Origin of the sequence: Naasia sp. SYSU D00057 (assembly GCF_017916505.1) — a bacterium.
Classification (GTDB): Bacteria; Actinomycetota; Actinomycetes; order Actinomycetales; family Microbacteriaceae; genus Naasia.
In genome coordinates this window covers 111,337-166,924 of the sequence record NZ_JAFMSZ010000003.1, presented here as the reverse complement: position 1 = coordinate 166,924, position 55,588 = coordinate 111,337, and the positions used below count along the sequence as shown (strand labels likewise).

Genomic DNA, 55,588 nt, shown 5'->3' with positions numbered 1-55,588 from the left:
TCGGGCCGAGCCGCGCGGACCTGGGCGATGCGGCGAGGGGAGCCGGTGCCGATGCGCGCGCCCGCGGGGAGGTCGGCGAGGCCGGCACCGCCCCGCGTGCAGACGACGTCGCGCGCGTCCTCGCGGGCGGGGACGGCGACGAGCGTCAGTCCCTCCGCCGGTGCGGTGGGCAGGTCCTTCAGGGAGTGCACGACGAGGTCGCAGCGGCCCTCGGCGAGGGCGGTGCGGAGGGTGCCGGCGAAGACGCCGCGGCCGCCGAGCAGCGACAGCGACTCCGTGCGCACGTCGCCCTCGCTGACGAGCGGCACGAGCTCCACGTCGGTGCCCGCCTGTGCCGCGAGGGCGTCGGCGACCGCTCCTGCCTGGGCGAGGGCGAGCGCACTCCCCCGGGTTCCGACCCGGATCGTCACGGAGCCAGCCCGGAGATGGCCGGCTTGAAGCCGAGCCGCACGTTCTCGCAGCAGCCGGGACGGCAGACGTCGTACCAGGGACCGAGTGCCGTCAGCGCGGGACGCTCGGCTGCCGGGACGCCGTCCCGTCGCTCGAGCACCAGGTCGACGAGGCCGGACACGTAGCGTGCGTGCACACCGGGCGTCGGCACGCGCACCGCGAGCACCCCGTGCTCGCCCGCCGTCTCGAGCGCCTCGGTGTCGAGGTCCCACTTGACCTCCATGTGGTCGCTCACGAAGCCGAGCGGGACGATCACCACGGCGCGGACGCCGGCCTCGGCCAGCTCCTCGATGCGGTCGTTGATGTCCGGCTCCAGCCAGGGCTGGCTCGGCGGGCCGCTGCGCGACTGGTAGACGAGGTCCCAGGGCAGCCCCCGACCCGACTCGGCCATGACGACCTCGGCCACGGCGAGGTGCTGCGCCGCGTAGGCGCCGCCCTCTCCGAAGCCGCGCTCGGTGGGTCCGGAGCGCCGGGCGTCCTCGGTCGGGATGGAGTGGGTGGCGAACAGGACGTGCGCCTCGGTCGCCACGTCGATGCCCGGCAGCGCCTCCTCGAGCTGGGCGATGCCATCGCGGACGCCCTCGATGAAGGGCTCGACGAAGCCGGGGTGGTCGAAGAACTGGCGGACCTTGTCGACCTCCAGCGTGCCGGCGAGGCCGGTCTCGTCGAGCGCGAGCGCGATGTCCTCGCGGTACTGGCGGCAGCTCGAGTAGGAGCTGTAGGCGCTCGTCGCGATGGCGAGCAGCTTGCGGTGGCCCGCGTCCGCCGCCTCGCGAAGGGTGTCGCGGAGGTAGGGATCCCAGTTGCGGTTGCCCCAGAGCACGGGCAGGTCGATGCCGCGGCGCTCCAGCTCGGCCTCGATCGCGGCCTTCAGCTCGCGGTTCTGGTCGTTGATGGGGCTCACCCCGCCGAACGCGCGGTAGTGGTGCGCCACCTCCTCGAGCCGCTCGTCCGGGATGCCCCGGCCGCGGGTCACGTTGCGGAGGAACGGGATGACGTCGTCCTGGCCTTCGGGGCCGCCGAAGCTGGCGAGCAGGATCGCGTCGTAGTCGACGGGGACCTCGACGTGCTCGGGTCCGCCGGCGGCGGCCTCGGTGGCGGCGAGCACCCGGCCGGTGGCCTGGTCGCTCACGAGAGCACCTCGGCCAGCTCCTCCACCGAGATGAGGCGGCCCGTGAAGAACGGGACCTCCTCGCGCACGTGCATGCGTGCGTCGGTGGCGCGCAGCTCGCGCATCATGTCGACGAGGTCGACGAGCACGTCGGACTCCATGGGCAGGATCCATTCGTAGTCGCCGAGTGCGAACGCGGCGACCGTGTTGGCGACGACCGACTTGTAGGCCGCGCCCTTCCGGCCGTGCTCCGCGAGCATCCGCTTCCGCTCGTCCTCCGGCAGCACGTACCAGTCGTACGAGCGCACGAAGGGGTACACGGTGAGCCATTGCCGGGCCCGCTCGCCGCGGAGGAAGCCCGGGGTGTGGGCGGTGTTGAACTCGGCCTCGCGGTGAACGCCGAGGGCGTTCCAGGTGGGCAGCAGGGTTGCGAAGAGCGCCGTGCGGCGGAGCTGGCGGAGGGCCATCTGCAGGTCCTCGGCGGCGTTCCCGACGAGCCACACCATCACGTCGGCGTCGGCACGGAGGGAGGACACATCGTAGAAGCCGCGCACCGTGACACCCTCAGCGGAGAGCTCGGCGACGAGGTTCTCGACCTCCCTCACCGAGCCGCTGGGGCCCGGCTGTGAGGGATTGCGTCGGAGCACGGCCCACAGCGCAAAAGCGGTGGACGTCATGGGTTCCATTGTCCACCCGTCGTCTGAGGGGACCAAAGTGAGCGGCGCTCAGCGGCGCACGATCCTCCAGACCACGAGGCCCGCGGTGACGAGGGCGACCCCGCCCGCCGCGGCGTACACCGCGACCGGGTTGTCCTTCAGGGTCCGGTCGAGCACATCGCGACCGCGGCCGAGCACGGCCTGCGCCTGCTTCGGCACGTTGAGCTTGTCCTCGATCGCGTCGAGAGTCTGGGCGAGCTTCTCCCGCGTCGACTCGATGTCCGACCGGATCTCCCCCAGCTGCCGCTCCTTGTGGCTCAGGTTCGAGTCGTCAGCGGTCATACTTCCCCATTCCCTTGAAGGCGCGCACGTCTTCCTTCACGCTCTGGATGGATCCCTCGGGCACGGGCGGAACGCCCTTCTTCACCTGACGCAGTCCGAGGAACGCGAGCGCACCCGTCACGAGCAGGAGCAGCACGGCCACGATGAGGGCTGCCAGCCACGCCGGCAGCACGAGGGCGAGCGCGAGGATCGCCGTGGTCACGAGCACGGCGAACCCGAAGAAGCCGAAGAACGCGGCCCCCGCGAAGAGGCCGGCGCCCACGCCGAGCTTGGTGAGCTTCTCGGTGAGCTCTTTCTTGATCTGCTCGATCTCGTCCCGGATCAGCTGCCCGACGAGGCCCGGGAGGTCGCCGATGAGCTGGATCAGCGACTTCTTGCGCCCCTCGTCGCGGGGCGGAACGGGGACTGCTCCGGCGGTCACACGCCGTCCGGCGACGGGCCGGATGCCGGGGACTCGGAGGTGCCGGACGAGACGGTGGTGGACGGTGCGCTCGAGACCGAGGTGGACGGGGTGCCCGAGACCGACCCGCTCGAGTCGGAGGTCGCGCCGTCGCCCTTCTGCGGGCCGCGCCCGCCGGCGCGCTTGGAGACCTGGTCGACGACCTTCTTCGCCCCGCCCGAGAACTTCGACTGGATCTCGGGAGCCCGGTCGTCGACGAAGCTCTGCACCTGGTCGACGCGCTTCTGCACGGCCTGGCTGTTCCAGAACTTCTCGGCGCCGGAGCGGATCTGCTCGTAGCGCTTGCGGCCGGCGCGAGCGCCCAGCACGTAGCCGAGCGTGGTCCCCGCGAGGAATACCAACTTGCCCTTCATGATCGCTCCGATCCGAACGGTGACAGACGAGTTCCCTCAGATTAGCGGCACATGTCCGAAGGCCGCCGGGCGGGTTGACAGGTCCCCCCGGGTGCCCGATAGAGGGGTTCCCGGGCGCCGGAGGGCGTCGAAGCGGGCGAGCGCGGGCACGCCGGGAACGGGTCGGCTCAGACGGCTCGGCCCGCGCGATCCGCATCGGCGATGACGGAGGCGAGCCCGGTCCCCGCGACCCAGGCACCGGTCACCTCGAGGCCGGCCAGCTCGGCCACCGCCGAGCGCACATCCTCGATCCGGCGACGCATGCCGAGAAGGGCACGCTGGCTCTCCTGCCGCCAGTCGCTGACCGCCGAGCCGACGACTCGCAGCTCGTCCCGAGGCACGCCGAGGAGGCGAGCGGCGTCGGCGAGCGCCGTGCTCTCGCTCGCGAGGTCAGCGGCAGGGCCGCGGTAGCTGAGGCGGAGGGCGTGCCGGGAGGCGGGCAGCTGCGCCGCCAGCCAGGGCCACTTCGCGGAGCTGTGCGTGAGCGCGCCCGCGGTGACGCCCCCGACGCCGGGCGCGACGAGCACTCCCGAGCCGCGCGGGGCGGTGTCGAGCGCGGGGGCGTCGACGACGAGCGTGACGACGACCGTGCGGTGCGGCGCGGGCCACTCCTCGAGGAGGCCCGGCAGCAGGGGCGCGAGCAGGCCGCGCGCGGCGTCGCCGTCGATCGCGACCACGATGCGGTCCGCGTGCAGCACGTCCTCGTCGGTGGTCGCCCGCCACCCGTCGTCGCTGCGGCGGATCGAGGTGACCGGCGTCCGGGTCCGGACGTCCACACCGAACCGCGCCAGGTCGCGCTCGAGCGCGGCGACCAGGGCGTGCATCCCGCCGTCGATCCCCTTGACCGCCGAGCCGGCCGGGGCGGACTCGCGCAGCTGCAGCACTGCTGCCGAGAGGGACCCTGTCCGGGTGAGCGCGCCGTTGAGGCCCGGGGCGAGGGAGTCGACCTCGGCCTCGTCGGGATCGACGGCGTAGACGTTCGCCACGACCGGTGCGACGAGGCTGTCGAGCACCGCCGGGCCCATCCGCCGGCGCACGAGCGCGCCCAGGTTCTGCTCGCGTCCGACCGTGAGGAGGGGCAGGACGCGATCCAGCCATGCACGGATCGACGCGCGACCGCCGATGACCGCCCGGACGTCGTCGGCGAGCGGCGAGCCGGGGATGCCGAGGACCCCTGCGGCGGGGAGGGGGTGCGCCCCGTTCGCCGTCTCGAGCCACGCTCCGTGCTCGGCGGGAGCGACCACGGGAAGCTCGAGCGCGGCGAGCAGGTCGAGCGCGGCGCCTCCCCGGGCGGCCACGCTCTCGGCGCCGGTGTCGAGCCGGAGTCCGGCCACCTCCTCCCCGGCGACGGCGCCGCCGAGCCGCGTGGACGCCTCGACGAGTGCGACATCCGAGCCGGCCAGCACCGCCGCGCGCGCGGCGACCAGACCGGCGACGCCGCCGCCGACGACGAGGACGTCCGTCACGAGGAGGAGAGTCCGTGCACGAAGGCGACGAGGCGCGTGAGCACCTCCGGGTCGGCGTCGGGCGGGACGCCGTGGCCGAGGTTGAGCACGTGGGCGGGCGCGGCCCGGCCCCGCTCGATCACGTCGAGGACGTGCCGCTCGAGCACCGGCGGCGGCGCGGCCAGCATGGCGGGGTCGATGTTGCCCTGCAGCGGCACCGGGCCGGTCCGCCGGGCGGCCTCGTCGAGGGGGATCCGCCAGTCGACGCCGATCACGTCGGCTCCCGCCGAGCGGAGGTCGCCGAGGATCTCGCCGGTGCCCACGCCGAAGTGCACGAGCGGGGCGCCGAGGTCGCGCACCGCGTCGAGCACCCGGCGGGAGGCCCAGGCGACCGAGTCCACGTAGTCCTGGCGCGACAGCGACCCGGCCCACGAGTCGAAGAGCTGGCCGGCGCTCGCTCCCGCCTCGAGCTGGGCGCGGAGGAAGACGCCCGACGCGTCCGCCGCCCACTCGAGCAGGCCGTGCCAGGTGTCCGGGTCGGCGTGCATGAGAGTGCGCGCACGGAGGTGGTCCTTCGACGGTCCGCCCTCGACCAGGTACGCGGCGAGCGTGAAGGGAGCACCGGCGAAGCCGATGAGCGGCGTGCCGCCCAGTGCGTCCACCGTGAGGGCGACGGCGTCGATCACCGGCGCGAGGGCTGCGGGCTCGAGCACCAGCTCGCGGAGCCGGGCGACGTCGTCGGCGGTGCGCACTGGCTGCTCGAGCACAGGACCGCGACCGGGGACGATGTCGACGCCCACTCCGGCGAGCTTCAGCGGGATCACGATGTCGCTGAAGAACACCGCCGCGTCGACGCCGTGCCGGCGCACCGGCTGCAGCGTGATCTCGCTCGCCAGCTCGGGGCGCAGGCAGGACTCCAGCATCGGGATGCCCTCCCGGACCGCGCGGTACTCGGGGAGGGAGCGCCCCGCCTGGCGCATGAACCAGATCGGCGGGGTCGCCTGGCGCTCTCCCCGGTAGGCGCGGACGATCGGCGACCCGGAGGTGCGCCCGTCGACGAGGGGATGACTGGACGGGAGTGGCACGCGTCCAGTGTTCCACGCGAGCCAGGGGCCGAAGCTCGGGCGGACTTCATGCGGCTGCATGCTCCCTGGGCGGACTCCCCAGCGAGAAGGCCTACAATTCCGGGGTGCTCCTGTGTCTGTCCGCGAGTCATCGCACCGCGGCCTTCGACCTCCTGGAGCGGCTCTCGGTCGGCGCAGCCGACCTCGGCGAGGGACTCGTCCGGGCGGGCGACAGCGTCGACGGCGCCGTCGTCCTGGCGACGTGCAACCGCTTCGAGGCCTACCTCGACGTGGACGGCACGGCGCGCGCGGACGAGAGCCGGAACGCCCTGACCCGCGTGTCCGAGCTCACCGGCGTCGACGTCGAGGAGCTGCGCCGAGCGGTCGTCGTCCATTCCGAGTCGGCCGTCGCCGAACACCTCTTCGCCGTCTCCAGCGGACTCGAGTCCGTCGTGGTCGGAGAGGGCGAGATCTCCGGACAGGTGCGCCGCGCCCTCGAGGCGGCGCGCGCCCGCGGCACCACGTCCCCTCAGCTGGAGCGCCTGTTCCAGCGGGCCTCCACCGCCTCCCGCGAGGTGCAGAACCGCACCGGCCTCGGCGGTGCCGGGCGCTCGATCGTGCGCCTCGCCCTCGACCTCGCCTCCTCGCGCATCGCCGACTGGCGCGACCAGGATGTGCTCCTCGTCGGCACCGGCGCCTACGCGGGCGCGAGCCTCGCCGCCCTGCGCGACCGCGGCGTCACCGAGGTCGGCGTCTACTCCCCCTCGGGACGCGCGTCGAAGTTCGCCACCCGAGAGGGAGTCCGCCCCATCACCGACCTGGCGGCGGCCCTCGAGCGCGCCACCGTCGTCGTCACGTGCAGCGGTGCCGGGAGCTACGTCCTGACCCCGGAGCTCGTCGCCGCACGCACGGCGACCTCGCCCGTCTTCGTCATCGACCTCGGCCTGCCGCGCAACGTCGACCCCCGGGTCGGCGAGCTGACCGGCATCGAGCTGCTCGACCTCGAGACGGTGCGCCTGCACGCCCCGCTCAGCGAGCTGAACGCGCCGGAGGACGCGCGCGACCTCGTCGGCCGTGCCGCGGCCCAGTTCACCGCCGAGAGCGGCGAGCATCAGGTCACCTCTGCGGTCGTGGCCTTCCGCACGCACGTGTTCGGCATCCTCGAGCAGGAGCTCGCGCGTCTGAACGCCCGCGGCGCCGCCGACGGCACCACGGAGCGCGCCCTGCGCCACCTGGTCAGCGTGCTCGTGCACCAGCCGAGCCAGCGCGCCAAGGAGCTGGCGCGGATGGGGCAGGGCGAGCGCGCGGTCGACGCCTTCAACACCCTGTTCGCGCTGGGCGCCACCCTCGACGAGGAGGACGCGGCGCAGGACGAGGCCGCCGGCTGACCCCTTCCGTGGACCCCTCCGGTGGTCGAGGTGCGAGCGCAGCGAGCCTCGAAGACCACACACGGACTCCCCTCCGACTGGTGGTTTCGAGACGCGCGCCTGCGGCGCGCTCCTCAACCACCGGAGGACCTCCCCCTCAGTGCACGTACTCGAGGATGTCGAGGCCCACGGTGCGCATCGCGCCCAGCACCTCGAGGCGGTCGGCGAGGCGGCGGTCCTCGAAGCCGATGATCACCGAGTAGGCGACCCCCGCGCGCGGACCGCGCAGCACCCCCGCCTCGGCGCGGACGCCGGCGTCGGTGCCGGTCTTGTTGAACAGGGCGATGCTGTGGTCGGACCGCGTGTGCGCGAGCGGGTCGAGGCCGAATGCGCTGGCGACCATCGACAGGTCCGTGCCGAGCGCGAGCCAGTCGGCGACGCGGTAGCTCGTGCTCGCGTCCACCACCTCGCCGCGGGCCAGCCCGGCGAACAGCCACGCCAGCTCGTCGGCGGAGCCCACGGACAGCTGCGGTGCGTCGTCCGGGCCGCGGCGGTCGCGCACCCGGTCGAGGAGCGCGGTCTTCGCGATGCCGATCGAGTCGGCGCGCATCCGCACGGAATCGAGACCGATCCGCCGCAGCAGAGCGTTGGTCGCGAGGTTGTCGCTCGTCGAGGCGACGAGCACCGCGAGGTCGGCGAGTGGAAACGACGGCGCGGACAGGTGCTGCCACAGCCCCGAGTCGGCCACCTCGTCCTCGGGCAGCTTGTCGAGGATCTCGTACCGCGACTCGCTCCCCTCCGAGAGCCGGGCCGACACCTCGAGCAGCAGCAGGACCTTTCCCATGCTGGCCGTCGGCAGCACGACGGTGTCGTCGACGGAGAGCAGGACGCGTCCCGTCCGCAGGTCGACGGCGCGGGCCGACACCCGGGCGCCGCCGAGTGCGGCGTCGGCGAGCGCGGCGAAGCTCGCCACGAAGTTCTCGGCGGCGTCGAAGCCGCGGTGACGGCCGGTCGCCTGCCGTCGCCCGCCGCGCCGCGTGCTCCCGGGGATCACCAGATCGTGACGCGCTCCGCCGGGGGCAGCCACAGGGCATCCGTCTCGGTGACCCCGAACGTCTCGTAGAACGGGTCGAGGTTGCGCACGATCTGGTTGCAGCGGAACTCGCTCGGCGAGTGGGGATCGATGGTGAGCAGACGGCGCACCTCCTCGTCGCGCGCCTTCAGCTGCCAGGACTGCGCCCAGGACAGGAAGAAGCGCTCCGCGCCGGTGAGTCCGTCGATCACGGGCGGCTCCTCCCCGCCGAGGGAGAGGAGGTAGGCCTTCCAGGCGATGCCGAGTCCGCCGAGGTCGCCGATGTTCTCGCCGATGGTGAGGGCGCCGTTGACGTGCGCGTCCGGCGTCTGGGCCGGTGCGAGGGCGTCGTACTGGGCGATGAGGGACGCGGTGCGCTGCTCGAACGCGGCGCGGTCCTCCGCGGTCCACCAGTCGGTGAGCCGGCCGTCGCCGTCGAAGCGCGACCCCTGGTCGTCGAAGCCGTGGCCGATCTCGTGGCCGATGACGGCGCCGATCGCCCCGTAGTTCGCGGCCGGGTCGCGGTCCGCGGTGAAGAACGGGAACTGCAGGATGGCGGCCGGGAAGACGATCTCGTTGAACCCGGGGTTGTAGTACGCGTTGACCGTCTGCGGGGTCATGAACCACTCGTCGCGGTCGAGCGGCTTGCCGATCTTCCCGAGCTCGCGGTTGAACTCGAACTCCGCCGCCCGCCGGACGTTGCCGAGCAGGTCGCCCGCGTCGATCGCGAGCGCGGAGTAGTCGCGCCACTTGACCGGGTAGCCGATCTTGGGGGTGAACTTCTCGAGCTTCTGCAGCGCGCGCTGCCGGGTCTCCTCGCTCATCCAGTCGAGCGACGAGATCGACTGCCGGTAGGCCTCGACGAGGTTCGCGACGAGCTCGTCCATCGCCTCCTTCGCGGCGGGCGGGAAGTGCCGCTCGACGTACACCTTGCCGACCGCCTCGCCGAGGGCTCCCTCGACGAGCGAGACGCCGCGCTTCCACCGCGCCCGCAGCTCCGGCGTGCCGGTGAGGGTGCGGCCGTAGAAGTCGAAGTTCTCCTCCACGAACCCGGAGGACAGGTACGGGGCGGCCTGGTGGACGAGCTGCCAGGTCAGCCAGCTGCGCCACGCGTCGAGCCTGTCCTCGACGAGGAGCGCGCCGAGGCCCTCGAGGAAGCTCGGCTCGCGGACCACGAGCTCCGCGAACACGTCCTCGGGCGCGCCGAGCGCCTCACGCCACGGCGTGAGATCGGCCCCCGAGGCGGAGGCCGCCAGCGCCGCCGTGTCGGCCCACGTGCGCAGGTTGTACGTGGCCTGGCTGTCCCTCGTCCGGACGTTGTCCCAGTGCGACGCGGCGAGCGCCGTCTCCAGGTCGACTGCCGCCCGCGCCCGGTCGGCCGCGTCCTCGAAGCCGGCGAGGGCGAGCAGGCGCTCGACGTGTCCGAGGTAGGCGGTGCGGATCTCGGCGAACTTCTCCTCGCGGTAGTAGCTCTCGTCGGGGAGGCCGAGTCCGCCCTGCTCGGCGAACACGAGGTACCGCTCCGGGTTGCCGGGGTCGTTGTCGACGAACAGCTGCAGGAAGCCGGGCGCTCCCGTGCGCTCGAGTCGGCCGACGGTGGCGAGGAAGGACGGGATGGAGTCGATCGCGTCCGCCGAGGCGAGGACCTCCGCGAGGGGCGACGCCCCGAGCTGCTCGACGCGCTCCTCGTCGAGGAAGCTCGTGTAGAGGTCGCCGAGCTTGCGCTCCTCGGTGCCCTCCGGAGCCGACTGCGCCTCGGTGATGATGTCGCGGACCGCCTTCTCGGCCTCCTCCGCCAGCAGGTAGAAGGAGCCGTAGCGCGCGCGGTCGGAGGGGATCTCGGTCCGCTCGATCCAGCGCCCGTTGACGTGCCGGTACAGGTCGTCCTGCGGGCGGACGGCCGGGTCCAGCTCGTCGAGGGCGATCCCGGACGCCGACAGCGTCCCTTCGGAGGCGGTGGCGGTGGCGTTGTCGCTCATGGCTCCCCAGCCTAGGCGGCGGCTCCCCGGCGGCACCGGAGAGGCTAGGGTCGGCTTTCCGTGCCGGGTCTTCTCCGCGGGCTGCGCCCCTCTCCCCTCGATCGCGACATCGCGCGGCTCGCGGTGCCCGCGCTCGGGGCGCTGGTCGCGGAGCCGCTGTTCCTGCTCACCGACACCGCGCTGGTCGGGCACCTCGGCGCCGAGTCCCTCGCGGGTGTCGGGGTGGCGTCCACGGTGCTGCAGACCGTGGTGGGCCTCCTCGTGTTCCTCGCCTATGCGACCACCCCGCTCGTCGCTCGGCGCCTCGGGGAGGGCGACAGAGCCGGAGCCGTGGCGGCCGGCATCGACGGCATGTGGCTGGCCCTCGCCATCGGGGTGGTGCTCGCGCTCGCGGCGGTCCCGCTCGCCGGACCCGCTGTGGCGGCGTTCGGTGTCGGCGGCGCGGTCGCCGAGCTGGGCACCGCCTACCTGCTCGTCTCCCTCGCCGGGCTTCCCGCGATGCTCGTCGTCATCGCGGGCACCGGACTGCTGCGCGGCCTGCAGGACACCCGCACCACCCTCGTCGTCGCCGGGGCCGGGTTCGCGGTCAATGCCGTGCTGAACGCGATCCTCATCTACCCGGCCGGCCTCGGCGTGGCCGGGTCCGCGCTCGGCACCGTGATCGCCCAGTACGCGATGGCCGCCGTCTACGCCGTTCTCGCGGTGCGCTCGGCGCGGGCGACCGGCGCCCGCCTCAGCCCGTCACCGGTGGCGCTCGGCCAGGTCGCGCGGTCGGGCGGCTGGCTGCTGCTCCGGACCGTGACCCTTCGGGCCTCGCTCGTGCTGACGACCGTCGCGGCGGCGGGGCTCGGCCTCGCCGCCCTCGCGACGGCGCAGGTCGCGCTCACCGTCTTCTTCGCGCTGGCGCTCGCCCTCGACGCGCTGGCGATCGCGGCGCAGGCGATGCTCGGCCACGCCCGCGGGCGTGGCGACAGCGCGCGCATCCGGGCGATCGCCGGTCGCGTCGCGCTGCTCGGCGTGCTCTCCGGAGTCGTGCTCGCGCTGCCCACCGCCGCACTCGCGGGCGTCGCCGGGTACGCGTTCACGACCGACCCGGCGGTGCTCGAGGCGCTGCCGATCGCGCTGCTCATCCTGGCGGCCGCGCTGCCGCTGGCCGGCTACGTGTTCGTGCTCGACGGGGTCCTCATCGGGATGGGCGACAACCGCTACCTGGCCGTCGCGGGGCTCGCCAACCTGGCCGGCTACGGGCTGGTGCTGGCCCCGGTCCTGCTGCTGCGCCCCGAGGGCGCCGCCGCCACGGCGGCGCTGTGGGCGGCGTTCGCGGTCGGGATGCTGGGGCCGCGCGCGCTGACCCTCGGGCTCCGGGTGCGCGGCACCCGCTGGCTGGGCGACGTCCCGCACCGCTGACCACCACGCCGTGCAACAGAACGACCGTTCCGCAACCGCACGCCGTTGCAGAATCGTCGCCCGGTTGAAGGAGCTTTCGCCGCGGGGGACCTCCCGTAGCGTTGACGGGTGTCCTCCCCCGCTCTGACCCGGTCGCAGATCACCGCCTGGCGCAACGCCGTCCTCGTCACCTTCGCCCTGTCGGGTCTCGCGGTGGCGACCTGGATGTCGCGCGTGCCCGCGGTGCGCGACGAGCTGGCGGTGAGCACGACGACGCTCGGCTTCGTGCTGTTCGGCATCGCGGTCGGCTCGATGGTGGGCCTGACCATCTCGAGTCACGTCATCGCGCATGTCGGCACGGCGCGCACCGTGCTCCTCGCGCTGGGGATCGGTGTGCTGGGCCTGCCGCTCGCGGCGGTCGGCTCCGCCGTCGGCAGCCCTCTCGTCGCATTCCTCGGGCTCGTCGTGTTCGGCTTCGGCAACGGCCTCTGCGACGTCGGCATGAACGTCGCCGGCGCCTCGAACGAGCGCGCCCTGGGCCGGACGATCATGCCGCTCTTCCACGCGCTCTTCAGCGGTGGGACGGTCGTCGGTGTGGGCATCGGCGCCCTCGCCGAGGCGTGGGGCGTGCCGATCCTCGTGCACGTCTCGGTCGTCACCGTCGCGATCCTCGCGGCCGTGATCGTCGCCGTGCGCTTCTACCAGGACGAGGAGCACGACGTGCCGGCGTCGCCGGGCGAGGAGGCTCCGCGCGGATGGCGCTCCCGGCTGAGCGCCTGGGCGGAGCCGCGCACCCTCCTCATCGGTCTGGTCGTGCTCGGCATGGCGTTCGCGGAGGGATCGGCCAACGACTGGCTGCCGCTCGCCATGGTCGACGGGCACGGGCTCGACAACGCGACCGGGGCGCTCGTGCTCGCCGTGTTCCTCACCGCGATGACGACCGGCCGGGTCCTCGGCGGCGCGGTGCTCGACCGCTTCGGCCGGGTTCCGGTGCTCCGCGTCTCCGCCCTGCTGGCGGCGCTCGGCCTCGGCTTCATCATCTTCGGCTCGACGCCCGTCCTCGCCGTGGTGGGTGCCGTGCTGTGGGGTCTCGGCGCCGCGCTCGGCTTCCCGGTCGGCATGTCCGCCGCGGCGGACGACCCGGCCCGCGCCGCCGCGCGGGTGAGCGCCGTGGCCACCATCGGCTACGTCGCCTTCCTCGCCGGTCCGCCGCTGATCGGCTTCCTCGCGGACCAGATCGGCCTCCTGTGGGCGCTCACCGTGGTGCTCGCCCTCGTGGCCCTCGCGGGCGCAGCGTCGAGCGCCGCACGCGAGCCGCGGCCCGCGCTGCGCGGCGAGCCCGAGGTGCCGGCGAGCCGCGGTTAGGCTCGACGGATGCGTCTCGTCGTCGCCCGCTGCTCCGTCGACTACGCGGGCCGCCTCAGCGCCCACCTCCCGCTCGCCACCCGCGTGCTCATGGTGAAGGCCGACGGCTCGGTGCTCGTGCACTCCGACGGCGGCTCGTACAAGCCGCTCAACTGGATGAGCCCGCCCTGCTCGCTCGTCGTCACCGAGCCGGACGAGGACCTGCGCGCAGCGGGCGTCGTGGAGCAGTGGACCGTGACGCACGCGAAGACGAGCGACATGCTCGTCGTCTCGCTGCACGAGGTGCTCTCGGACACGAGCCACGAGCTGGGCGTCGACCCCGGCCTCGTGAAGGACGGCGTAGAGGCGGACCTGCAGAAGCTGCTCGCCGAGCAGATCGGGCTCCTCGGCGACGGGCACACCCTCGTCCGCCGCGAGTACATGACCGCGATCGGCCCGGTCGACATCCTCGCGCGCGACTCCGAGGGCAAGGCGGTGGCGGTCGAGATCAAGCGCCGGGGCGAGATCGACGGCGTCGAGCAGCTCACTCGCTACCTCGAGCTGATGAATCGGGATCCGCACCTCGCGCCCGTGACGGGGATCTTCGCCGCCCAGGAGATCAAGCCGCAGGCCCGCACGCTGGCCCAGGACCGCGGCATCCGCTGCCTCGTGCTCGACTACGACGCCATGCGCGGCATGGACGACGCCCACGCCCGCCTTTTCTGACGACCGTCGACCCGTAGCGGGGTCCGGCCGTTCGGCGTAGCGTGCGCCCATGAGCACTTCCGGCACGGGCCGCGACGACGCCGTCGGCGAGCCCTTCGATCAGACCAACGGCCTCGCGGGCGACCAGCTCGGCGAATCGGACGGCACCGCCGAGGGCGAGCTGTCGAACGCCGCCGAGCGGGACGCGGGCGACGACGACCAGCTGCCGCCGGCCAGCCCGGCTCGCGGCGGCGCTCAGGGCATCTGACGTCTCCCCCGCGAACGGGCGGCAGAGGCGGCAGAGGCGGCCGACGTAGTCTGGGACGCATGGACACGGGCTGGAGCTGCGTGCTGTTCGACCTGGACGGCACGATCGCGGACTCCGCCGCGGGCATCACCTCGACCCTGTCGCACACTCTGGAGGCGATGGGGAAGCCCGTGCCCACCCCCTCGCAGCTCGTCGAGTTCGTCGGTCCGCCGATCATGGACGGATTCGCGGCGCTCGGGCTCAACGAGGAGGAGAGCCACCGCGCGCTCGCCCTCTACCGGCGGCGATACCACGACCGGGGCGCCTTCGACAGCAGCGTCTTCCCGGGCATCCGGGAGGCTCTGCACACCCTGCACGACGCACGGCTGCCCCTCGCGCTCGCGACCTCGAAGCCGGAGCTGCAGGCGCGCCGCATGCTCGAGCACTACGGCCTGGCCGACCTGTTCACCTTCATCGGCGGCGCCTCCGAGGACGAGGTGCGCAGCGAGAAGGCCGACGTCATCGCCTACGTGCTCGACAACCTGCGCGCGCTCGGCGTGGACCTGTCGCGCCCGGTGATGGTGGGCGACCGGTTCCACGACGTCGAGGGCGCCACCGCCAATCATGTGCCCACGATCTTCGTCGACTGGGGCTACGGCTCCGAGATCGAGAGCACGGGGAGCATCGCGATCGCGGACGACCCCGAGGATCTGCCGGCTCTGCTGCTCGGCGAGGCGCTGCCCGCCACCGGCAGCGACTAGACCGGCGCCGCCTCCGCGAGCACGGCCAGGGGTTCCCCGTCGTCGGCGCAGAAGCCGATCACCGTGGCGAGGTAGCCGTCCGGCCCATCGGCCGCGGCGATCGCCTCCGCAGCCTCGAGCTGCCAGCCGCGTCCCGAGACCGGGTCGCCCTGCCCGAGTTCGCGCCCGTCCGGCAGGCGCACGAGCGCTCCGTCCTGCTGCGTGCCGACCGGCCAGACGACGAATCGTCGGCCCGCCTCCGTGTCCAGGTGGAAGCAGCCGTCGTCCGCCACGAGCACCGTCCCGGCGACGCTCTCCTGCACGTCGGAGGCGGGCAGCAGGTCGGCGGTCGGAATGCTGAGCCCGGCCTCGCTGCTCGTCGTCGTGCAGGCCGTGATGAGCAGGGCAGCGGCCGCTGCGGCACCGACGGCCGCAGACGCGCGGACACCGGCGCGACGGGACGGCCCGTTCAGCGCCGCCGCCGATCCGGGTCGGGATCGGGCACCGTGAGCAGGAGGCCGACGATCAGGAACACTGCGGCAGCTGCGACGTGAGCGAACAGCCAGGGCGGTCCCTCGAAGTCGAACGGGATCACCGGATTCCACACGACGGCGAGCGCGGCGAGCGGGAGCACCCACAGGAAGCGCCGGCCCTGCACGGCGTACACCGCCATGATGAGCGCGAGGATGCTGACCGCGAATCGGATCACGAGATAGGCATCCGACCCGAGAAGGCCCGTTCCGGCGAATGCGACCGCGGCGCCGAGGATGCCGGGAAGGAAGGCCGGCCGGATCCGCGCCGGCCGCTCGCTTCCGCCGCGGCTCACGTCGCCCGACTCTACCGTCCGAGCGGGAAGGCGGCCGGTCGCGATCGGTGGAGGACCGGGGTCAGTGCGAGGTGCGGCCGCGCCGCGACTCGAGCGCCGGCGCGATCAGGAGGTCGGCGACAGCGCCGGTGACGAAGGAGTAGACCGCCTTGTGCCCGAGGTCGACCGCCTGCTCGCCCTTCGGCCAGGTGGGCGGCGGAGCGCCGACTCCTGTCGCGTTCTCGAGCGTCTGGTCGAACGCGAGCCGAACGACCGTGTGGGTGGCCGACGCGATGGGGCCGCGGATGCCCGTCGCGGCCCAGATGCCGCGCAGCGCACCGAGCAGGGCTCCCGTTCCCCAGTGCATCGCATGGTTCCACACCGCCGGCTGCGGGCCGTCGCCCGGTCGTCGGCCGAGCAGGGCGAGCAGCGTGCGCGCGGGCGTCGACGAGTTCGGCCGCGAGGTGATCGCCTGCTCGAGCTTCTCGCCTGCCGTCATCGCGGCGACGCCGGCGATCCCGCACAGCACCCCGACGCCCGCCGCTCGGATCAGACCCGCGCTCCTCGTCGACGCCATGGGTGCTCCCTTCCGCCGCTCCCACCGTATGCCTCCGCCGGCATTCCTCGTCGGGGCCTCGGACAATGCACAGCCGAACGCCCCCGTGCCTCAATAGTTGCCCTATGTAAACCCCCGGACGCCGACGGAGCCGCCTCGGTAGCGTGACCGGTTCCGGGCGAGTCGAAGGGGATGACGTGGATCGCGGAGACGCCGAGACGAACGAGCCGAAGCGGCGGGCGGTGCCCCGGTGGCTGCAGCTGCTGGTCGCGGTGGCGCTCGGCTGCCTGATATCGATCCAGGCCCGGGTGAGCGCCGACCTGGCCGAGCGGTCCGACGTCTACAGCGCGGCATGGGTGACGGTCATCACCGGCACCCTGATCCTCCTCGTGATCGTGATCGTCTCCCGGCCTGCGCGACGCGGATTCCGCAGCGTCGCGACCGCGGTGCGGACCCGGACGCTGCCCTGGTGGGCCCTTCTCGGCGGACTGGCCGGCATGTTCTTCGTCGTCACCCAGGGGACCGCCGCCGGCGTGCTGGGTCTCGCCATGTTCGGCATGGCGGTGGTGGCCGGGCAGGTGGTCGGCGGACTCGTCTTCGACTGGATCGGCATCGCCGGCGGCGAGCGCCGCTCCCCCACCCTGTACCGCGTCCTCGGCTCCGTGCTCGCGATCGCCGCGGTCAGCTGGGGCGCCGTCGCGGGCGACGACTCGACGATCGACCTGGGGCTCATCGCCATGGCGTTCGTCGCGGGCCTCGGACTGGCGGCGGCGTCGGGTGCGACGGGCCGCGTCCAGTCCGCCTCGCGCAGCGTCGCCACCGCGGGAATGCTCAACCACCTCGTCGGCCTCCTGGTGATCGTGACGCTTCTCGTCGCCAGCGCGCCCGGCGACTTCACCCGCTTCTCCCTCCCGAGCGAGCCGTGGCTGTTCCTCGGCGGCGTCATCGGCCCCATCGGTGTGGCCATCGGAGCGGTCCTCGTCCACCGGCTGGGCGTGCTGCTCCTCGGTCTCGGCACGGTGGCCGGACAGCTGATCGGCGCCCTGATCCTCGAGCTCGTCGTGCCGACAGCGGGGGTGCAGACCTCCGCCCTGATCGGCATCGCCCTCACCCTGGTGGCGGTCGCGGTGACGTCACTCGACGGCCGCCGGCAGCGTTCGCCGAAGTCGGAGCCGGCGACGGAGTCACCTCGCGGCCGACCGATCGGAGCCGGCGAGGCGGAGGGCGCGTCCGCCTAGCGGCGCTTCCCGCTTCCGCTGCACCGGCGCGGGCGGATCGAGAATGCAGCCTTCGATCGAGTTTGGACGAGGACGCCCTAGCGCGGAGCCTCCGCTGCTGCGATCTCGGCGGCGGACGCCGTCGCCGCTGCACGCCGGCCGCCGCGCTGTGCGGCCGCACCGGCGAACACGACCAGCACGATGCCCCCGACCTGCGGAAGGGTCGGCGTCTGATGCAGCACGAGCAGCCCGAGCACCACGCCGAAGGCCGGCTCGAGAGCCATCAGCGTGCCGAACGCGGTCGGCGTCAAGTGGCGCAGGGCGAGCATCTCGAGCGCGAAGGGCAGCACGGGGAGCAGGACGGCGAGCCCCAGCGCCGCCGCCGCGATCCCCCAGGTGAGGGAGCCGGCGGCTTGCGGGACGCCGACCACCGCGGCCACCGCCGCGGCGATGGGGATCGTCAGCGACAGCGACCGGATGCCGGTGAAGCGGTCGCCGACGTGCTGGGTGAGCAGGATGTAGGCGCCCCAGCCCACGGCGCCGAACGCCGCGAACCCGACGCCGAGCGGGTCCACCTCGCCGTGCCAGGGCTCCGTGAGCAGCACGACCCCGATCAGCGCCAGTGCGGGCCAGGCGAGCGCCCGGGCGCGGTGACTGCGCACCGCGGCCACCGTGAGAGGCCCGAGGAACTCGATGGCGACGGCGGTGCCGAGCGGGATGCGCTCGAGCGCGGCCAGGAACGAGAGCGTCATGAGCCCGGTCGCCACGCCGAGGCCGAGGATGGCGGGCACGTCGGCACGGCGGATCGACCGCAGCGGCGGCCGGGCGATCGCCAGGAACAGCAGCGCGCCGGCGGTGAGCCGCAGCCAGGCGGTCCCCGCCGGGCCGACTTCCTCGATGAGCCCCACCGAGAGCGCCGAGCCGAGCTGGACCGAGAGCATCGCCCCGACGGCGAGCGCCCAGGGGGCGGGAACGGCCGACCGGCCGCGCGCGGTCATCGCTCCCCTCCCCGGCTCCGCCACTCGCCGATCGCCCCGAGGCGCCGCCGCTGCTGCGCCGCGGCGGCGGCGTCCAACCCGTGCCCGCGCTCTTCGAGCCGCCGGATCACCCGCTCCCGGTGCTCGACGGGCTTGGCGTCGTCGTACTTGAACTTCGCCTCGACACGCAGGACGGCCAGGCGCACCCCTCGGATTCCGGGCAGCATGCGCCCGTAGGGGCCGGCGCCAGGGGCGACCTCGGCGTGCCGCCCCTCCGGCTGGAGGTCGCTGAGCTGCGCGGCGAGCAGGGCCGCCTTGTCCTCCGGGTCGTCGACGATGCTCGGGCGGCAGACGAACTGCACCGCGGCGTAGTAGCTGGTGGGCACGCCCTCCTCCTCGGGCGAGCCGTCCTTCGCGCGCCAGTAGGCGGGGATGTAGACGTAGTCGCCGACGACCGCGACGCGCACCTCGGCCGCCGCCTCCAGGTGCGGCCACACCGGGTTGGGCCGGGCGAGGTGCAGCAGCAGCTCGTCGTCGCCCGCGACCGTGAAGTGGCTGGGGACCACGAGCGGAGCCGCAGCCTGGTCCGTGTTGTTCACGACGAGCAGCCCGAAGCGGTCGGTGGACTCGAGCCACTTCCGCCACTCGGCGGGCTCGAGCGCAGCGTCCCAGGGGTGGATCAGCATGTCAGCGCCCTCCGTTCAAGGCCGGGCCGCCGATCAGGCGGCGGGCGACCCGCACCTCGGGTCCGAGACGCGTCAGGGCTTCGGACAGCTCGTCGCCGGCGGCCGCAAGGGCGTCGTCCGGCATCGGATGGAGGGCGTCGAGGATGAACAGCGCCGACGTGGTCGAGTCGGCGAGCGCGGTCCGGCGCCCCTGCCGCCAGTTCCACCGCCGGCAGGTGACACCGTCGTCGTCACACCACACGACCTCGCCCGGCTCCGGATGCTCGACGATCGCGCTGCCATCCGCCACGGTGTCGAACTGCTCGTCGCCGACCGCGCGGATCAGACGGGGCGCACCCGCATACCGGTCGAGATCCTCGCCTCCGAGCGGAACCAGGTGCAACACGGAGACCGCGTTGTAGAGGTCGGTGAGCCGGTTCACCCGGGGTAGGCCGCCGGATGCGCGCCGCAGAAGCGCCTCGAGGCTGTTGCGCGTGCGCTGCGGCTTCGCGCCGAAGGCCCGGTAGGCATCGCGCCAGGCGGCGACGTGCGGCAGGTCCTCGACGGGCGTGTCCCGCAGAGCTTCGCGTGCCGCGGTCTCGGCGGCCGTCAGGGCGTCGTCGCCGGCCGCGTCGCTCGGGCCCGGACGAAGCCCATCGGCGGCGAGGAGCAGCGCTCTGTAGTCGGGGCGGAGGTCGAACACGGCAGGCTCGACGAAGGCCTGATCCAGGAATCGCTGCAGCTGATCGGTGTCACGCATCGGCCGGCTCCGATCGGGATCGCGACCCGAAGCCGGGCTCCGACACGGCGACCGTGAAGCGCGCTTTTCGCTCTCCGGCGTTGACGTAGGAGTGCGGGACGTCGCCCGGGAACGCGATGGCGTCGCCCGGCTCCAGGACGACCGACTGACCGGCCACCTCCATCCGGATCACGCCCTCCTGGACCTGCAGCACCTCCCGGGTGCCGGCGGCGTGCGCCTCGGTCGTGTGCTCGTCGCGGACGCCGAGCGTCCACTCCCACAGCTCGAGCACATCGGGCACGTCGGTGCCGGCCACCAGCACACCGCGGCCCCCCGCGTCGCCGCTCCAGAGCACGGCCCCTTCCCCGCGCCGGGTCACGCGCACCGGCTTGGGCTGAGGGGGCGAGACGAGTGCCGGCAGCCCGACGCCCAGCGCGTCACTGATCTTCAACAGCGTCCCGACACTGGGGTTGGTCGCGCCCTGCTCGATGTTCACCACCATGCGGCGGCTGACGTCCGCGGCATCCGCGAGCTGATCGAGAGTCCAATGTCGTGCTTGGCGCTCCTGGCGGACGCGCGCGCCGATCGACGCGGCGAGAACGGCGGTGCTGTCGTGCATCAGTGCACCATACTGCACTTCCGGTGCAAAGAGTCACACGGTGATGCGAGCCGAGCCGAAGCAGGGCCGATTCGGAACTCGTCGATCAGGCGGTGACGGGCAGGATCTCGGACAGGAGCTGCTCGATGCGGCGCTTGATGTCGTTCCGCACCTCGCGCACGACCGTGATGTCCTTGCCGGCCGGGTCGACGAGCTCCCAGTCCTCGTAGCGCTTGCCCGGGAAGTAGGGGCAGGTGTCACCACAGCCCATGGTGATCACGACATCGGATTCCTTCACCGCCTCGGAAGTGAGGATCTTCGGCACGTTGTTCGCGATGTCGATCCCCTCCTCCGCCATGGCCTGCACGGCGACGGGGTTGATCTGGTTCTTCGGCGCGGATCCGGCGGACAGCACTTGGACGCGTCCCTCGGACAGCGCCTCCATGTACCCGGCGGCCATCTGGGATCGGCCCGCGTTGTGGACACAGACGAACAGGACGGTGGGCTTGTCGCTCATGAGGGTCTCTCCTTCGATGCTCCCAAAAGCATAGACGTCTGTCTATGGATGAAGGAAGGGTCTCCGCCGGAGATTCACCGTGCGTTCACCCGGGACGGGAAGCCCATCTCGGCGAGAAGGGCGCGCACCCGTATGGAGATGTCATCGCGGATCAGGCGCACCTCGTCGATGCCCTTGCCGACCGGGTCGGGCAGGTCCCAGTCGAGGTAGGTCTTGCCGGGGTACACGGGGCAGGCGTCCCCGCACCCCATGGTGATGACGTAGTCCGACGCGCGGACCACCTCGTCCGTGAGGGGCTTCGGGAACTCGCCCGCCAGGGGCACGCCGATCTCGTCGAGGACCCGGACGATCGTGGGATTGACATCAGCTGCCGGGGCCGAGCCTGCGGTGCGCACCTCCACCCCGTCCCCGGCGAGGAACCGAAGGATCGCGGACGCGATCTGGGATCGTCCGGCGTTCTGCACGCACACGAACAGGACCTCCGGCACCCCGGCATCCTCGTCGCGCTCTGCACGAGCGAGGGCGCGCAGCCGCTCGGCGGCGAACCTGCCCGTCAGCGACGGCAGGTACTTCGTGATCCCCGCCTCGGACGCCAGCAGTTCGTAGCTCTCCCGCACGTACCGGCTCACCGTCTCCGGAGAGAACACCCCCTCGAAGCGGAGGGCGAGGTCGTCGGCGATGCGATCCAGCACGGACTCGTCATTGCCAGCCGGTGCGGCACCGTGCAGGAGATCGAGGACCTGCGGCAGGCGATCCGGGCGGACCGAGTACCACACCACCCGCCCCTCCTTATGGCGGTCGAGGACGCCCTCGTCCACCATGACGCGGACATGGTGGCTGACGGTGGGCTGACGGAGAAGGAGCCGGTCGGCGAGCTGTCCGACGAGCGCCCGCCCGTCAGGGCTGCTGACGATGAGGCTGAGGATCTGCATCCGAGTCGGGTCCGTCAGAGCGCGGGCGGTGCGAGCGGTTCGCTCCGCGGCGCTCCGGTCGACGACACCGACCTCCTGTCCGTCCGGCATGGCCGCGAGTCTACGAGGGTCGGGCCGACGCCGGACGGGCGTCAACAGCAGGACGAGCCGCCGCTCGGATTCGTGGAGCAGACTCCGGTGGCGGGCAGCGTGAGTCGAACATCGCGTGCGGCGGCGGCGTCGCCGGCGAGCCAGGCGACGATCGAGCGCACCTGCTCGTAGCCCGTGGCGAGCAGGAAGGTCGGGGCGCGTCCGTAGCTCTTCATCCCGGCGAGGAAGAAGTCCGGCTCCGGCTGCTGGAGCTCCGCGAAGCCGTGCGGCTCCACCGTCCCGCAGGTGTGCACGTTCGGATCGATGAGCGGTGCGAGCCGCTTCGGCGCCTCGACTATCTCGTCGAGCTCCAGCCGCACCTCGCGGAGCATGTCGAGGTCCGGGCGGAAACCGGTCGCGTTCACCACGACGTCCACCTCGATCCGCTCGAGTCCGTTCCCCCGGCGCCCCACGACCTCCACGCGACCGTCCGCGGTTTTCCCGAGGCGGACGATCTCGAAGCCGTCGACGCGCTTGATCGCTCCGCGCTCGACGAGTGCATCGAGCCGAGAGCCGAGGGAGGCACGGACCTGGAGCTCGTCATCCGCGGAGGTGCGAATCCGCACGGCGCTCGCGTTGCGGATGACCCAGACGACCTCGGTGCCCGGCTCCTCCTCGGCGAGCGCGGCCAGGTTCAGGAGGGTGCCTGCGGCGGAGTGGCCGGCGCCGACCACCGCCACGCGGCGACCCGCGAAGCGCTGCCGCTCGGCGCCGTGCACATCGGGCATCGCGCTCGTGATCCGGTCCCTCACGTCCTCGATACCGAGCGGGTCCAGGCCGCTCGATCCGAGGCTGTTCGGGGTCCGGTAGGTGCCGGATGCGTCGATCACGGCGCGCGCGGTCACCTCCTCGACGCCGTCGGCGGTGCTCAGCCGCAGCAGGAAAGGAGTCGCGGCTCGCCCCGTGGAGCGCGTGCGGTCCATCCCCTCCCGGCTGACACCGACCACCGCCGCGCCGGTCACGAGGCGCGACGCGATCTCGGGAAGCGCGGCGAGGGGCGCCAGGTACTCCGATACGAGATCCGCTCCGGTCGGGAGCGCCTCGGGGGCCGGCTCCCTCCATCCGGCGGCGACCAGCAGGCGGCGGGCCGCCGGGTCGACGAGTTGCCGCCACGGCGAGAACAGGCGGATGTGCCCCCAGGACGCGACGGCGTCTCCGGCCTTCTCCCCCGCCTCGTAGATCGCGAAGTCGAGGCCCCGCTCCAGCAGTTCGGCGGCGGCGGCGAGTCCGATGGGACCGGCACCGATGATGGCGATGGGCAGGCCGTCCAGTCGCGACGAGCGGGGCCGAGGGACGGTGAGGTCGAGGAGGGTCACGTTGCGGTCCTGATCTGCGGCGTCCGCCGGCCGCCGCATCGAAGTATGTCGATGCGGCGAGTATGGCCGCCTGCATCGATGAATGTCAATATAGACCGTCCGTGGGGAGGCCGAGGCATGACCCCGTCCGGTCAGCAGCAGGTGCAGCCGTCGGCGCATGCTCCGGTGCAGCAGCTTCCGTCGCAGCAGGTGTCCATCACTTCACCTCCTCGTCGCGATCATCCTCATCATCCTCGAGCAGATCGCCCTCCCGAGCCTCCCCTGAGACGATCCCCTTAGCGACGTTGTGGGCGAGGGTGAAACTGGGCGAGGCGCAGCCCGCGGTGAGTCAGCCGTGCCGTCTCCGCTGTTTCCAGCGCGGTCACTCGCGCGCCTCGCAACAGCCGGGGATCGGACAGACGGGATCGAGGCACGGGGTGGAGTCGTCTACGGAGAGCAGCGAGTTCAGTGCCGCCGTGAGGTGCGAATCGGCGATCTCGTAGCGGGTCTGCCGCCCCTCGTGCTGCACCACCACGATCCCGCAGTCGCGCAGGCACGCCAGGTGATTGGAGACGTTCTGCCGCGTCGCACCGAGCTCCTCGGCAAGGACGGCCGGGTAGGCGGGCCCCTCGAGGAGGCGAAGCAGGATGCGTGAACGGGTGCGGTCGGCCATGGCTCGGCCCAAGTGGTTATGAACGCGAAACGTTGATCGAGTCGTTCGCGCACAATTCGTCCATGAGCCAATGGAAGCCCTGGTTACTCGGGGGAAGGCACACATTCAAACCTCTGCGCCGCTCGTTGAATCGAACCGCACGGATCACGTGCCTCGCCGCCTCCGGTTCGTCTCGAATCAAGCAGTATCAGATCACCCCGTTGTTCTGAGCCACCGAGCCGAGCCACGCCAAGCTCGGTTTCGGGTGCCGCGCGAACGTGTCGCGATCTACGGCAATCAGCCCGAAGGTCGGCGCCCAGTCTCCCCACTCGAAGTTGTCGAGGGCGGACCAGTGGAGGTAGCCCCGCACGTCAATGCCGTCCTCAACGGCTGCGGTTAGGTGCTCCAGTGCCGCGCTTGTGTAGGCAATTCGACGTTCGTCGTCGGCGGTCGCTATCCCGTTCTCGGTCACGAGGAGGGGGACCCCTTCTGTGACCTCATGAGCATGACGCAACGCAATGCCTAGCGCGTCAGGGCGGTAGGCCCATCCGTTCAGGGTGTTGTCAGGACTGTCGGGATGAGGTACCACGCCGTTGGAGTCGATTGTCTGGCTTGTGTAGGACTGAGTACCCACGAAGTCGTCGCCTCGCGACGCTTGAAGGTATAGGTCCTCCCAGAGCCACGAGATGCGAGGAAAGGTCTCCTCGCTGCCGGGCCCTGGAACGAATGCTTGCTGCGCGACCGTCCAGCCGACCCTCGCCGACGTGTTCGCTCGGAGGATTTCTACAGCACGTCGATGCGCTTCGACCAGCACTAGTCCCGTCTCCTCATCCGGGATTGGCATTTGAGCAGCGGTTAATCTAGACGCTACCGCTCCGGAGGAGCTCGCCTGCCGCATAGCTTCCATGAGGGAGAGGATGTTGGGCTCGTTGATCGTCGCAACCCAACCCGCTCCGTCGAGAATCGACGACACGGTCTCGACATACATGGCGAAATGGTCCACCCCGCCTGGGGTGGTCCATCCGCTCTCGGCGGCGAACCACGCCGGATTCGAGAAGTGGTGCAGAGTTACGACGGGCTCGAGACCCGCCTCGCGAGCGGTGTCAATCATCCTTCGGTAGTGCTGGAGTTGGGCGCGCGAGTACTCGCCCTTCTCCGGCTCAATCCGAGCCCACTCGATGCTGAACCGGTACGCGTTGAGGCCCGCATCTGCCAGCAGCTGCATGTCCTCGGGGTAGCGGTGATAGTGATCCACCGCGTCGCCGCTCGGTTCCAGCGGGGCACCGGAGGTGCGTTCGATCCGCCACCAGTCACTCGTCCAATTCCCGCCCTCTACCTGATGGGCTGAAGTGGCCGCCCCCCAGAGGAAGTCCTTCGGGAGGGGCATTATGCGGGAACCGGCCCGGCTTGCTGTACCTCTGACAGGAGGGATTCGATGATCTCATCGAGGTCAACAGTTTCCGGAGCCGCCTGTGCTGCGAAGGTCAGCATCGTCCGCAGAGGCATCGAACCGACCATCTGCAACGTTTCCTCCCCCACCATGGCCTCCGCCGCGGGGCCGAAGTGGCTGAGCACCTCGCGGAGTGCCTTCATGCCGGAAGGGTGATCAGCCCACTCTGCAACCGTCGAATCCCTGTCCGGAACGATCACAGGTGTGGGCACCTCCAGTTCGATCACTTCGCGCAGCGGGAGACTCCTCGAGTGGGACCCGACCTCTATCGTGAAGGCTCCGGGTTCGACCACCCAGGATCCCTGACGCCAGAACGCGAAGGCGCGGTCATCGAGGTCGATGGTCACCGTGCGTCGTTCTCCAGGCTCCAGGTGCACCTTGACGAAGCCCTTAAGCTCGCGAGCGGGGCGATCGACAGTGGATTCAACGTCTCCGACATACACCTGAACAACGTCGGAGCCGGCGCGTGCCCCAGTGTTCTCGATTGTCACCTGCACCGTCGCCTGTGCGACCGTACGGTCGGCCACCCTGACGGCGAGGTCGGAGTACTCGAAGCGGGTGTAGCTGAGTCCGTACCCGAACGGGAACGCCACCTCACGGTCGGTCGCGTCGTACCAGCGGTAGCCGATGTATACCCCCTCGCCGTACCGAACGATCCCGTCCGACCCCGGCCAATTGACATGCGCGGGGTTGTGTGACAGAGCAAGCGGGATGGTTTCCGCGAGACGCCCGCCTGGCTCTGCAGCACCAAACAGGATCTCAGCCGCTGCTGAACCGGAAGCTTGGCCTCCGAGCCACATCTCGAGGACTGCCGGAACGACGCCGGCGATCCCGTCAAGGGTGACCACGCCGCCATTGCTCAGCACGACGATGACGTTCGGGTTCGCCGCGACCACGTCCGCGACGAGCAGGCGTTGCGTCTCCGGCAGCAACAGATTCTTGCGGTCGAAACCCTCGGATTCTTCGGCGTCGGACAGACCGAGGAACAAGACCACGACCTCAGAGCGTGAGGCTAGCTCCACGGCTTCCGCGCGAAGCGTCGAGTCGTCAGCTCCGTCGAAGCTGAACCCCGCTGCGAAGCCGATCTCGCGGTCGCTCATTGCCCTGATAGCGCTCAATGCGTCGTCCAGGCGAGTGGGCTTGATGTGTGAACTTCCCGCGCCCTGATATCGCGGAGTCCGTGCGAACTCTCCGATAACCGCGATGTTTCCGCCTTGACCTGCTTCCAGGGGGAGGATGCTGCCTTCGTTGGTCAGCAGCACCGAACTCTCGGTTGCGATTCGCCGAGCCAAGGCGTGGTTCGCCGCGTGATCGGGGGTGACCGCAGGGCGATCGGCGAGGAGACGATCATGCACGGTGAGTATGTTCGACACCGCCGTGTCGACGCTGGCCTCATCGAGGTTTCCGGAACGCACCGCTTCCACGATGGATTCTGGGACACTCTCTCCCGCGCCGGGCATCGCCAGATCGAGACCGGCCGCCACTGCCGCGACCGGATCCACAACGGCCCCCCAGTCCGAGACGACGTAGCCCTCGAAGCCCCAGTCCCCGCGCAGCGTGTCGCTCAAAAGCCAACGGTTCTGTGACGCGTAGACGCCGTTCACCTTGTTGTAAGAACACATGATCGTCGCCGGCTGTGTCTCACAAACAATTCGTTCGAAAGCGGGAAGGTAGATCTCCCGCAAGGTCCGCTCATCGACCTCAGCGCTTACCCGCATGCGGTCGGTCTCCTGGTTGTTTGCCGCGTAGTGCTTGACCGAGGCGCCGACTCCCTGGGACTGGATGCCCCTTACCCACGCGGAGCCGAGCACGCCGGCCAGTAGCGGATCCTCGCCGAAGTACTCGAAGTTCCGTCCGCACAGGGGTGAGCGCTTCATGTTGACGCCCGGCCCGAGAAGGATGTTGACACCGATGGCCCTGCTTTCAGCGCCAAGAGCTCGGCCCATCTCCTCGACGAGTTCGGGATCCCATGAAGATCCCGTTGCCGAAGCCGTCGGGAAGCTGGTGGCGGGTTCGCTGTCGAACAGGCCGAGATGGTCGCTGTCCTCCCGCTGATAGCGCACGCCGTGCGGTCCATCGGTCAGCACCATGGAGGGGATGCCCAGTCGGTCTACGGCGCGGGTCTTCCAGAAGGAGCCGCCGGACAGTAGTCCTGCCTTCTCTTCGAGTGTGAGTTGTGAGACGTGGGGATGCATGGAAGAGGCCTTCCTAATCGTGGTCGGAGGTCAGCGAACCTTTTTGATCGGAACGACGGTCAGCGCACCCAATACGGCGACGATCGCTGCACCGATGAAGAGGGCGGTGTAGTTTCCGCCGCCTCCGATAGAGAGCAAGAGCGGCGCGAGGGCCGGCGCCAACGACTGGGGAAGGGCGTTCGCGATGTTGAAGATCCCCATGTCCTTCGCAGCCGCCGTCTCCTTGTTCGGCAGGACGTCGGTCACGAGAGCAAGGTCGACGGCGAAGTACGTTCCCGTCGCGATTGCGGTGACGGCAGCCGCGATCAGGTATACCGGCAACTCGAAGGAGAAGGCCGTGATTAGGCTCCCCGCAGCAACAAGTCCTGACGCGATGAAGACAAACACCTTCCGACGCTTCAGACGGTCAGAAATCGCTCCGGAGACGCTCGCACTGATTGTGAGCAGTACTGCCGACAGAACGGCGAGACCCAACTGGTAGAGCGCCGCCTGCTCGAGCGGAATGCCCAGGCGTTCGTTTAGGAAGTACACCTGGTAGGTGCTGTTCGCCGCGAACGCGAGAACGATGAGGAAACGCCCGAGCCACGCCCACGCGAAGTCGGGATTGCGGCGAGGGTTGAACGCGAAGGCTTTGAAAACAGTCGAGATCCTGAAGGACTGCCGGAGGTTGGGGGACAGAACGCGGTCCCTAGTCGTCAGAACGTAGAGGACGATGAGCGCGAGACCGAGGGCCGAGGGCACGATGAACATGCCGGTCAGTCCGCCGCCGAAACCGAATGCGACGTTGGCGACAAGCAGGCCGATGAAAGGCGCTAGCTGCTGCGCGACCCCAGTGAACGCCGACACTTTGCCGCGCTGCTGCTCCGGGACTCGGTCCGGCAGGAAAGCTGCCAGACCCGACAGGACAGCGTTCATCGCCAGCTGAACAATCGTCCAAGCGAGTCCGACAACCAGCACGTTGGGTGCGGAGGCAAGGACGAGCACCGCCGCGAAACCAACGATCGCGCCGCCGAGAACCCACGGGCGCCGCATGCCGAACCTCGATGTAGTCCGATCACTGAGTGCCCCAAATATCGGATTCGCCACGAGCGCAGCGAAGGCGCCTATCGCTGAGATGACTCCGAGCGACGCTTCGCGCGAGTCCGGTGCGACCTCAGCGACCTTCAACGCGAGAGTCGAAGCGATGGGGACGATGAGAACTAGGAACGCGCCGACGTAGGCGCCCAGGAACGCGCCGACGGTTCTCTTGCTGACGGGCGACTCGGACCTGCTCGGCTCGACGAGAGTTTCGGCGGAGTTCGCCGGTTCGATTGGTGTTGTCATTGCCACTCCTTCGGGGCTACTTAAGCGCATAAGTAGTACGGGGAGTCAAGCTAGCACACGACGAAGCGCGGCGGGAGTCTGTGTCACCATGTGCACGTGAAGGAACCGGCGAAACGGGCAACTGCCGCAGATGTGGCGCGTCGGAGCGGGGTGTCCAGCGCTACCGTCAGCTACGTCCTCAACGCCACACCGGGGCAGAGCATCCCAGAGGCAACCCGTGACAAGGTCACGCGGGTCGCCCGCGAGCTGGGCTATGTGCCGAACGCCCACGCTCGCGCCCTCGCTGTGGGGAAATCCACGATCGCTGTCATCGACTTGAGCGAGATCCCCTATGGCGACCTGGTTGCGAGATCAGCGCGGGAAACCGCCGAGGCACTCACCGGCCTCGGCTACCTACCGGTCGTCGACTTCCCTGGTCTCAGCAGCGATCCAGCGCGCTCTCGGCTTCGCTCGCTTGCGACCGTGCTCGCCCCACAAGTGGTGGTTACGGTGACCCCGTTGAGCCGTGAACTGAAGGAGGAGCTGCGATCGGTCGGTGTGGAGAGAGTCCTCTCGATGTTCCCTGACTCAGCAGCGTTGGCGCGCGAGGTCGGTGCTGCCGCTCGGGCTCAGGTGCGGTATCTGCACTCTCGCGGCCACGAGGTCATTGGATACTGCGGAACCGATGAGGATCAGCTCAACAATTTCGACGAGGTGCGGCTCGCCTCGCTTCTTGACGAAGCGACAATCCTCGAGATGGAGGCGGTCCACGTCTGCTCCAGTCACGATGTGGCCACGATTGCAGAGGCCCTCGTGTCAGCTCGACGTCAATCGCCAGGTTTACGATCGATCGCTGCCTACAACGATGAAATCGCGTTCTGCGTTCTGTCGGCCGCCTCACATCTCGGCCTGGCCGTACCGCAAGAGCTCGCTGTCATCGGCGTCGATGACTCACCTCTTGCGGCAGCGGCGATCCCTGCCCTCACCAGCGTCAGTCTGATCGATCACGACCGGGTCAGGGTGGCTGAGTTAGCGCAACTTGTCGATCGTGAACAGTCAGACGATGTGCCGACACCTCAACTTCGAGTGATCACCCGAGAATCTGCCTAACACTGCACCTCCTATGCCAGCGCGTGGAGCGCATCGATTGCAGCAAAAGGTGACGAGGGTGTCGGCTGGAGTACGACTTCCGTCACGCCTGCATTGCGCAGCGCCGTTAGTCGGTTGCGTACTCGTTGTGCTGTTCCGGCGAGGGCGAGTTCAGCGACCCACGCATCAGGGAGCTGACGAGCGAAATCCTCGGGACCGTCTGCGACGGCTCGTAACGCCCGGAACTCATCCGCGAAGATCAGGTCAGCGACGTGTACATCCCAGTCCGGTTCGCCGATCCACGCGAGAGCTGGGCGAGCTGCTGCGAACGCCTTCCGCTCGTCGTCATCGACGCTGGCAACGTTGTAGGCAACGAGGCGATGCGGCACTCGGGCTTTGATCTGAGCCAGCGACGCCGTCGCGTACTCCGGCGTCACTGGTTCAGCGAGAACGGTGCCGTCAGCGAGGCGACCTGCGACGGCGAGGGATCGAGGGCCTCGAACCCCCGCGAGCAGCGGGGGTGGTGCCATCGGGACGGCAGCCGGATCAAGACGTGCTCCGCCCGCTTCTTCCCCTGCGAGCAACCTCCGGACGGTGATGAGAGTCTGCTCGAGAAGGGCCAGAGGCCGCCAGGGCCAGGCGTCGATCTGTCGAAGCCAGCCGGGCATGCCGTGTCCGATGCCAGCGTCGATTCTTCCGGGGAATAGTTGGGCCAGCGTTGCCAGTTCCATCGCCAGGTAGACGGGGTTTCGGACGGCGGCAGGCAATATGCCGATGCCGACTCGTAGTGAGGTAGTCGCCGCTAGCACAGCTCCAGCTTGCGCAATGCCGCCTCGGAAGCCGAGGTCCTCAACTACCCAAAGCTCCGCAGCTCCGGCCGCTTCAGCGCTCCGGGCGAAGTGGAGAACATCGCTCGCACTGAGGTCGCGTGGCAGCATGACGCCGATTGGCAGCGGCGAGAACATGAATACTCCTTGGTGTCGGTGCCGGAAGAGACGAAGGTGATGGTCAGTGCGGTGCCGTCGCCCCAATCAGGGAAAGCTGGACCTCAGGCGTCGCTGCTGACGCGAGGCTCGGGAACTGCGGAGACGGCAACGACAGGGGCGTTCTGCCTTGGGCGGGTTGCAGGAGCAGCGAAGATCGCGGCACCGACCACTACGAGTACGACGATCATTGCGTTCCGCAAGCCAACCTCTTCGCCCAGGACCCCGAGGAGGGGAGGCCCGACCAGGAATGCCATGTACCCAACGATCGAGGCAAAACTGACGCGAGCCGCAGAGTTCTCGCCCGAGGCGCCAGCCGCGGAGAGCGCTAGAGGGAATCCGAGGGAAGCCCCCAGCCCCCAGAGGACGATCGCGCCCAGGAGGACCGCAGGACTACCGTCGACGAAGATCACGAGCGCAAGTCCGACCGCTCCCAGCATTGCGCTCGCGGCGAGCAACACCGATCGCGCAATCTTGGCGCTGAGCCATCCGCCAGTGAAGCGCCCCACCGTCATGGCGACAGCGAAGAGCGCGTACATCGCCGATCCTGAGGCGGGGTCGAAGCCGTGACCATCGACCATGACCAGCGGCAGCCAATCGTTTGCCGTTCCCTCGGCGAAGGCCATCGCTAGCACCACGGCGCCGATGACGAGCAGCTTCGGATCCCGGAGCACGCTCTGCGATCGAGGCCCGGTCGGCGTCGCTGCGGTCTGCCGACCGATGTTGACGACCACCCCGGGAGCGGCAGCGAGGAGCATCACGGCTGCGACAGCGGCGGCGACGCCCAGGTGCACTGACACGGGCACTTGCATGGCAGTGCAGGCGATGCCGGCGCCGGCGCCGACCGTCGTGCCGAGGCTGAAGCACCCGTGCAGCGTCGGTAGGAAATCCTTGCCTCGCTGGCGCTCGATCTCAGCGCCCGCGACGTTGAGCCCTACTTCCCCGCCCCCCATCCCAAGCCCGAAGAAGAAGAGCCCGGTCGCCACGACGAAACCCTGAGCGAAGGCTCCTCCCAGCCCGATTATCGCCACCCCTCCGACGATCGACGCGGTGGCAGTGAGGATTACCGGGCGAGTGCCTAGTCGCGCCACCAACGGTCCGGAACTCAGGATGCCGATCATTGAGCCGAGCGACAGCCCCAACAAGATGAGGCCGATCTCGACGGTCGAGGCGCCGAGAACGTCTCGAAGGTCAGGGGACCGCGTCACCCAGGACGAGATCCCGAGGCCCGGGATGAAGATCAGCAGGGCAAGCGTCAGGGCAGGGCGGTTTTTCACGACGGTCCAGGGGGTAGAGGAGAGCGGAGTGGGATTTCAGCGAGAAGGCGCGGGAATGAGGCTGTAGACGGCTCGACGGATACGTTCCGCGTCGAACGGCTCGGCGGAGATGTGACTATGAAGAACGAGCCCCTCCTGAAGCGCGTCGATCGTGGCGGCGAGGTCTGCGGGAAAGTGCCGCTCGATCGAGCGCCGCGACTTGTGCATCCACGCCTGGATCAACTCTCGATACCGAGCGTCGCGGACTGCCAAGGCGTAGAGCTCTGCCGACAGCACCATGTCTCGCCCGTATCCCGCTCCGAGAGTGACGATGAGTTCGACGATCCGGTCACGGGGATCCTCCCCCTCGTGAAGGTCGGCAAGGATCGCGTCGAACCGCCGGTGCTGCTCGTCGGCGAGAAGCTGAAAGGCGCTGAGGAGCATCTCGTCGCGGGTGGGAAAGTGATAAGTCATCGAGCCGAGGGGCACGTCAGCGGCTTCGGCTACTGATCGGTAGGTGGCTCCGGGGGATCCGTGCTGGGCGATGACATCGAGAGTCGCCTCCAGGATGCGTGTCCTGCGATCAGGATCGCTGCGCCGCGGTCGATTCAAGGAGCACCTTCTTCAAGCCAGCTACATGTCCGTGGCGAAACTATCAGAACGTCCGTATATTTGCGACCTTCGCGATCGCCAACGGCAGCCCCGCACCGCCTCGAGCGCGTCTCGGCGGAGAAGTTCACATCGCGGGTTGGAGGCGAGGGAAGGAAAGGGGGCGCCTGCGATCTTGCGCGGCGCCCCCGTCGTTTGCTTAGAAGACGCCGTTGCTGTGCGGAAGGTCGGCCGGCACGGGGATGACAACGTCCCAGTGCTCGACGATCTTGCCGTCCTGAACGCGCCAGAGGTCGTTGTAGATGGACGGGACGCCGAAGTCGCCTTCGGAGCGGGTGAAGACGAAGTTGCCCTGGGCGATGACCTGATGCACCTGCTTGTAAGCCAGGTTCTTGCCGTCTGCGGCCCACTTCTCCACGGCGGCACCGAAGCCGGCGAGTCCGTCTGCGGCTTCCGGGTTGTGCTGGTCGTACTGCTCCGCCGAGATGTAGTCGGTCAGCAGGCTGTAGTCGGCCCCAACCAGCACCTTCTCGGCGAACGCGGTGACGAGCTCCTTGTTCTGCGCGGTCTTGTCGAGGTCCGTGACCTCGGTCGGCCCGTCGGTCTGGGAACGGCCGCTGACGGTCTCGGTAACAACCGGCGTGAGTGAATCCCAGTGCTCGACGATCTTGCCGTCTTCCACGCGCCAGACGTCGTAGCCGGTGAGGGGGTCCGGCCCGAAGCCGAAGTACGTGCCCTGCGTCATCACGAGGTCGCCGTCGGCGATGAGGCGGGCGGGCTCGTAGCGGAAGTCGTCGCCGAGCGAGCCGGCGAGGGCGCGCAGGCCCTCGACACCGTCGGTGGCGAGAGTTGAGTGCTGCCTGTAGGTGGGGCCGAAATAGTCGTCGATCGCCGACAGGTCGCGGTCGCCGAAGACGGCGGTGGTCGCCGCCGTCACAATCTCGGCGGGTGTCTGGTCGTCGCTCATGGTCGTCTCCTCAGGGGTTGTAGGGGCGGGCGGAAAGGCAGTGGGCGCGCAGCCGACCAGGGCGGTTGCGCCGATGACGAGGCCGCTCAGGGCGGCGAGGCGTCTGGAGGTGCGGGTCACGACGGTGCTTTCTCATTTCGGGGCTGCTCCGACGAGCGTCCTTGGGGTACGTCGCGCCGGACGGCAGGGTTCCATTCGCCGAACGCATGAGTTACCGTAAGAGAGTTACAAGCCGGACGGAAGTAGGCACCGAAAAGTGCCTTGCTGGTTTTTTAGTGACTGGAGGCTTAGGTGGAGTGGAACCCGTACGACCGCAACTGTCCGACGCGCAAGCTCCTCGATCGGATCGGGGATCGGTGGACCGTCCTCGTGATCGGAGCCCTCTCCGATGGTCCGATGCGCTTCTCCGAGCTCGCGGCGCGCATCGACGGGGTATCGCAGAAGATGCTGACGCAAACGCTTCGGGCGCTGGAAGAGGACGGTTTGGTCATCCGCACCGTCACCGCCGCCGTACCGGTGCGCGTTGACTACGAGTTGAGCGATGCCGGGCGCACACTCCAGGTTCCGCTCAAGGCCCTCGAGGACTGGGCTAAGGAGCACATGGAACCGATCCTGCAAGCGCGCCGACGTTTCGCTGCGGCGTGATGAACCAACAGTTCGACGGTCTTATCGACTACTTCGCAGGCGACGTTCTGACCTCCGATCAGGCGCAGTACGTTCGCAGCGAGCGAGACAGGGGGCGGCAGCGAGAGCTGTTGGCGGCCATGCTGACGATGCGGCCACCACGACCCATCCCGGCTCAGGTGCTCCACGAGCTTGACTTGCTGCTATCCCGGGAGCGTGACGAGCGCGGCGTCATCGAAGCGATGAATCTACCCACGCTCGCAGTCGAAGAAGTGGGTGCCACAGGTCTTCCCATTGACCGCATTGCCCTCTGGCGTGGAGATCTCACCCGGCTACGCGCCGGCGCGATCGTCAACGCCGCCAATGCGCAGATGCTGGGCTGCTTCCGGCCCGAGCACGCCTGCATCGATAACGTCATCCACGCCGCTGCTGGGCCGGAGCTACGCGCCGAGTGCGCCCGCCACATGAGCGAGCAAGGACATGCCGAACCCACGGGCACGGCCACGATCACAGGGGGCTACCACCTGCCTGCCAAGCACGTCATCCACACCGTCGGTCCTATCGTTCACGGCGAGCTTCGCGCCGCCCACGAGGAGGCGCTCACCAACAGCTACCGCAGCATCCTCGCCGCAGCTGAAGCGGCAGGGCTCGACTCGGTCGGGCTCTGCAGCGTCTCCACAGGCGTGTTCGGCTTCCCCAAGGCCCCGGCCGCCACCATCTGCCTCACCGTCCTCGCCGCCTGGTTCGCTGAAAACCCCTCAAGCCGCCTCCGCGTCGTCATCAGCCTCTTCACCGCCGCCGACGAAGCGGTCTACCGCGCGGCCCTTCAGAAACTCCGCGCCGCATGAGCCACCATCAGCGGTCCCTCCCCCAACTCGCCGCCGGCGACCTCGACCAGGACCAGGCGCTCGACGCCATTCACACCGCAGACCGTGTTCTCATCGGTGCTGGAGCCGGACTTTCCGCCGCCGCTGGCTATGACTACACCGACCGGGAACGGTTCCATGAGCTTTTCCCCGCACTCAGCGCGGCCGGATTCAGTGCGCGCTACCAACTCATCGGCTACCCCCTCCCGCCACGACACATGTGGGGGTACTGGGCCACCCACGTCAACGACATCCGCCTCGGCGACGGACCGAACGCGCTTTACCAGGCACTGCGGTCCGCCGTGGGCGACCGCGAGCACTTCGTCATGTCCTCCAACGTCGACGCCCTCTTCACCCGAAACGGATTCGCTTCCGAGTCCGTTTACACCCCACAGGGCGATTACGCGCTTTACCAATGCCTCGAGCCATGCACGCGCATCGTCTGGGACGCCCGCGGCATCATCGCCCACGTCCTCGAGAACTACGACCCCCTAACCGGTCAGACCTCCGAGGATGCGGTGCCGTCGTGCCCGAACTGTGGTGGAGAGGTGTTCCTCAACGTCTTTGCCGGCTCCTGGTACATCAACGACCACTTCCAACCCCAACTGGACTCCCTCAACGACTGGCTGACCGACACACGTGACAGCGGCGAATCGCTGGCGATCGTCGAGATCGGCAGCGGCTTCAACACCCCGAGCGTCATCCGATGGCCGGTCGAACACATCGCGACCGTCATTCCCAGAGCGACCCTCATACGAGTCAATCGCGACCACCCAGGGGTACCTGAACCGCTCACCGGCCGCGCCGCCTCGCTCGGCGGCGACGCCGGGGACATCATCAACCGCCTCATCACCGCCGTAGAAAGGCCAAGCGCATGACCACCATCCCGATCGCCGTCACCGGCGCCACCGGCGTCCTCGGAGGCTTCGTCGCCCGTGACCTCGCCGACCGTGGGATCCATCAGCGGCTCCTGGTCCGCACGCCTGCGAAGGCCCCAGAGCTGCCCGCCACCACCGTGCACCAGTTCAGCTACACCGACCAGGCCGCCGCCACCGGCGCGCTCGATGGGGTCGGGACACTGTTCATGGTGTCCGCCTCCGAAAGCGCGGACCGGCTGGACCAGCATCGAGCCTTCATCGACGCCGCCGCGGCCACTGGAGTGTCGCACATCGTCTACACCTCGTTCATCGCCGCCGCTCCCGACAGCACCTTCACCCTCGCCCGCGATCACTACGTCACCGAGGAGTACATCAAGGCCTCCGGCATGAACTGGACCTTCCTCCGCGACAGCTTCTATATCGACTTCATGGAAGCTCTCGTGGGCGAGGACGGCGTCATCCGCGGCCCCGCCGGAGCTGGACGATGCGCCATCGTCGCCCGAATCGACGTCGCCCGCACCGCCGCCGAGATTCTCACCGCCCCCGACAAGCACGCCGGCCAGACCTACGACCTCACCGGCCGCGAAGCCCTCTCCCTCGCTGAAGTCGCCGCTACGATCAGCGCCGCCCGCGGAAACGAAGTCAGCTACTACGACGAGAGCATCGAGGAAGCCTACGCATCCCGAGCGAAGTACGGCGCACCCGCCTGGCAGCTCGACGCTTGGGTCAGTACCTACACCGCCATCGCCAGCAACGTCATGGCACCCGTCAGTCACGCCATCGAGAACATCACCGGGGCCGCCCCGCGCACTCTCAGCGAGTACCTCGAGACGAAGTACTCGTAGCCTCGTGCCCGTCGTCCTCGGCGCGTTTAGGAAGTCTCACCGGGGGCCGTCAATCTTCCCAGTACCGATGAACGCTCGATCGGTCACCCGAACGTGGGCACCTTCTCGCCGAGGTCCCGCTTTGGGCCGCTGCCAGCGATCGGCCCTCGAGCACGCAGTAGGACACGGCTCAATCAGGAGAACGAGCTCCTCAGCCCGCGCAGTCCGCGACAGACCTGGCACCGGCTTGCATGATGATCGCGGGCACTTCAAGCACGCGATGGAATCGAAGTGTTACTGCTCGGTCAGTATTCGGCGGTTAGCCTGCCGACGGCGTCTTGGATCGCGACGGCCGCTGCCCCGCGCGCCCAAGCTCGGAATCCGCTCGAGTCGACGTGGATAGAGACCGGCTGCGCACGGCTGCTCCGTTCGCTCGCAAATCGCTCAGCGGCCCTGTCCGCGACTAGGTGTACTCGGTCAGGACGTTGGTGTCAGGCGGCTGATCGGCGGCTTGCCTCCGAGGGCCTGTGGTTGCGTCGAGTGTTGTAGTCCTCGAGCCATGGGGCAAGGGCGGATGCCCTCTGGGCGTTGGTGGTGAAGGCCTCCCGGTAAGCCCATTCGGTCATCAGCATCCGGTTGAGGCGCTCGACCTTCCCGTTCTGCCAAGGGCAGTGCGGACGGATGAAGACTTGTCGGGCGCCCAGCTGAGCGACTGCGCGGGACAGGGACTTGCGATAGGCCAGCGCGTTGTCGGTCATCAGCCGCTGGATGCGGGGAATGCCGTGAGCGGCGAAGTAGGCGGCCGCGCGCAGCAGGAACGCGGAGCAGGTGGTTCCCTTCTCGTCGGGCAGGATCTCCGAATAGGCCGGCCGTGAGTGATCGTCGACGAGGGAGTGGACGTAGTCGAAGCCGATCGGGGTCTTGTCGACGCGTGACTGGTGGTTCGCGGCTGTCTCGCCCTTGCTTCGCCAGCCGCCGCCATCCGGGATCTTGCCGAGCTTTTTGACGTCCATGTGCACCAGTTCGCCCGGTTGGGCTCGTTCGTAACGGGTCGCGGTGATCCTCGAGGCCCGAATGAGCTGACCGGTCATGGGATCGAGGTCGGACAGGTGCGGCAGTCCCCGTCGCCGTAAGATCCGCGACACGGTCCGAGCGACCACTCCCGCCTCTTCTGCGATCCAGGCGGGGCCGCGGCGCTGCTGCTCACGCAGCTCAACCACGCGCTCTTCGATCACGGCATTCGTTCTGGCCGGCGAACGCCCCGGTCGGGATGACCGGTCGTGCAGTCCGGCCTCGCCCTCAGCGGCATAGCGAGCGATCCACTTCGCCACGCAGCCTCGAGAGCGGCCCATCGCGGCCGCGATATGTGCCTTTTTCCAGCCGGCACTGGCCCTCGCGACGACCAGGAGCCGACCCTGAACCGTCAGACGAGCTTACGGTGAGACACGAGAACCTCCGGTTGGTAGAGACGTCAGACATCTCCACTAAGCCCGGAGGTTCTCCTGCTTCACAAGACCCGAACTGCTACCAACCTGGTGACCGAGTACAACTAGGCGGTAGACAGCAAATGCCATCGCCTGCGAGCACGACGGACGATTGCAGCGTGAGGTGAGCCGTCAGGGCGATCAGTCGCCCGAGCGCATCCCCTTGCGTCCCTCGACGCAGTACGGCCCGAGCGGATCCAGGCGAATGTGGCCGCCAGTTCCGACACCAGCATCTGGGGAGCGCCCTACCACCTTGGTCCGCAGCCGCTTGTAACCGCGGCGGACGCCAGCAGCGACCTCGACGCTGCTTAGATCTCAACGGTGGCTGATCTCGGGGATGGATACAACCGGTGTCGTTCGGCGCACTGTGAAGATAATGCTTGGCTCGTCGCTGACTCCGGTCAGCAGGACCACTGAGTCCTCGCCCACGCGGCACCGCTCGAACCGCAGCAGAGGAAGCGCGTCGCCGTCATGCCGGAGCGCGTCGCTTGGCATCTCGAGTCGCTCGCCGTCCCAACGCAGGCGCCTCACCGTTTGAGCGCGGAGGCCCAGCGCGCATAGAGCGCCGGAGGCGGTTCTCACCCTGAACGGCGCTTGACTACCCGAGGGGATCTCGTCAAGGAATCTCGCCGGCTCGGCGTCTTCGACCATCACCCCGCCTCATTCACGTAGGATCGCGTTCGGCGAGCTCAAGAATCCAGGCGGGTGTTGCGACCTCGGCACGATTATCCACCTCGGCGCGAACCTGTGCGGCGAGGGTGCGGACGCGCTCGGACGGCACCCACATCGGCCCACGGGCCGCTCGACGTGTTCGGCTTGGACACGTCGGGGGCGGACCGCGATCAGGCCGACGAAGACACCGGCCAAGTCCCTCCATTGCGTTGCGGAGGTTCCGCGCGAGCTTGGAAGCCTTCCGTTCGGCCATCCACTCAGGCGTGTCCTCGCCCCTGGTGAACCAGCTGCGTGAACGGGAGCAGTACCGGCTCCTCAGGAAGGGTGCGACCGACGCAACGGCAGCCAGCAGTTCAGCTATCCGGACCCCGAGAGCGTCATCGCACGACGACATCACCGGTGAGATCAAACAGAACGCCTCTGTACGGACCATAGTGATTCCTGGTGAGATCGGCGCCAAATACAGCCAGAAGTACGTCCACAAGAGGGACGAGTGGCAGCGCTGGTACGGCCTCCGCAACACCGTGGAAAGTAGCTACTCGCACATGAGGGACAGCACGCAAGAGGACCTCGAGAACTCCGAAAGCGGCGTAGTCGGGGGAACACCTTCGGCTACCTCGCGGCAGCGCTTATCGTCGCAGGCCGCGAACATCAGGAACTTCATGGCCCTCCGTGAAGGCGCAGCGCGCAAGCTTTTGGCGAGAAGGGCACGCCTATCAACCCGGCTCACCACGAGCTGGGCCTAGGAACCAGGATCGAGCCAGCCGCAAGCGGGCAACCAACCGCCCCGCCCCCACTCGCCCAACGCCGAGAACACGTCAGGCAGCTGACGACCTAGACACACGCTGCACGATCACCAACACAGGTCAATCGCCCCTTGCTCAGAAGTAGGGGCAATTGATGTTGGACCGCGAGCGCCGGGGCCACGATGCCCGCACGGCGAGCGCGAAGACCGCCGCAAGCGGGAACTGAGAAGGCCCGGGCAGTCATTCCGACTGTCCGGGCCTCCCCTCGAGCCCAAAGCTCAACAGTGCCAGCTCATTTGCTGCACTGCTCTCGGTGCGCGAGGGGGGAGTTGAACCCCCACGCCCTCACGGGCACACGGACCTGAACCGTGCGCGTCTGCCTATTCCGCCACTCGCGCTCACCGGGCGCTTGCGCGCCGATCGTCGAGATTAGCACGCGACGACAGGGCCGCCGAACTCCGCGGTGCCGACAGCAGCGCCGGAACCCGCAACAGGACGACCGTTTCGCAACCGCACGCCGTTGCAGGACGTCCGTTCTGTTGCAGCGAGCACCGGTGAAACGACGGCATACGAGGGAAGAACCGGCTGTGATACGAGGGGGCATGCCCGTGCGGCGGACCGGGGGCGCGAGGGCGGACGGCTACCATTCAATAAGCCATTGCGCGGGATCCCGCGCGCGCTCGACCGGAAGGCCGCGAACTCGTGGGCATACTCGACAACTTCGAAAGAGGTCTCGAGCGCGCGGTCAACGGGGCCTTCGCCCGGACGTTCAAGTCCAGTCTCCAGCCGATCGAGATCACCGCCGCGCTGCGCAAGGAGCTCGACAGCCACGCCGCCGTCGTCTCTCGCGACCGGATCCTCGCGCCGAACCGGCTCACCGTCCGCCTCTCGCCGGAAGACTTCGAGAGGATGAGCGCGATGGGTTCGAGCCTCACCGGCGAGCTGACCACGCTCGTCCAGCAGCACGCACGGTCGCAGGGTTACCAGTTCGCCGGGCCGGTCCTGATCCGGCTCGATCGCGACGAGAGCCTCGCCGCCGGCCTCGTGCAGGTCGACTCCAGCACGGCGCAGGGCGGCGACGTCTCCTGGACGCCCGTCATCGAGGTCGCCGGCACCCGGTACCCGCTGAAGCGGGGCCGCACGGTCATCGGCCGCGGCTCGGACGCGGACATCACGATCGACGACAGCGGCACGAGCCGCCGCCACGTCGAGATCCTCTGGGACGGCACCCGCGCGCAGGTGAACGACCTCGGCTCCACCAACGGCACGACGCTCAACGGCGAGCGCATCTCGAAGGCGCTGCTCCCCCAGGACTCGGTCGTGCAGATCGGGCGCACGCGGATCGTGTTCCGCATCGTGCCGCAGGAGCAGCAGCAGCGGCCCGACAACCTCGGCAACTTCTGGGGCGAGCGATGAGCGAACTGACCCTCCTCATCCTCCGCGTCGCGTTCCTCGCGATCCTCTGGGCGTTCGTGTTCGCGATCGTCTACGCCCTGCGCTCCGATCTCTTCGGCAGCCGGGTGAAGCGGCTGCAGGAGCAGCCCGCCTACGTGCCGCCCGCACCACCCGTGGCGACCCCGCCGGCCGTCCAGTCGCTGCCGACAGGCCCGCCGATGCCGGCGCAGGGGGCGTCGAAGCCGATGGCGACGACCCGCACCGCGAGCCGGCTCGTCATCACGTCGGGCCCGAAGTCGGGCACCGACATCGCCCTCGGCACCGAGCCGCTCACCATCGGCCGCTCGAGCGAGTCGGGGCTGCAGATCCTCGACGACTACACCTCCACCCACCACGCCCGCCTGCTGCTCTGGGGCGACGAGTGGGTCATCCAGGACCTCGACTCCACCAACGGAACATTCCTCGACGGCAAGCGCGTCACCGCACCGACCCCCGTCCCGGTGAACACTCCGGTCAAGGTCGGGCAGACGAGCTTCGAGCTGCGACGGTAGCCCCCGCGGATGGTCCAGAAGACACTGGGAGCCGCGGTCTCGCACGTCGGCAAGGTGCGCTCCAACAATCAGGACTCCGGCTTCGCCGGGGCCCAGCTCTTCGTCGTCGCCGACGGGATGGGCGGCCACGCGGGCGGTGACGTCGCCTCGGCCATCGCGGTGAACCGCATCGCCGAGACCGACACCGCGCGGTACTCGTCGCCGCAGGACGCCGAGTTCGCGCTGCAGTCCGCTCTCGTCGCGGCGAACCAGCTGCTCGCCGAGACCGTCTTCGAGCACCCCGAGCTCACCGGGATGGGCACCACGGTGTCCGCGATGATCCGCGTCGGCGACAGCATGGCGATCGCCCACATCGGCGACTCGCGCATCTACCTGCTGCGGGACGGCGAGCTCTCCCAGGTCACCACCGACCACACCTTCGTCCAGCGCCTCGTCGACAGCGGCCGCATCACGCCGGAGGAGGCGCTGATCCACCCCCGCCGCTCCGTCCTGATGCGAGTGCTCGGCGACATCGACCAGGCGCCCGAGATCGACACCAGCATCGTCACGACGGTCAAGGGCGACCGCTGGCTGCTCTGCTCGGACGGCCTCAGCAGCTACGTGTCGGAGGAGCGGATCCGCTCCATCCTGGGCGACAACGCGAGCCCCTCGGACGTGGCCGACCGCCTGGTTCGCGAGGCCCTCGAGCAGGGCGCGCCGGACAACGTCACCGTGATCGTCGCCGACATCGAGCCGGAGACCCCCGAGGCGGACTCCCCCAACGCCGCGGTGACGGTCGGCAGCGCCGCGGGGCCCCTGGAGTTCGACGGCGAAGGCGGACGGCGGCTGCGCCTGCCGACCCTGCTCCTCCACCCGCTCAAGGCGACCGCGGTCGCGCGCGAGACGCACCTCGAGGCCGACGACGACTACCTCGAGAACCTGCTCGCCGAGGACCGCCGGCGTGCCCGGCGCCGCCGCATCATCTGGCTGGCCGGCGTCGGCGTCGTGCTGCTCGCCGGCGTCATCGCCGCGATCGTCGGCTACCGCTGGACGCAGGACCAGTACTACATCGGCGAATCGAACGGCCGCGTCGCCGTGTACCAGGGCGTGCAGGCCTCGATCGGCCCCTTCCCGCTCTCGTCCGTCATCCGCGACACCGACATCGAGGTGTCGGACCTGCCCGCCTACTATCAGGCGCAGGTCGAGGCGACGATCACGGCGGGCAGCGCCGACCGGGCGGACGCCATCGTCGAGAACCTCGAATCGGTCGCCAGCAGCGGGAGTGGGCGATGAGCGACACCGCCACCGGGACGATTCCCCGCGGACGCACCGAGAAGGTGCGCACGATGCGCATGCCGCGCCGGATGCGCAACCTCGAGCTCGCGCTGCTCCTCGTGGTCTGGGCGATCAACGCGTCCGCGATCGTGCTCGTCCAGCTGGGCGCGACCGGGGCGATCCAGCCCTCGCTGATCGTGCTCGTCGCCGGGCTCTCGCTGCTGACCCTCGCCGTCCACCTCGTGCTGCGCTTCACCGCGAGCGAGGCCGACCCGTTCGTGCTGCCCATCGCGACCCTGCTCAACGGGATCGGGATCGCCGGCATCTACCGGGTCGACGTCGCGTACGGCGACGAGGGCTGGGACGCCGTGGCGGTGCGCCAGATCGTCTGGACCGCGGTCGCGATCGTCTGTGCCCTCGCGGTGCTCATCCTCGTCCGCAACCACCGGGTCCTGCAGCGCTACACGTACCTCGCGATGCTCGTCGCGGTGCTGCTCCTGCTGCTGCCGATGCTGCCCGGCATCGGCCAGACCATCAACGGCGCGCGGGTCTGGATCAGCATCGGCCCGTTCTCGTTCCAACCGGGTGAGATCGCGAAGATCGCCCTCGCCGTGTTCTTCGCCGGCTACCTCGTCAGCCGCCGCGACTCGCTCTCGATGGTCGGCCGCCGCATCCTCGGCCTCCAGCTGCCGCGCGGCCGCGACCTCGGCCCGATCCTCGTCGTCTGGGCCGTCGCGATGAGCGTCATCGTGTTCCAGCGCGACCTCGGCACCGCCCTGCTCTACTTCGGCCTGTTCCTCGTGATGATCTACGTGGCGACCGGACGATTCAGCTGGATCCTGCTCGGCCTGATCCTCTTCGCGAGCGGCGCGCTCATCGCGAGCCAGACGCTCGACTACGTGAACGGCCGGCTCATGAACTGGCTCGACGCGTTCAACCCCGACATCTACAACAGCGACGGCGGCTCCTACCAGCTCGTGCAGGGGCTCTTCGGCCTCGCGAACGGCGGCCTGACCGGCACCGGGCTCGGCCAGGGGATGCCCGACGTCACGCCCGTCGCGCAGAGCGACTACATCATCGCGACGCTCGGCGAGGAGCTCGGCCTCACCGGCCTGTTCGCGATCCTCGCGCTCTACCTCCTGCTCGTCAGCCGCGGCTTCCGCATCGGCTTCGCCGGCCAGGACGACTTCGGCAAGCTGCTCGCGGTCGGCCTGTCGTTCGTGCTCGCCCTGCAGTGCTTCATCGTCATCGGCGGCGTGATGCGCGTCATCCCGCTCACCGGTCTCACCACGCCGTTCCTCGCCGCGGGAGGATCGTCCCTCGTCGCGAACTGGATCATCGCCGCCCTCCTGCTGCGCATCTCCGACAGCGTCCGCAACCAGCCGAGGCTCGTCGTATGAACCGGGAGCTCAAGCGGATCAGCATCCTGGTGGTGGTGATGTTCGGCATCCTCTTCGGGGCGACGAGCGTCATCCAGGTGTTCCAGGTCGACAACCTGCGCGCCGACAGCCGCAACGTGCGGACGCTCTACCAGAGCTACTCGGCGCAGCGCGGGTCGATCCTCGTCGACGGCCAGCCCATCGCCGAGTCGGTGCCCTCCGACGACATCTACAAGTACCAGCGCACCTATCCGGGCGGCGACCTCTACTCCTCGGTCACCGGCTACCTCACGATCGGCGGCGAGCCGACCGGCGTCGAGGGCGCGCTCAACGACGAGCTCAGCGGCACCGCCAACAGCCAGTTCTTCGACCAGATCGGCAGCATCTTCACCGGGAAGAAGCAGCAGGGCGACTCCGTCGAGCTCACGCTCGACCCGGTCGTCCAGCAGGCGGCCTACGACGCGCTCGGCGACCAGCAGGGCGCCATCGTCGCGATCGAGCCGGCCACCGGCCGCATCCTGGCCCTCGTCTCGAAGCCCGGCTTCGACCCGAACACGCTCTCGGTGCACGACGGCGCGGCCGCCGAGCAGGCGTATCAATCCCTCATCGACGACCCGGTCCAGCCGCTGGCCAACCGCGCCATCGGCGGCACGCTCAACCCGCCCGGGTCGACGTTCAAGCTGATCGTCTCGGCCGCGGCCCTCGAGAGCGGCCAGTTCACGCCCGACTCCGAGTTCCCAAACCCTGTCAGCTTCCCGCTGCCCGGCAGCACCGCGACCGTCACGAACGCGGGCGGCGACGCGTGCGGTCCGGGCGAGACGGCGACGCTCGCGACCGGCCTCCGCCTGTCCTGCAACACGATCTTCGCGGAGGTCGGCCTGCAGCTCGGCGAGGAGCGGATCGCGGACATGGCGACCGGGTTCGGCTTCGGCAAGGACCTCAGCATCCCGATGCGGGTGACGCCGAGCAGCTACCCGCGCGGCCTCGACGACGCGCAGCTCGCGCTGTCCGCATTCGGGCAGTACGAGGACCGCGCGACCCCCCTCCAGATGGCCATGGTGTCGGCGGGCATCGCGAACGGCGGCACGGTCATGAAGCCGACGCTGATCGACCAGATCCTGTCGCCCGACCTCACCGTCGAGCAGGAGTTCCAGGCCGAGGAGTTCTCGACTCCGATCAGTGGTAACACCTCTGCAACGTTGACTCAGATGATGGTCCAGAACGTCGAGAACGGCGCGGGCAGCAATGCAAGAATGGACGGAATCAGCGTGGCCGGTAAGACGGGAACTGCGCAGAACGGCGGAGACGATCCGTACACCCTGTGGTTCACCGGCTTCGCGCCGGCGGACAACCCGGAGGTCGCCGTCGCGGTCGTGGTTGAGAACGGGGGCGGGCTCGGTCAGACCGGATTCGGGAATCTGGTCGCCGCGCCCATCGCGAGGCAGGTGTTTGAGGCGGTGCTGAATCGATGAGGCCTGTGAGCGGCCTGACCTTCGGCGGGCGCTACCAGCTCTCGAGCCGTGTGGCCATCGGCGGCATGGGCGAGGTGTGGGAGGCGACCGACCTCGTCATCGGGCGCACTGTCGCCATCAAGATCCTGAAGGACGAGTACCTCGGCGACCCGGGGTTCCTCGAGCGATTCCGCGCCGAGGCCCGGCACGCGGCCCTCGTCAACCACGAGGGCATCGCCAACGTCTACGACTACGGCGAGGAGGAGGGCAGCGCCTTCCTCGTGATGGAGCTGGTGCCCGGTGAGGCGCTCTCCTCCATCCTCGAGCGCGAGCACGTGCTGCCCACGGACAGGGTGCTCGACATCGTCGCGCAGACCGCGTCGGCACTGCAGGCCGCGCACGCCGCGGGCCTCGTGCACCGCGACATCAAGCCGGGCAACCTCCTCATCACCCCGGACGGCCGCGTCAAGATCACCGACTTCGGCATCGCCCGCATCGCCGACCAGGTGCCGCTGACCGCCACCGGCCAGGTGATGGGCACCGTCCAGTACCTGTCCCCGGAACAGGCGAGCGGCCACCCCGCCTCGCCCGCCACGGACATCTACTCCCTCGGCATCGTGGCCTACGAGGCCCTCGCCGGCCGTCGCCCCTTCACGGGCGAGTCGCAGGTCGCGATCGCGATGGCCCAGATCAACGAGACACCGCCGGACCTGCCGCCCACCGTGCCGCCGCCCGTCCGCAACCTCGTGATGGCGTGCATCGCGAAGAGCCCGTCGGATCGCCCCGCATCCGCCGCCAACCTCGCCCGCGCCGCACAGGCGCTGCGCCGGGGTGACGTGGCCGCCGCCGCGGCCGCCGTTCCCGGCATCCTTCCGCACGGTGCTTCGCTGCCCCCGACGGAGGCCGCGACCCAGCTGCTGCCCGCCGCCGGCGCGGGAGCCGCGACCTCGGCCGCCACGACGATCCTGCCCGCCGGTGCTCTGGGCGCTGGCGCGGCCGGTGCGGTCGGCGCCTCGACGGCGACCGACGAGCTGGAGGACGAGGAGCCGCACAAGCGCAGCCCGTGGACGATCCCGCTCATCGTGCTCGTCTCGATCCTGGTGATCGCGTTCATCGCCATGCTGATCGGGCTCCTGAGCAACCCGCGAGGAGCAGCGGACCCCTCGTCCGCCCCGCCCACTTCGGCGACGCCGTCCGCGTCGGCCACCCCGACACCGTCGGCCACCCCGACGAGCAACACGGTCGTGGTCGACCGAGCCGCGTTCATCGACCGGCCGGTCGACGAGGTGCAGGCCGAGCTCGAGGGCCTCGGGCTGAGCGTCACGCTTCGCGAGGGCAACGCGGCGTCCAACGAGGATCAGGTCGGCCTCGTCTCGGACGTCAACCCGTCGGGCAACGTCACCAAGGGCACCGCCGTCACCGTGACGTACTACGGCGAGATGGCCGATATCCCGGCGCCCGCGACGGCACGGTCGAGCTCCGCCACGGTGAACGTCGGCGATCCGGTGACGATCAGCTGGGACCGCTACGGCGCGTGCCCCGCCGGCACCTCTCTCAGCGGCTACACCGTGAACGTGTCGGGCGGCGGCCTGAACGAGGCGAGCCAGGCCAACGCGGGATCCACGAGTCTCCAGGTCACGCCCAGCCAGGCGGGAACCGTCACGGTCAACTACGTCGCCTACTGCGGCGATCGGGCGTCCGCACCGTCGGGCAATCTGACCTTCGAGGCCGTCGCGCCCGAGCCCGAGCCCGAGCCCGAGCCCACCCCCACACCGGAACCGACGCAGTGACCACCTCCACCGGCCCCACCGCCCGCCCCCAGCCGGACACGCGCCGGATGCTCGCCGGGCGCTACCAGCTCGGCTCGCTCCTCGGTCGCGGCGGCATGGCCGACGTGTACCTGGGCACGGACAACCGGCTCGGCCGCACGGTCGCGATAAAGCTGCTGAAGTCGTCGCTCGCGAACGACCCCGCCTTCCGCACCCGCTTCCGCCAGGAGGCGCAGTCGGCCGCGCGGATGGCGCACCCGACGATCGTCCGCGTCTTCGACGCCGGTGAGGAGATGGTGCGGGACGCGCACGGCGTCGAGAGCGCCCAGCCGTTCATCGTCATGGAGTACGTCGACGGCAAGCTCCTCAAGGACATCATCGCGATGGGGCCGCTCGAGCCGGCCGAGGCCGTGCACATCATCGACGGCATCCTCACCGCCCTCGAGTACTCCCACCGCGCCGGCGTCGTGCACCGCGACATCAAGCCGGGCAACATCATGATCACCCGCACCGGCCAGGTGAAGGTGATGGACTTCGGCATCGCCCGCGCGATCTCGGACTCCTCCGCGACGGTCGCGCAGACCACCGCCATCCTCGGCACCGCGCAGTACTTCTCGCCCGAGCAGGCCCGCGGCGAGACCGTCGACGCCCGTACGGACCTGTACTCGACGGGTGTCGTGCTGTTCGAGATGCTCGCCGGCCGCGCCCCGTTCCGCGGGGACACGCCGGTCGCGGTCGCCTACCAGCACGTCAGCGAGGCGCCGCCGAGCCCGAGCTCGTTCAACGCGAAGGTCTCGAAGGCCCTCGACGCCGTGACGCTCCGCGCTCTCTCGAAGGACAAGGCGGAGCGCTACCAGAGCGCGGCCGAGTTCCGCGACGACGTGCACGCGGCCGCCGCCGGCACGATGCCGACGCGGCGTCTGCCCGCTCAGGAGCCGAAGACCGACCTCTTCGCGGACACCGGCGACCCGCTCGCCGACAACCCCGCGCTCAAGCAGCTCGCCGCGGACGACGACACGCTGGTTCGGACACAGACGCGCCCGCCCGCGGTGTGGATCTGGGCGGGCATCGTCAGCGTCGCCGTCATCGTCATCGCGGTCGTCATCTGGGTGTTCACCCTGACGCCGAGCTCATCGCTGACCACCGATCTGTCCCGGAAGGTGCCGGATCTCGCCGGTCGGGCCTACGACGACGCGGCAGCATCGCTGCGCGACATGGACCTCGCTCCCGTGCGGCACAGCGAGCCGAGCAACATCTACGCCGCGGATCAGGTGATCCGCACGGAGCCCGAGCCGGGCACCGTCGTGGCGCCCGACACCAAGATCGACATCTGGGTGTCGAGCGGGCCCACCCAGTCGGCCGTGCCGAACGTGGTCGGCCTGTCGCAGAGCGCCGCGCAGGACCTCGTCACGCAGTCCAAGTTCATCGTGGGCACGATCACCCGCGAGCACTCCCCCACGGTCCCCGAGGGCGCCGTCCTGCGTGCGGATCCCGCCGTCGGCACCCAGATCGCCGAGGGCGCCACGGTGAACCTCGTCGTCTCCGACGGACTCGTCGAGATGCCCGACGTGCGGAACCTCACGGTCACCGACGCCCGCGGCCTGCTCGAGGGACCGGAGCTGCTGCTGCGGGTGAGCGTGGAGTCGACCACGAACTGCGGCGAGGCGTCCGACAAGGTCGTGGCGCAGTCGCTGGCCCCGGGAACGGTGCCGCAGGGGTCCGAGGTCACGATCACCTACTGCGACGCGCGCTGACGCCGGCGGCCGCACGCGCGGGCACCGCCGCCAGGCGGTCCGCGGGACGGCGATCGCCCCTCCTGATCAGCCGCGGTGTGCGGTGAGCAGGGGGTTGAGGCTCCTCGCGCGCTCCGGCGCCTCGGCCAGCCCGACCACGCCCAGCCAGTTGCCGAGCATGCGGTAGCCGCCCTCGGTGAGGACGGACTCCGGGTGGAACTGCACGCCGAAGACGGGCGCCTCCACGTGGCGGAGGCCCATGATCACCCCGCCGACGGTGCGGGACGTGACGACGAGCTCATCAGGCACGGTGCCGTCGACGACGGCCAGCGAGTGGTATCGCGTGGCGGTGAACGGCTGGGGCACGCCAGCGTAGAAGGAGCTGCCGTCGTGCTCGATGGACGACGTCTTGCCGTGCATGAGCTCCTCGGCGTTCGTCACCACGGCGCCCCGAGCCTCGGCGATCGCCTGGTGCCCGAGGCAGACGCCGAGCAGCGGCTTCTCGAGCTCGAGCGCGACCCCGACCGCCGCCACGGAGACGCCCGCGTCGACCGGCTTGCCAGGCCCGGGCGAGATGAGGACGCCGTCGTACTCGGCGAACCGGTCCTTCAGCTCGCCCTCCGCGATGCCGTCGTTGCGCACCACGTCGGTCTCCGCGCCCAGCTGCTTCAGGTAGCCGTCGAGCGTGTAGACGAAGCTGTCGTAGTTGTCGATCACGAGAATCCGGGTCATGGCCCGTACAGTCTCGCATCTGCGGGGCGCCCCGGAGCCTCACAGGAGGGACCGGACCCCTTTGCTAGACTCCTCCGCATGGCACGACCCCGCGTCCGAGACGAGCTGCGCACCGACGAGCGCAGCAGCGCTGAGGCACCGAACCCCGTCTGGTTCAAGCCGGTGATGTTCGGCTTCATGCTGATCGGCCTCGCCTGGATCATCGTGTTCTACGTCAGCCAGGGCACGCTGCCGATCCCGGATCTGCAGAGCTGGAACATCCTCATCGGGTTCGGCATCGCTTTCATCGGCTTCCTGATGACCACCCGCTGGCGCTGATTCCCCCCAACCGGTGATCGAAGAGCCCGCGCAGCGGGCGTCTCGACATCACGCCACCCCGCCTTTCTAGGCGACCACGCAGGCCTGAGGCCCGAGTAAGCGCCTCAGCTGGCCCCGAGTTGGTGCACCCAGTGCGCGAGGAACCGCGCTCCCGCCTCGTCGTGGATCGCGTCCCCGATCGTGATCACCTGGTAGGGCCGGTCGAGAACGCCGTCGCTCGGCCGCACGTCGACGTGGGCGACCTCGAAGCCCGCCCCGTGCAGGTAGTCGGCCATCTTGTAGTCGCTGCGGGAGTCCCCGATGGTCCGCCAGCGCCGCGGCAGCTCGCCGAGCCCGGCGAAGTAGCGGAGAGCGCGCTCGGCACCGCGGTCCTTGTCGAGCAGGATCGACTCGAGGTCGGTGCTGATGATCGTCGGGTCGATGCGGAACGGCACCTCGCCCGCGGCGTCGGGGGCCTCACGGTCGCCGTAGCGGATCCCGATGCCGGCGCCGACGGCGAGCTCGAAGACCTCGTCGTTGAAGGGTCCCTGCGCCGCGTGATACCGGTCCGAGTCCACGTCGGTGCGCTGCTCGACCGAGACCATCGCGCGCTTCGTGTCGTCGAAGAACATGGTGTCCGAGTACCTCCGCGCGACGAGCTCGCGGACGGCGTCGACGACCGGCTGCGGCAGCGCCACAGCCGAGTCGACGGCGAGCTCCCCCAGGCCGGCGGCCGTGATGGGGGCCTCGACCGCGCCCTTCTCGAACACTCCGAACATGCGTGCCTCGCCCGACGCGAGCACGTCCTCGAGGCCGGCATCGCGCAGGGGGCCGAGCAGCTGCTCGCGTACGAACGCGTCCGAGCGTCCGGTGATGAAGGCGATGGGAACCCCCGCCCGCGTCAGCGCGACGAGATCGGCGAGGATCTCGGGGATCGCCACGGTGCGGGTGATCGGGCTCGCGAGGGGGCCGTCCACATCGAAGAGCAGGCCGAGATCGGTCACGGGGGTCATCCTCTCCCCCGACGAGGGGTACACGGAGCCGAATATCGGCTGGTCACTCGGCAATTACACGGGTGTAGTTCTGCACAGTGTGAATCCACATGTGGATAACTGCTAGCCCAGAATGGCGGGCGCGATCCCCGCCAGGGTCAGGCCGGCGCCCACTCCTATGAGCAGACCGGTCTGTAGCCTCTGCTGGTTCCGGCGCCGCGTCTGCACCAGCACGAAGGCGACGAGCGCGCCGGCCAGCAGTCCGCCGACATGGGCCTGCCAGGAGATCGTGCGGAAGAACAGCCCGATGCCGAGATTCAGGGCGATCAGGATCACGAGGCCCGCCGTGTTGGCGCCGAGCTTGCGCGCGATGATGAAGAACGCGCCGAGCAGGCCGAAGACGGCACCGGAGGCGCCGACGACCGCCTGCGCCGGATCGTTCCACTTCAGGTACAGCACCGCCACGGAGCCGCCGAGAGCCGACAGCAGGTAGATGGCGAGGAAGCGCCACTTCCCGACCGCCGACTCCAGCTGCTGCCCGAACATCCACAGTGCGAGCATGTTGAACGCGATGTGCAGGATCACGCTCGGCGAATGCACGAAGGCGACGGTGATGAGCCGCCACGGCTCGAAGGGGAACCCCGTCTCCGGTCGGGAGTACACCGGGGCGTAGAGGAGGGCGTCCGTCACCGCGCTCGAGAGCAGCTGCAGGAGGAAGACCAGCAGCGTGACGGTGATGAGCACGTACGTGACCGACGGCGCGATCGTGGAGCGCAGGCGCCGCCAGGTCCTGCCGCGCGAGCCGCCGAGGAAGCTCACCGCTCGCTGACGGTGACGCCCGTGAGCACCTGCTCCTCGACGGGACGGTCGCGGGCGTCCGTGCGGACGGCGCCGAGCTTGTCCACGACGGCGCGCGACTCGTCGTCGGCGACGACGCCGAAGATGGTGTGGGCGCCCTGCAGCCACGTCGTGGCGCCGGTGGTGATGAAGAACTGGGAGCCGTTGGTGCCGCGGCCGCCGCGCTTGCCGGCGTTCGCCATCGCGAGCACGTAGGGCTCGGTGAAGTCGAGGTCCGGCGAGATCTCGTCGTCGAACTCGTAGCCGGGGCCGCCCATGCCGGTGCCGGTCGGGTCGCCGCCCTGAATCATGAAGCCGGGGATGATGCGGTGGAAGACGACGTCCGTGTAGAGGGGGCCGTCGCCGCGCTTGCCGGTCCGCGGGTCGGTCCACTCGGTCTCGCCGGTCGCGAGGCCGATGAAGTTGCGCACCGTCTTCGGCGCCTGGTTCCCGAACAGGTTCACTCGGATGTCGCCCTGAGTGGTGTGGAGAGTGGCTACCGCGGTGTGCTGAATCATGCCTATAGCCTAATCCGCCCGCAAAAACTCCCCAGGGCGCTCCCAGCGCTCTGGGTGGCAAGATGGAGAAACCCCGCGAGCGAACCCATTTTGGAGGCAGGACATGGAGCTCTCCCGTAAGCGCAAGAAGGAACTGGCTCGTCTCCGCAGCAGTGCGGAGAAGCTGTGGCAGGAGCAGCAGGAGGTGCTCGAGCACGCCTCCGCCGTGGCCCGGCAGGCCCGCGTCCAGGCCAACCTTCTGAGCCAGGAGCATGTCGTTCCCCGGGTGCTGACCACGTACGAGTCCCGGTTCAAGCCCACCGTCGACAGGAGCGTCGTCTTCGCGAACCAGGCCCGCGGCAAGGTCATCACCGATGTGCTGCCGCTGCTGAGCGGCGTCGGAGCCTCCGCCCTGTCGGTGCTGCAGCTCTCGAAGGGCCTGGCGTCGCGCGTCGACACCGCCGCCCTGGCAGAGCGGGCGAAGGCGTTCTCCGCCTCGTTCCGCAAGCCGGAGCCGGTTCCCGTGAAGACCGGCCCGGGTGCCGGCACCTACGCCCTCATCGGCGTCGGCGCCCTCGCCCTGTCCGGTGTCGCCTACGCCGCATGGCAGACGTTCCGGGCGGACGACGATCTGTGGATCGCCGACGACGAGCCCGAGGCGACCGGCAGCACCAACCCGACGGACGTCCCGAAGACGCCCACCGCCTGAGCGGATCGCACACTCCGAAGGGCCCCGGCATCCGCCGGGGCCCTTCGTGTTTCCCGTGGAACATCGCCGCGAACTTGGTGTGCAAACGCCCGGACGCTCAGCCGGCGGGCGTAGCATCCCCTCGAGAGCGAGGTACCCGATGAACAAGCTTTCGCGCTGGCTTCCCGCGGCCGCCGTACCGATCGTGGTGGTCGCCGGCGCCGTCGCGCTCCCCGCGATGTCCGCAGCCGGAGACGTGCCGGACCGGAGGCCGGAGGAGGTGCTCGACCTCATCGCGTCGAGCGCGGGCGTGGCGTTCTCGGGAACCGTCGAGCAGACGTCCGAGCTGGGGCTGCCCGAGCTGCCCGAGTCCGACATGAAGGGCTACGGCTCCTCCGACGAGTCCGCCGTGGTGGAGTTCCTCACCGGCGACCACTCGGCACGCGTCTTCTCCGACGGCGCCGAAGGACAGCGCGTGCAGCTGCTCGACCGGCTCGCCGAGCGCGACCTCATCCGCAACGGCAGCGAGGTGTGGGCGTACGACTCCAAGCGCGACGAGGCGATCCACGCGGTGCTGCCGGAGGATGCGGAGTGGTCCGCGCCGGCCACTCCCCCGGACCTGGCCGAGGCTCTGCTCGCGAAGATCGATCCGACGACGGCCGTCTCCGTCGAGTCGGGCAACCGGGTCGCCGGACGCGAGGTCTACGACCTCATCCTGACCCCGCGCACCGAGGAGAGCCTCGTCGCGGAGATCGAGCTCTCGGTCGATGCCGACACCGGCCTCCCGCTGCGGGTCGAGGTCGACTCGACGGACGGCACCGACGACGCGGTGTCGGTCGGCTTCCGCGAGATCGACTACGACACCCCGTCCCCCGACCTCTTCACCTTCACCCCCGCCGAGGGCACGGTCGTGCACGAGAAGCAGCCGACGCCCGGCGTGGCCCCCGCCATGCCGGAACCCCCGGAGCCGGTGGTCACCGGCGAGGGCTGGGCGAGCGTCGTCGAGCTGCCCGGCGACGTGCTGGCCTCGGCTGATCCGGAGCAGGCGGCGCTCTTCGAGCAGCTGACCGTGGCAGTACCGGAGGGCCGGGTGCTGTCGACCTCACTCGTCTCCGTGCTCTTCACCTCGGACGGGCGAGTTCTCGCGGGGGCGGTCCCCGTGGAGACCCTGCAGGCCGCCGCCCGGTGACGGCGGCCGACCCGGCCATCCGCACCAGCGGACTCGGGAAGACCTTCGGACGGCGCCGCGCGGTCGACGCCCTCGATCTGCACGTTCCCCGCGGCGCGCTCTTCGGCTTCCTGGGGCCGAACGGATCGGGCAAGACGACGACGATCCGGATGCTGCTCGGCCTCGCCACTCCGACCGCCGGTGATATCGCGATGCTCGGCGAGCCGATGCCGCGCGCGCTGTCGTCGGTGCTCCCCCGCGTGGGGGCGCTCGTGGAGGGTCCCGCGTTCGCCCCGTTCCTGTCCGGCCGGGCCAATCTGCGCCGCTACGACGCCGCCGACGGAGCCTCGTCGCCCTCCACCCGGCACGCGCGGGTCGAGGCCGCGCTGGAGCGGGTCGGGCTGAGCAACGCGGCCGAGAAGAAGGTCGGGGCCTACTCGCTCGGCATGAAGCAGCGGCTCGGGATCGCGAACGCGCTGCTCCGGCCGCGGGAACTGCTGATCCTCGACGAGCCGACCAACGGCCTCGACCCGCAGGGCACGCGTGAGATCCGGACGCTGCTGCGCTCCCTCGCCGCGGAGGGGACGACGATCTTCGTGTCCAGCCACCTGCTGACCGAGGTCGAGCAGCTCTGCACCCACGCCGCGGTGATGAGCTCCGGTCGCCTGGTGGCGCAGGGGCCCCTCGACGAGCTGCGCCGGCACGGCTCGGCGCGCATCCGAGTGCTCACACCGGACGCTCCGACGGCCCGGGAGGTGCTCGCGCGGATCGGCCTGTCGCCGCTCAGCGAGGCGACGGACGTCGTCGCACCTCTGCCCGACAGCGTCGCGCCGGAGACGGTGACGGAGGCCCTCGTGAAGGCCGGTGTCCGCGTGCGCGGCATCGGCGTCGAGGGCGAGTCGCTCGAGGAGCGCTTCGTGGCGCTCACCGGTGAGGGCTTCGATGTCGCAGGCTGAGACGACGGGCACGCGCGTCCGTCCGCTCGCGCTGCTCGGCTCGGAGCTGGGGCTCCTCTTCCGCCGGCGCCGCACCTGGGCGATGCTCGCTGCCCTGGCGCT

The 55,588-nt window shown here is 69.7% G+C and carries 58 protein-coding genes, 1 tRNA gene and 2 pseudogenes (2 of these 61 running past the window's edge); 25 read left to right on the top strand and 36 right to left on the bottom strand.

Annotated features, from left to right (window positions below; all coding sequences use genetic code 11):
* The 8 genes from hemC to hemE all read right to left on the bottom strand — a co-directional run.
* Positions 1 to 410, bottom strand: the 5' end (the start) of a protein-coding gene (hemC, locus tag J3P36_RS11310; RefSeq protein ID WP_307807062.1) for a hydroxymethylbilane synthase. The gene continues 523 nt to the left of window position 1, outside the view; only the first 410 of its 933 coding nucleotides appear in the window; its start codon is at positions 408 to 410; its stop codon lies beyond the left edge, outside the window.
* Positions 407 to 1,582 carry a ferrochelatase gene (locus J3P36_RS11305; protein ID WP_374100719.1) on the bottom strand — a complete coding sequence of 392 codons (1,176 nt, stop codon included), beginning with the start codon at positions 1,580 to 1,582 and terminating at the stop codon, positions 407 to 409. The genes hemC and J3P36_RS11305 overlap by 4 nt, the downstream gene beginning before the upstream one ends.
* Positions 1,579 to 2,247: a hydrogen peroxide-dependent heme synthase gene (gene hemQ / locus J3P36_RS11300; RefSeq protein WP_210508147.1), complete on the bottom strand. Its 669-nt coding sequence runs from the start codon at positions 2,245 to 2,247 to the stop codon at positions 1,579 to 1,581. Before hemQ ends, J3P36_RS11305 begins: the two co-directional genes overlap by 4 nt.
* 39 nt (positions 2,248 to 2,286) lie before the next feature.
* The gene (locus J3P36_RS11295; protein WP_246854630.1) at positions 2,287 to 2,559 is read right to left on the bottom strand and encodes a DUF3618 domain-containing protein; all 273 of its coding nucleotides are present in this window, start codon (positions 2,557 to 2,559) and stop codon (positions 2,287 to 2,289) included.
* Complete coding sequence (locus J3P36_RS11290; RefSeq protein ID WP_210508145.1) at positions 2,549 to 2,980, bottom strand: phage holin family protein; 432 nt, start codon at positions 2,978 to 2,980, stop codon at positions 2,549 to 2,551. The genes J3P36_RS11295 and J3P36_RS11290 overlap by 11 nt, the downstream gene beginning before the upstream one ends.
* Positions 2,977 to 3,372: a YtxH domain-containing protein gene (locus J3P36_RS11285; RefSeq protein WP_210508143.1), complete on the bottom strand. Its 396-nt coding sequence runs from the start codon at positions 3,370 to 3,372 to the stop codon at positions 2,977 to 2,979. Before J3P36_RS11285 ends, J3P36_RS11290 begins: the two co-directional genes overlap by 4 nt.
* Before the next feature lie 167 nt (positions 3,373 to 3,539).
* Entirely contained in the window at positions 3,540 to 4,877 is a 1,338-nt protein-coding gene (locus J3P36_RS11280; RefSeq protein ID WP_210508141.1) for an FAD-dependent oxidoreductase, read from the bottom strand.
* Positions 4,874 to 5,941: a uroporphyrinogen decarboxylase gene (hemE, locus tag J3P36_RS11275; protein WP_307807061.1), complete on the bottom strand. Its 1,068-nt coding sequence runs from the start codon at positions 5,939 to 5,941 to the stop codon at positions 4,874 to 4,876. The genes J3P36_RS11280 and hemE overlap by 4 nt, the downstream gene beginning before the upstream one ends.
* A gap of 104 nt (positions 5,942 to 6,045) precedes the next feature.
* On the opposite strand from hemE, the gene J3P36_RS11270 reads away from it, so the two are divergent.
* Entirely contained in the window at positions 6,046 to 7,308 is a 1,263-nt protein-coding gene (locus tag J3P36_RS11270) for a glutamyl-tRNA reductase (protein WP_210508139.1), read from the top strand.
* A gap of 136 nt (positions 7,309 to 7,444) precedes the next feature.
* On the opposite strand, the gene J3P36_RS11265 is transcribed toward J3P36_RS11270, so the two are convergent.
* Complete coding sequence (locus J3P36_RS11265; RefSeq protein ID WP_307807060.1) at positions 7,445 to 8,374, bottom strand: serine hydrolase; 930 nt, start codon at positions 8,372 to 8,374, stop codon at positions 7,445 to 7,447.
* Entirely contained in the window at positions 8,338 to 10,338 is a 2,001-nt protein-coding gene (locus J3P36_RS11260) for a M13 family metallopeptidase (RefSeq protein ID WP_210508138.1), read from the bottom strand. The genes J3P36_RS11265 and J3P36_RS11260 overlap by 37 nt, the downstream gene beginning before the upstream one ends.
* A gap of 60 nt (positions 10,339 to 10,398) precedes the next feature.
* Between J3P36_RS11260 and J3P36_RS11255 the strand changes: the two genes are divergently transcribed.
* The 5 genes from J3P36_RS11255 (at position 10,399) to J3P36_RS11235 (ending at position 14,781) form a co-directional block, all read left to right on the top strand.
* Entirely contained in the window at positions 10,399 to 11,745 is a 1,347-nt protein-coding gene (locus tag J3P36_RS11255; RefSeq protein WP_307807059.1) for an MATE family efflux transporter, read from the top strand.
* A 108-nt stretch (positions 11,746 to 11,853) separates the two neighbouring features.
* Positions 11,854 to 13,089 carry an MFS transporter gene (locus J3P36_RS11250; protein WP_307807058.1) on the top strand — a complete coding sequence of 412 codons (1,236 nt, stop codon included), beginning with the start codon at positions 11,854 to 11,856 and terminating at the stop codon, positions 13,087 to 13,089.
* Positions 13,090 to 13,098: 9 nt separating this feature from the next.
* Positions 13,099 to 13,794, top strand: coding sequence for an endonuclease NucS (nucS, locus tag J3P36_RS11245; protein WP_210508137.1), 696 nt, complete (start codon positions 13,099 to 13,101; stop codon positions 13,792 to 13,794).
* Positions 13,795 to 13,843: 49 nt separating this feature from the next.
* On the top strand, positions 13,844 to 14,041 hold the full coding sequence (locus J3P36_RS11240; protein ID WP_210508136.1) for a hypothetical protein: 198 nt from the start codon (positions 13,844 to 13,846) through the stop codon (positions 14,039 to 14,041).
* A gap of 59 nt (positions 14,042 to 14,100) precedes the next feature.
* A complete protein-coding gene (locus J3P36_RS11235) occupies positions 14,101 to 14,781 on the top strand; it encodes an HAD hydrolase-like protein (RefSeq protein WP_210508135.1) in 681 nt (226 codons plus the stop codon).
* On the opposite strand, the gene J3P36_RS11230 is transcribed toward J3P36_RS11235, so the two are convergent.
* The 3 genes from J3P36_RS11230 to J3P36_RS11220 all read right to left on the bottom strand — a co-directional run bounded on the left by J3P36_RS11230 (position 14,778) and on the right by J3P36_RS11220 (position 16,142).
* Complete coding sequence (locus J3P36_RS11230; protein WP_210508134.1) at positions 14,778 to 15,083, bottom strand: hypothetical protein; 306 nt, start codon at positions 15,081 to 15,083, stop codon at positions 14,778 to 14,780. The two genes, J3P36_RS11235 and J3P36_RS11230, sit on opposite strands and share 4 nt — an antisense overlap.
* 146 nt (positions 15,084 to 15,229) lie before the next feature.
* Positions 15,230 to 15,586, bottom strand: a complete 357-nt coding sequence (locus J3P36_RS11225) for a DUF6804 family protein (RefSeq protein ID WP_210508132.1) — start codon at positions 15,584 to 15,586, stop codon at positions 15,230 to 15,232.
* A 61-nt stretch (positions 15,587 to 15,647) separates the two neighbouring features.
* Complete coding sequence (locus tag J3P36_RS11220; protein WP_210508130.1) at positions 15,648 to 16,142, bottom strand: hypothetical protein; 495 nt, start codon at positions 16,140 to 16,142, stop codon at positions 15,648 to 15,650.
* Positions 16,143 to 16,318: 176 nt separating this feature from the next.
* Between J3P36_RS11220 and J3P36_RS11215 the strand changes: the two genes are divergently transcribed.
* Positions 16,319 to 17,359: a DMT family transporter gene (locus J3P36_RS11215; RefSeq protein WP_210508128.1), complete on the top strand. Its 1,041-nt coding sequence runs from the start codon at positions 16,319 to 16,321 to the stop codon at positions 17,357 to 17,359.
* 77 nt (positions 17,360 to 17,436) lie between these two features.
* Here J3P36_RS11215 and J3P36_RS11210 read toward each other — a convergent pair whose 3' ends face one another.
* From J3P36_RS11210 to J3P36_RS11160, 11 genes are all read right to left on the bottom strand, one after another.
* Entirely contained in the window at positions 17,437 to 18,336 is a 900-nt protein-coding gene (locus J3P36_RS11210; protein ID WP_246854629.1) for a DMT family transporter, read from the bottom strand.
* Positions 18,333 to 19,001 (bottom strand): FMN-binding negative transcriptional regulator, encoded by a 669-nt coding sequence (locus J3P36_RS11205; RefSeq protein ID WP_210508126.1) that lies wholly within the window; start codon positions 18,999 to 19,001, stop codon positions 18,333 to 18,335. The genes J3P36_RS11210 and J3P36_RS11205 overlap by 4 nt, the downstream gene beginning before the upstream one ends.
* A gap of 1 nt (position 19,002) precedes the next feature.
* Positions 19,003 to 19,740 carry a B3/4 domain-containing protein gene (locus J3P36_RS11200; protein WP_210508124.1) on the bottom strand — a complete coding sequence of 246 codons (738 nt, stop codon included), beginning with the start codon at positions 19,738 to 19,740 and terminating at the stop codon, positions 19,003 to 19,005.
* Positions 19,733 to 20,338, bottom strand: a complete 606-nt coding sequence (locus J3P36_RS11195; protein WP_210508122.1) for a helix-turn-helix domain-containing protein — start codon at positions 20,336 to 20,338, stop codon at positions 19,733 to 19,735. Before J3P36_RS11195 ends, J3P36_RS11200 begins: the two co-directional genes overlap by 8 nt.
* 85 nt (positions 20,339 to 20,423) lie before the next feature.
* Positions 20,424 to 20,834, bottom strand: a complete 411-nt coding sequence (locus J3P36_RS11190) for an arsenate reductase ArsC (RefSeq protein ID WP_210508120.1) — start codon at positions 20,832 to 20,834, stop codon at positions 20,424 to 20,426.
* Between the two features lie 74 nt (positions 20,835 to 20,908).
* Positions 20,909 to 21,856: a metalloregulator ArsR/SmtB family transcription factor gene (locus J3P36_RS11185; protein ID WP_210508118.1), complete on the bottom strand. Its 948-nt coding sequence runs from the start codon at positions 21,854 to 21,856 to the stop codon at positions 20,909 to 20,911.
* A 41-nt stretch (positions 21,857 to 21,897) separates the two neighbouring features.
* Positions 21,898 to 23,211, bottom strand: coding sequence for an FAD-dependent oxidoreductase (locus J3P36_RS11180; protein ID WP_210508116.1), 1,314 nt, complete (start codon positions 23,209 to 23,211; stop codon positions 21,898 to 21,900).
* A gap of 361 nt (positions 23,212 to 23,572) precedes the next feature.
* Entirely contained in the window at positions 23,573 to 23,863 is a 291-nt protein-coding gene (locus tag J3P36_RS11175) for a helix-turn-helix transcriptional regulator (RefSeq protein WP_246854628.1), read from the bottom strand.
* Positions 23,864 to 24,050: 187 nt separating this feature from the next.
* Entirely contained in the window at positions 24,051 to 25,229 is a 1,179-nt protein-coding gene (locus J3P36_RS11170) for a glycoside hydrolase family 1 protein (protein ID WP_210508112.1), read from the bottom strand.
* Positions 25,229 to 27,487, bottom strand: coding sequence for a glycoside hydrolase family 3 C-terminal domain-containing protein (locus tag J3P36_RS11165; protein ID WP_210508111.1), 2,259 nt, complete (start codon positions 27,485 to 27,487; stop codon positions 25,229 to 25,231). The genes J3P36_RS11170 and J3P36_RS11165 overlap by 1 nt, the downstream gene beginning before the upstream one ends.
* Positions 27,488 to 27,517: 30 nt before the next feature.
* A complete protein-coding gene (locus J3P36_RS11160; protein ID WP_210508110.1) occupies positions 27,518 to 28,810 on the bottom strand; it encodes an MFS transporter in 1,293 nt (430 codons plus the stop codon).
* A gap of 90 nt (positions 28,811 to 28,900) precedes the next feature.
* Between J3P36_RS11160 and J3P36_RS11155 the strand changes: the two genes are divergently transcribed.
* Entirely contained in the window at positions 28,901 to 29,899 is a 999-nt protein-coding gene (locus tag J3P36_RS11155; RefSeq protein ID WP_307807057.1) for a LacI family DNA-binding transcriptional regulator, read from the top strand.
* Positions 29,900 to 29,910: 11 nt separating this feature from the next.
* Here the strand turns inward: J3P36_RS11155 and J3P36_RS11150 are convergent, their stop codons facing one another.
* From J3P36_RS11150 to J3P36_RS11135, 5 genes and pseudogenes are all read right to left on the bottom strand, one after another.
* Complete coding sequence (locus J3P36_RS11150) at positions 29,911 to 30,843, bottom strand: LLM class flavin-dependent oxidoreductase (protein ID WP_210508108.1); 933 nt, start codon at positions 30,841 to 30,843, stop codon at positions 29,911 to 29,913.
* Positions 30,844 to 30,926: 83 nt separating this feature from the next.
* The gene (locus J3P36_RS11145; protein ID WP_374100724.1) at positions 30,927 to 31,814 is read right to left on the bottom strand and encodes an MFS transporter; all 888 of its coding nucleotides are present in this window, start codon (positions 31,812 to 31,814) and stop codon (positions 30,927 to 30,929) included.
* Positions 31,794 to 32,150, bottom strand: a pseudogene (locus tag J3P36_RS16905) (MFS transporter); the annotation flags it as partial. The pseudogene J3P36_RS16905 and the gene J3P36_RS11145, both read right to left, overlap by 21 nt.
* 24 nt (positions 32,151 to 32,174) lie before the next feature.
* Positions 32,175 to 32,729, bottom strand: a complete 555-nt coding sequence (locus J3P36_RS11140; protein WP_207455495.1) for a TetR/AcrR family transcriptional regulator — start codon at positions 32,727 to 32,729, stop codon at positions 32,175 to 32,177.
* 196 nt (positions 32,730 to 32,925) lie between these two features.
* Positions 32,926 to 33,693, bottom strand: a complete 768-nt coding sequence (locus tag J3P36_RS11135; protein ID WP_210508106.1) for a nuclear transport factor 2 family protein — start codon at positions 33,691 to 33,693, stop codon at positions 32,926 to 32,928.
* Between the two features lie 291 nt (positions 33,694 to 33,984).
* Here J3P36_RS11135 and J3P36_RS11130 point away from each other — a divergent pair, with 291 nt between their 5' ends.
* The 4 genes from J3P36_RS11130 to J3P36_RS11115 are packed head-to-tail and all read left to right on the top strand — an operon-like array spanning position 33,985 to position 36,906.
* Positions 33,985 to 34,338: a helix-turn-helix domain-containing protein gene (locus J3P36_RS11130; RefSeq protein ID WP_207455492.1), complete on the top strand. Its 354-nt coding sequence runs from the start codon at positions 33,985 to 33,987 to the stop codon at positions 34,336 to 34,338.
* Complete coding sequence (locus J3P36_RS11125; protein WP_210508105.1) at positions 34,338 to 35,165, top strand: macro domain-containing protein; 828 nt, start codon at positions 34,338 to 34,340, stop codon at positions 35,163 to 35,165. The genes J3P36_RS11130 and J3P36_RS11125 overlap by 1 nt, the downstream gene beginning before the upstream one ends.
* Positions 35,162 to 36,061, top strand: a complete 900-nt coding sequence (locus tag J3P36_RS11120; protein WP_210508102.1) for a hypothetical protein — start codon at positions 35,162 to 35,164, stop codon at positions 36,059 to 36,061. Before J3P36_RS11125 ends, J3P36_RS11120 begins: the two co-directional genes overlap by 4 nt.
* Positions 36,058 to 36,906: an SDR family oxidoreductase gene (locus J3P36_RS11115; RefSeq protein WP_210508101.1), complete on the top strand. Its 849-nt coding sequence runs from the start codon at positions 36,058 to 36,060 to the stop codon at positions 36,904 to 36,906. The genes J3P36_RS11120 and J3P36_RS11115 overlap by 4 nt, the downstream gene beginning before the upstream one ends.
* 456 nt (positions 36,907 to 37,362) lie before the next feature.
* Here the strand turns inward: J3P36_RS11115 and J3P36_RS11110 are convergent.
* A pseudogene (locus J3P36_RS11110) lies at positions 37,363 to 38,332 on the bottom strand (IS481 family transposase).
* A 352-nt stretch (positions 38,333 to 38,684) separates the two neighbouring features.
* Complete coding sequence (locus J3P36_RS11105; protein WP_210508100.1) at positions 38,685 to 39,020, bottom strand: hypothetical protein; 336 nt, start codon at positions 39,018 to 39,020, stop codon at positions 38,685 to 38,687.
* A gap of 299 nt (positions 39,021 to 39,319) precedes the next feature.
* Here J3P36_RS11105 and J3P36_RS11100 point away from each other — a divergent pair, with 299 nt between their 5' ends.
* Positions 39,320 to 39,787, top strand: a complete 468-nt coding sequence (locus tag J3P36_RS11100; protein ID WP_210508099.1) for a hypothetical protein — start codon at positions 39,320 to 39,322, stop codon at positions 39,785 to 39,787.
* Positions 39,788 to 40,101: 314 nt separating this feature from the next.
* On the opposite strand, the gene J3P36_RS11095 is transcribed toward J3P36_RS11100, so the two are convergent.
* A tRNA-Leu gene (locus tag J3P36_RS11095) sits at positions 40,102 to 40,185 on the bottom strand.
* Between the two features lie 304 nt (positions 40,186 to 40,489).
* Here J3P36_RS11095 and J3P36_RS11090 point away from each other — a divergent pair.
* From J3P36_RS11090 to pknB, 7 genes are read left to right on the top strand one after another with little or no spacing between them, the layout of a single operon-like run.
* A complete protein-coding gene (locus J3P36_RS11090) occupies positions 40,490 to 41,203 on the top strand; it encodes a DUF3662 and FHA domain-containing protein (RefSeq protein WP_210508098.1) in 714 nt (237 codons plus the stop codon).
* Complete coding sequence (locus J3P36_RS11085; protein ID WP_210508097.1) at positions 41,200 to 41,733, top strand: FHA domain-containing protein; 534 nt, start codon at positions 41,200 to 41,202, stop codon at positions 41,731 to 41,733. Before J3P36_RS11090 ends, J3P36_RS11085 begins: the two co-directional genes overlap by 4 nt.
* Before the next feature lie 9 nt (positions 41,734 to 41,742).
* On the top strand, positions 41,743 to 43,005 hold the full coding sequence (locus J3P36_RS11080; protein WP_210508096.1) for a Stp1/IreP family PP2C-type Ser/Thr phosphatase: 1,263 nt from the start codon (positions 41,743 to 41,745) through the stop codon (positions 43,003 to 43,005).
* Positions 43,002 to 44,387, top strand: a complete 1,386-nt coding sequence (locus J3P36_RS11075) for an FtsW/RodA/SpoVE family cell cycle protein (protein ID WP_246854627.1) — start codon at positions 43,002 to 43,004, stop codon at positions 44,385 to 44,387. The genes J3P36_RS11080 and J3P36_RS11075 overlap by 4 nt, the downstream gene beginning before the upstream one ends.
* Positions 44,384 to 45,838: a penicillin-binding protein 2 gene (locus J3P36_RS11070; protein WP_210508094.1), complete on the top strand. Its 1,455-nt coding sequence runs from the start codon at positions 44,384 to 44,386 to the stop codon at positions 45,836 to 45,838. The genes J3P36_RS11075 and J3P36_RS11070 overlap by 4 nt, the downstream gene beginning before the upstream one ends.
* The gene (locus J3P36_RS11065) at positions 45,835 to 47,607 is read left to right on the top strand and encodes a protein kinase (protein WP_210508092.1); all 1,773 of its coding nucleotides are present in this window, start codon (positions 45,835 to 45,837) and stop codon (positions 47,605 to 47,607) included. The genes J3P36_RS11070 and J3P36_RS11065 overlap by 4 nt, the downstream gene beginning before the upstream one ends.
* Positions 47,604 to 49,340, top strand: a complete 1,737-nt coding sequence (gene pknB / locus J3P36_RS11060; protein WP_307807056.1) for a Stk1 family PASTA domain-containing Ser/Thr kinase — start codon at positions 47,604 to 47,606, stop codon at positions 49,338 to 49,340. The genes J3P36_RS11065 and pknB overlap by 4 nt, the downstream gene beginning before the upstream one ends.
* Positions 49,341 to 49,406: 66 nt before the next feature.
* On the opposite strand, the gene J3P36_RS11055 is transcribed toward pknB, so the two are convergent.
* The gene (locus J3P36_RS11055) at positions 49,407 to 50,051 is read right to left on the bottom strand and encodes an aminodeoxychorismate/anthranilate synthase component II (protein WP_210508090.1); all 645 of its coding nucleotides are present in this window, start codon (positions 50,049 to 50,051) and stop codon (positions 49,407 to 49,409) included.
* 78 nt (positions 50,052 to 50,129) lie between these two features.
* Between J3P36_RS11055 and J3P36_RS11050 the strand changes: the two genes are divergently transcribed.
* Positions 50,130 to 50,369 carry a cell division protein CrgA gene (locus tag J3P36_RS11050; protein WP_210508088.1) on the top strand — a complete coding sequence of 80 codons (240 nt, stop codon included), beginning with the start codon at positions 50,130 to 50,132 and terminating at the stop codon, positions 50,367 to 50,369.
* A 104-nt stretch (positions 50,370 to 50,473) separates the two neighbouring features.
* On the opposite strand, the gene J3P36_RS11045 is transcribed toward J3P36_RS11050, so the two are convergent.
* From J3P36_RS11045 to J3P36_RS11035, 3 genes are all read right to left on the bottom strand, one after another.
* A complete protein-coding gene (locus J3P36_RS11045; protein WP_246854626.1) occupies positions 50,474 to 51,361 on the bottom strand; it encodes a hypothetical protein in 888 nt (295 codons plus the stop codon).
* A gap of 102 nt (positions 51,362 to 51,463) precedes the next feature.
* Positions 51,464 to 52,159, bottom strand: coding sequence for a rhomboid family intramembrane serine protease (locus J3P36_RS11040; RefSeq protein ID WP_307807055.1), 696 nt, complete (start codon positions 52,157 to 52,159; stop codon positions 51,464 to 51,466).
* Positions 52,156 to 52,695 carry a peptidylprolyl isomerase gene (locus J3P36_RS11035; RefSeq protein ID WP_210508084.1) on the bottom strand — a complete coding sequence of 180 codons (540 nt, stop codon included), beginning with the start codon at positions 52,693 to 52,695 and terminating at the stop codon, positions 52,156 to 52,158. The genes J3P36_RS11040 and J3P36_RS11035 overlap by 4 nt, the downstream gene beginning before the upstream one ends.
* Before the next feature lie 103 nt (positions 52,696 to 52,798).
* Between J3P36_RS11035 and J3P36_RS11030 the strand changes: the two genes are divergently transcribed.
* The 4 genes from J3P36_RS11030 to J3P36_RS11015 form a co-directional block, all read left to right on the top strand.
* A complete protein-coding gene (locus tag J3P36_RS11030; RefSeq protein WP_210508082.1) occupies positions 52,799 to 53,383 on the top strand; it encodes a hypothetical protein in 585 nt (194 codons plus the stop codon).
* A gap of 139 nt (positions 53,384 to 53,522) precedes the next feature.
* Positions 53,523 to 54,551, top strand: coding sequence for a DUF2092 domain-containing protein (locus J3P36_RS11025; RefSeq protein WP_210508081.1), 1,029 nt, complete (start codon positions 53,523 to 53,525; stop codon positions 54,549 to 54,551).
* Positions 54,548 to 55,486, top strand: coding sequence for an ABC transporter ATP-binding protein (locus J3P36_RS11020; protein WP_210508080.1), 939 nt, complete (start codon positions 54,548 to 54,550; stop codon positions 55,484 to 55,486). The genes J3P36_RS11025 and J3P36_RS11020 overlap by 4 nt, the downstream gene beginning before the upstream one ends.
* On the top strand, positions 55,473 to 55,588 hold the 5' portion of the coding sequence (locus J3P36_RS11015; RefSeq protein WP_210508079.1) for an ABC transporter permease. 724 nt of this gene lie beyond the right edge of the window; 116 of the gene's 840 nt are visible here — the first part of the coding sequence; the start codon lies at positions 55,473 to 55,475; its stop codon lies beyond the right edge, outside the window. The genes J3P36_RS11020 and J3P36_RS11015 overlap by 14 nt, the downstream gene beginning before the upstream one ends.

Coding starts and splice junctions, on each gene's coding strand:
- hemQ (WP_210508147.1), bottom strand. CDS start 2,247: ATGGAACCCATGACGTCCACCGCTTTTGCGCTGTGGGCCGTGCTCCGA.
- J3P36_RS11295 (WP_246854630.1), bottom strand. CDS start 2,559: ATGACCGCTGACGACTCGAACCTGAGCCACAAGGAGCGGCAGCTGGGG.
- J3P36_RS11285 (WP_210508143.1), bottom strand. CDS start 3,372: ATGAAGGGCAAGTTGGTATTCCTCGCGGGGACCACGCTCGGCTACGTG.
- J3P36_RS11260 (WP_210508138.1), bottom strand. CDS start 10,338: ATGAGCGACAACGCCACCGCCACCGCCTCCGAAGGGACGCTGTCGGCG.
- nucS (WP_210508137.1), top strand. CDS start 13,099: ATGCGTCTCGTCGTCGCCCGCTGCTCCGTCGACTACGCGGGCCGCCTC.
- J3P36_RS11240 (WP_210508136.1), top strand. CDS start 13,844: ATGAGCACTTCCGGCACGGGCCGCGACGACGCCGTCGGCGAGCCCTTC.
- J3P36_RS11235 (WP_210508135.1), top strand. CDS start 14,101: ATGGACACGGGCTGGAGCTGCGTGCTGTTCGACCTGGACGGCACGATC.
- J3P36_RS11220 (WP_210508130.1), bottom strand. CDS start 16,142: ATGGCGTCGACGAGGAGCGCGGGTCTGATCCGAGCGGCGGGCGTCGGG.
- J3P36_RS11210 (WP_246854629.1), bottom strand. CDS start 18,336: ATGACCGCGCGCGGCCGGTCGGCCGTTCCCGCCCCCTGGGCGCTCGCC.
- J3P36_RS11205 (WP_210508126.1), bottom strand. CDS start 19,001: ATGCTGATCCACCCCTGGGACGCTGCGCTCGAGCCCGCCGAGTGGCGG.
- J3P36_RS11200 (WP_210508124.1), bottom strand. CDS start 19,740: ATGCGTGACACCGATCAGCTGCAGCGATTCCTGGATCAGGCCTTCGTC.
- J3P36_RS11195 (WP_210508122.1), bottom strand. CDS start 20,338: ATGCACGACAGCACCGCCGTTCTCGCCGCGTCGATCGGCGCGCGCGTC.
- J3P36_RS11190 (WP_210508120.1), bottom strand. CDS start 20,834: ATGAGCGACAAGCCCACCGTCCTGTTCGTCTGTGTCCACAACGCGGGC.
- J3P36_RS11185 (WP_210508118.1), bottom strand. CDS start 21,856: ATGCCGGACGGACAGGAGGTCGGTGTCGTCGACCGGAGCGCCGCGGAG.
- J3P36_RS11175 (WP_246854628.1), bottom strand. CDS start 23,863: ATGGCCGACCGCACCCGTTCACGCATCCTGCTTCGCCTCCTCGAGGGG.
- J3P36_RS11170 (WP_210508112.1), bottom strand. CDS start 25,229: ATGCCCCTCCCGAAGGACTTCCTCTGGGGGGCGGCCACTTCAGCCCAT.
- J3P36_RS11165 (WP_210508111.1), bottom strand. CDS start 27,487: ATGCATCCCCACGTCTCACAACTCACACTCGAAGAGAAGGCAGGACTA.
- J3P36_RS11160 (WP_210508110.1), bottom strand. CDS start 28,810: ATGACAACACCAATCGAACCGGCGAACTCCGCCGAAACTCTCGTCGAG.
- J3P36_RS11150 (WP_210508108.1), bottom strand. CDS start 30,843: ATGTTCTCGCCGCTGCCAATCGGCGTCATGCTGCCACGCGACCTCAGT.
- J3P36_RS11145 (WP_374100724.1), bottom strand. CDS start 31,814: ATGGGGGGCGGGGAAGTAGGGCTCAACGTCGCGGGCGCTGAGATCGAG.
- J3P36_RS11135 (WP_210508106.1), bottom strand. CDS start 33,693: ATGAGCGACGACCAGACACCCGCCGAGATTGTGACGGCGGCGACCACC.
- J3P36_RS11125 (WP_210508105.1), top strand. CDS start 34,338: ATGAACCAACAGTTCGACGGTCTTATCGACTACTTCGCAGGCGACGTT.
- J3P36_RS11120 (WP_210508102.1), top strand. CDS start 35,162: ATGAGCCACCATCAGCGGTCCCTCCCCCAACTCGCCGCCGGCGACCTC.
- J3P36_RS11115 (WP_210508101.1), top strand. CDS start 36,058: ATGACCACCATCCCGATCGCCGTCACCGGCGCCACCGGCGTCCTCGGA.
- J3P36_RS11105 (WP_210508100.1), bottom strand. CDS start 39,020: ATGGTCGAAGACGCCGAGCCGGCGAGATTCCTTGACGAGATCCCCTCG.
- J3P36_RS11085 (WP_210508097.1), top strand. CDS start 41,200: ATGAGCGAACTGACCCTCCTCATCCTCCGCGTCGCGTTCCTCGCGATC.
- J3P36_RS11080 (WP_210508096.1), top strand. CDS start 41,743: ATGGTCCAGAAGACACTGGGAGCCGCGGTCTCGCACGTCGGCAAGGTG.
- J3P36_RS11075 (WP_246854627.1), top strand. CDS start 43,002: ATGAGCGACACCGCCACCGGGACGATTCCCCGCGGACGCACCGAGAAG.
- J3P36_RS11070 (WP_210508094.1), top strand. CDS start 44,384: ATGAACCGGGAGCTCAAGCGGATCAGCATCCTGGTGGTGGTGATGTTC.
- J3P36_RS11065 (WP_210508092.1), top strand. CDS start 45,835: ATGAGGCCTGTGAGCGGCCTGACCTTCGGCGGGCGCTACCAGCTCTCG.
- J3P36_RS11055 (WP_210508090.1), bottom strand. CDS start 50,051: ATGACCCGGATTCTCGTGATCGACAACTACGACAGCTTCGTCTACACG.
- J3P36_RS11050 (WP_210508088.1), top strand. CDS start 50,130: ATGGCACGACCCCGCGTCCGAGACGAGCTGCGCACCGACGAGCGCAGC.
- J3P36_RS11045 (WP_246854626.1), bottom strand. CDS start 51,361: ATGACCCCCGTGACCGATCTCGGCCTGCTCTTCGATGTGGACGGCCCC.
- J3P36_RS11035 (WP_210508084.1), bottom strand. CDS start 52,695: ATGATTCAGCACACCGCGGTAGCCACTCTCCACACCACTCAGGGCGAC.
- J3P36_RS11030 (WP_210508082.1), top strand. CDS start 52,799: ATGGAGCTCTCCCGTAAGCGCAAGAAGGAACTGGCTCGTCTCCGCAGC.
- J3P36_RS11025 (WP_210508081.1), top strand. CDS start 53,523: ATGAACAAGCTTTCGCGCTGGCTTCCCGCGGCCGCCGTACCGATCGTG.